The sequence below is a fragment of the Celeribacter ethanolicus genome (genome assembly GCF_001550095.1).
In the GTDB taxonomy this organism is placed as follows: Bacteria; Pseudomonadota; Alphaproteobacteria; order Rhodobacterales; family Rhodobacteraceae; genus Celeribacter; species Celeribacter ethanolicus.
This window is the reverse complement of the sequence record NZ_LRUC01000013.1, coordinates 115078-158029: the sequence shown is the minus strand read 5'-3', so window position 1 is coordinate 158029 and position 42952 is coordinate 115078. Positions and strand designations below refer to the sequence as shown.

The following is a 42952-nucleotide window of genomic DNA, read 5'->3' as shown; positions in this document are numbered from 1 at the left end:
TCGATCTGGCCCTGAGCATAGCGCGAAGAAGATGAAGAATTGGTTTCCATCGCCGCGGTCGGCGTCTTGAAATTGTAATCCGTGAGCCGCACCGCCCCCGTCGTGATCCGCCGCGCTGGCCGCCATTCCCAGAAGTGCTCGATTTCCTCCTGGTGGTGGCCATCATAGGGCTTGAACGGGCGCTCGCCGATGGTCGCATGGCTCTCGACAATGTCGGTCAGAACCATCAGGTGAGAGCCGCTATCCTGTTCAAAATGATAGGAAATCCCGTGCCGTTCCATGAGGCGCGCGGCGAAATCCATGTCGCTTTCTCGGTATTGAACGGTGTATTCGAGTTCCGGGTAATCGAGCGTCAGCCGGGTCTCCATCTTGCCTGCCGAGGCATAGGCACCGAGGAGCTCCGTGAGGATGTCAACCACGGTTTTATTGTGAAAAATCCGCTGGTTGCGACGGAGCGAGGCGAGCCAGAACCAGGGCTTGAGGGTCAGCCGATAACGATGGCCGTTTTCGCCCGCGCCCATCCAGCGCGCTTCGGAAATGATGCCATCGAAAGGCTTGTCCGAGCCGTCATGGGTGCGCAGCGTGACGGTGGCGTGAGTGCCCAAAAGCGCATCAAAATCAATATCATCGGCGGAGGCGAGACAGTCGACGTGGTAGCTAAACACCCCGTTGATCCGCTCCTCGCCTTCAAAGCGCATCAGGACCAAAACGTCCTCGCCAAGTGCGGTGGTCAGGCGACCCATGCGGGAGGTTTGCGAGAAGAATGACATGACGGAAACCAGAAACTGGGAAGGAGTTGGCGCGAGTGTAGCCTCGTGAAAGATCAACTCAAGGGGAAATAAACGGAACAAGGTGTCATGACTGGAAACATTTGTGCGAGCTGAACAAAGCTCCCCCCCGATCGGATATTCGCATTCCGTGCGGCGAGTGCCGGGCTGTCCGCCCGATGATTTTGAATCAAAACCGCGTCTCTGATCGCACCTGCAAAATACAGCACGATGCTCCTGATGAGCGCGCCAAATTTTGTGTAATGCGGCCTTTAAAACGTCTCAGACCATCACTCTGTACAACGTGCCTCTACCGTCACACGGCTTCGCCGAGTTGCGCGAGATGGCTGGTCAGATCGGTTGCTTCGCCACCGGCATTGACGGTCTCGAAATAGTCGTGCCAGCGCGATTGCGCGATGCCGGACACGAGCGCGCCGAGCCCCGCGTCATCGGGACAGCGCCACACTGCAAAGAATGCCTGCGGCGCGGAATGGAGTCTGGTCCGATCGACCTTGCCTCCACGCCGAGGGCAGACAAGGCAGGTATCGCAGCCCCGATGGCGTCAAAGAACCGTTGGCGCCGGTCGTCAGACAGCTCCAGCCAGGCAGGTTTCGGCGTGTAGAGTTCGGTGAGATAATGAGCCATGCATTGCATCCGTTTCAGTTTTTGGGAACGGGAGAGATCGAGCGAAGCGCGCGTTTGCAGATGCACCCCGTCGCAGGTGTCGGACTTTCGACGGACCACCGGGCACATAGGGACTGCACCCAATCCGCCCGGTCCTTGCCAGCATCGTTCAGCCAGTTGCCGACGGAGTTCTGCACATAGGTGGACGGGTCTGCGCGAAGCGGCTCAAGAATCGAAAGCGCAAGTTGCGGCTGCGCCTTGAGCGCACCGATATGCGTGCACCACACACCACGCGGCCGGGTCGCTTCCGATGCAAAACGACGCACGCGCTCCGAAGGGTCCGCGGTCCATTCGGACAACATGGCGATGGCGGTTTCGAGTTCAGCGGCGAAATGCTTTCGGACGGCCATCCACGCCCATTCCCGCACCCCGAAATGCAGGTCGTCCGCATAGGGGCGTATGGCCGCGAGGCGGTCGCGGAGCGACATATCGGCGGCGGCGCCAATCATGAAGCAGGCCCAGCCACGCACGGTGTCCGATCTGTGCCGTCCAAGCCGCTCCGAAACGGAGCCGCCAAGCTCCCCGCGGATCACTCGCGCCGCAAGCGACATGCGTTTGGAAATGCCTGTCGCCGCACCGCGCTCCATTTCGCTCAAGGCGTCCGCACCGATTTCCGGCAGGACAGTGCGCATGAGTGCCGTGAAATCGACGGCCAGACATTCGGTCAGCGTTGCGGCCTCCACCTCTCCGGCGTTGAGCCGGGCGCGGCGGTTCGGATCAATCTCCTTGACGCCGCGCCCGGCGGCCTTCGCGCCGCTCATGCGCGTGCATCCTCATCTTGGCCAATCTGTTGCTTGCCTGCCCGTTCCTGGCCTGCCTGTTGCTTTCCGGTCTCCAGATTCCGCCAAATGCGTTGCAGCAGACCGGTCAAGGTCTGGCGGTCGGCTGCCGTAAAGCCTTGAAACAGGGAGGCGACCCATTCGGTATGTTCGCGGAACAGCTCCCCCGCCGCCGTCTGCCCGACCTCGGTCAATGCAACGGCAATCTTTCGCCGATCGCTGAGGCCACCGCGCCGAACTATGAAGCCGTCACGTTCCAGCCCATCGAGAAGTCCGGTGATCGTCGCCCGCGTCACGCCCGCCCGTTCAGCCAATTCATGCGGCGAAAGCCCCTCAGGCTTGTCGTGCAAAAGGAACAACAGAACGAACTTGCCTTCGGAAAGGCGATGCCGCGCGAGCCGGACTGCGCAGTCGCGATCAATGGCGCCCGTCAATGCCAACAGTTCGAAACATGCGCGGATGTTGTCCGTCGGCGCGCGCTCCCGACGCTCGGCTTCCGCCAGCAACGCCATGTGTTTTTGTTCAAGCATCTGCATCATACGGCACCGAATAATATGGCGCCTAATTATAGTCAATCACTTTCAGGCTCGATGGCATCGTCCGGCGTCGTGCCACCACAAGGCGCCATTTCCGGATCGGGTAAGTTTCTCAAGGGACACCACGACATCTGAGGCACCGCCTTCACCGCACGCGGGCCGGACAGGTCCCGGGCCTCAAACGCCGGAACGAACGCCTAGAGCATTTGCGAAATCGTGCACGCCGTGGCCCTGACCTTGCCGATCAGCGCCTCATCCGGGTGAAGCTGCATCTCGTGGCCGGACAGGTTGATCGCCCCGAGGGTACGCCCGTAACGCGAGACCAGAGGCGCGGCGATGGAAAACGTGCCGGTCGAAAGATGCGACCTTTGCGCGACATAGCCTCTTTCCCGATCTTCCTTCAGAAGCGGCTTGAGCTCCGCAAGGGAGGACGGCGCGAGCGGGCTCATGCGTTCGAAGACATATCCGTCGAAGCGGCGGTCCAGATCCTCTTCCGGCAGGTCCGAAAGGAGCATACGCCCCATCGTCGTCGAGAAGGCCGGCAGGCGCGAGCCGACAGGCACGTTCGACACCATCGCGCGATTGGACAGGGCGCGATAGACATAGATGATCTCGGTCCCTTCGAGCACGGAAACATGCACCGTGAACCCGGTTTCGGCGCGCAGCTCGTCGGCGGGAACCCGGGCAATATCGTAGACATCCTGCGAGGCCAGATAGCGATAGCCCAGATCCATCACTCGCGGGGCGAGCCGATAGCTGGTCTTGTGCTTGCTGAGATAGCCTTCCCGCTCCAGCGTGACGACAAAGCGATAGGCCGCGCTGCTGGTGATCGACAGCGCCTCGGCGATTTCAGAGAGCGTCAACTCGGGGCTGTCAGCGCTGAAGCATTCGAGAATGCCGAGCCCCCGCAGAAGCGAATTCGAACGGTAATCAGGTTCCTTTACCAAAGCGCCTCCCCAGTGGATTGCAGTGTCAGGTCGACCTTCTTGCGGACAGCCGCTCTGCGACCCGCGACATGGCCACGCCATAATCTGCGACAATTTTCTCTTCCTGCGGATGCTGCCCGTCCGCGATCACCTTTTTGCCCCGGACCACGACATCCCCCACATGGAAGCCTCGGCCAGCGAAGACGTGGAAGTCAAGCAGGGCCTCGGGTTCGACCGGCAGAATCGCTGCGGGTTCCGGCGAAGCGACCTCGACGAAACTCGCCATGCCGCCGACGGCCAGCCCCTGCTCCGGGCGCCCCGCCGCCCGCGCCCCGCCCTGGGCCGCACGGGTCCAGAGGTTCGCGGCGACATGGGGCGTGTCCATCGCGGCCAGAACGTTGCGTTGCCGGTCTCGAAGGCGCTGGCTGTATTCGAGTTGCTGCACTTCCTGGGCGGCACAGGTGGCGATGTTGGAATCCGATCCGATGCCGAAGACCCCGCCCTGCGCCAGATAATCCGTACCCCGGAAGATGCCGTCGCCGAGATTCGCCTCGGTCAGCGGACAGAGACCGACCGTCGCGCCGCTGCGCGCGATCATCGCCACCTCGCGGTCGTCGAGATGCGTCGCATGAATCAGGCACCAGCGCTTGTCTACGGGGGCGATGTCGAACAGTTGCGCGACCGGACGCTTGCCGTTCCAGGCCAGCGCATCCTCGACCTCCTTGACCTGCTCGGCGACGTGGATATGCACCGGGCTGTCGGGAATGAGATCGGCGCGCAGCTCCAGAAGCTTCGCGATCTCCTCCGGCGTGGCGGCGCGCAGCGAATGCGGCGCAATGCCGAGCGTATGACCCGCAGCCTTGGCGGGCGCACGCAGGCTGTCGAGCATTTCGGCATAGCCATCGAGGCTCTGGATGAACCGCCGCTGACCGTCGGTCGGCGCCAGCCCGCCAAAGTTGGAATGCGCGTAAAACACCGGCAGGTGCGTCAGGTCGATCCCGGCGGCCTCTGCCGCCTCGAAAATGCCCAGCGACAGTTCCTCGCGTCGGGCATAAGGTGTGCCGTCGAGATCGTTGTGCACGTAGTGGAATTCCACGATCCCCGTATAGCCGCCCTTGAGCAGCGACAGGTAAAGCCGCGCGGCGATGGCCTGCATGTCCTCGGGCGACAGGGTCAGGGCGAAGAAATACATGATGTCGCGCCAGGACCAGAAACTGTCGACCGGGTTGCGGCGCACCTCGGAAAGGCCCGCCATCGCATATTGGAAGGCGTGGCTGTGCAGGTCGGCGATCCCAGGCACGACCGGGTTGTCATAGACCGGAAGCCCCTCCGGGTTGTCGTCCTCGGCGGCGGCCCGGATCAGCCCGTCGGGCGAAAAATGGACCGACAGGTTGCGCACCCAGCCCTTGGGGGTCAGCGCAAATCGGAAATGCGCACCTTTCAGCGTTTCGAAAGCCATCACGATTGCTCCGTCTCGGGGTGGAAGTCGGCCATGACCGCAATCAACCGCGCCAGCGTCTCTTTCAGCCGGTCGGCACGCTCGGGAATGTAGCTCCAGGGCGTCTCTTCCTGCATGTAGCACTCCTGCGCGATCTCGATTTGCAGGGCATGCACGTTCTGCTCCGGCTGGCCATAGTGGCGCGTGATGTAGCCGCCCTTGAAGCGCCCGTCGCGCACCGCGCTGTACTCGCTGGCCTGAAGGGCTGCGAAAGCCGCGTCAGACAGGCCCGGCGCACAGGCCGCACCGGAATTCGTGCCGAGATTGAGATCCGGCAAACGCCCCTCGAACAGGCGCGGGACCTGACTGCGGATCGAGTGCATGTCCAGCATCACGCAATAGCCATGTGCCGCCTTGATGCGCGCGATCTCTGCGGCCAGCGCCGCGTGATAGGGCGTCCACCATGCCGCAATGCGCTCTGCCTGCTCCGCCGCATCCGGCTCGGCGCCGGGACGGTAGAGCGGCACGCCGTCGAAGGTGATGGTCGACATCAGCCCGGTCGTGGCCCCGGCGTAAAGCGGTTTGTCGTCCGACGGACGGTTGAGATCCACCGCATAGCGCGTCACATTGGCGACCATAAGACTGGCACCCTCGGGCAAGAGGTCGCGCGCGATGCGATCCATGTGCCAATCGGTGTCACTCAGATCGAGCGCCCCGGGCGTCAGCGCCGCGCGCAGCGAGTCGGGCACCTGGGTGCCGGCATGCGGCACGTTCAGAAGCAACGGTGTGCTGCCGCATATCTGTTCAAATACTAGGCGTTTTTCGGGAAGGGCGGGCGCGTCCTGCATCTCCAATCCTTTCATATTTGAAAACAGTTATTGACATACAAAATTACGAGGTCAAGAAATTATACATCCAACACAGGAGTGCCTCCCCTGCGGCAACGCGAGGGGATGATGCTCGACAACCAACCACGGAGGATTCCATGTCCCTTTCCCGTCGCCAATTCCTCGGCGCGACCACGGCGAGCCTCGCCCTGCTGTCCGCCCCGGCCTTTGCCGCCGGCCGCACCTTCTTCGGCATCGCCACCGGCGGCACCGGCGGCACCTATTATCCGCTCGGCGGCATGCTGGCCCAGTTGATCTCGAACACCGCGGAACTGCCGGACACGAAACTGTCGGCCACGGCGGAAACCGGCAACGCCTCCGTTGCCAACGCCCAGCTTCTGGGCCGGGGCGAAATCGAATCCGCATTTGCCGCCGCTGACATCCTGGATGCCGCCTACAAGGGCGTGAGCCAGTTCGAGGACGGCGCCATCACCAACCTGCGTGCCATCGGCGCGCTCTACCCGGAAACCGTACAGCTCGTGGTGCGTGCCGACAGCGGCATCGCGACCTTCGAGGATCTCAAGGGCAAATCCATCTCCTCCGGCTCGCCGGGCTCCGGCCAATGGCAGCTTCTGGGCGATCTGCTCGAAGCCCATGGCATGACCCGCGACGACGTGTCCGAGGATTATTCCTCCTTCGCGCAGTCGGTCGACAAGATCAAGGACGGCAACCTCGACGCCTCGCTGATCACCGCCGGCCTGCCGACTTCCTCGGTGACCGATCTCGCCAATGGCCATGACATCCGCATCGTGCCGCTGACCGGACCGGCCATCGTCAAGCTTCAGGAAGCCCAGCCCTATTACGCCAATGCCACCATTCCGGCAGGCAGCTACAAGGGCGTCGAGACCGATGTTCCGACCCTTGCCGTGCGCGCCATCTGGGCGACCCATGCGGAAGTCCCGGACGAGGTCATCTATGCCGTGACCAAGGCGCTCTACGAAAACACCGAGACCCTGGGTCAGGTGCACCCGATGGGCAAACAGATCTCGCTCGACAAGGCGCTCGAATCCGTCTCGATTCCGGTCCACCCGGGGGCCGAGAAATACTATGCCGAGAAAGGCATCACCAAGTAATGCCGGGGCATTTCCCCCTGCACCCCATCGGAAGGGCGGCCCGTGCCGCCCTTCTCCTTACGCTCGCCCTGCCCGCCACGGCCGGGCATGCGGACGGCTGGCTTTGCCTGTCCGAGACCCGTGGCAGTCAGGCCGAAGTGGCCCGCCTGCCGCTCGGTCCCGACCGCAGCTTCGAGCTGAGTTTCATCCATTCCGTATCGCGCACCCCGGTCATCGACAGCTACCGCATTGAGGACGGAGAAATCCTCCAGACGCGGGAGGTCTTCATGGCACATGGGGCTGGACTTCCCTCGATTGCCAACGATATGGACGCCACCGGATGGCGGCACGAGGACGGACATTTCATCCTCGACATGCAGCGCCATACCGGCCCGATCCCGCTGCGCATTCAGGCGCAATTCAAGAACACCCTGTCGATTGACGGCACCGATCTGCCTCTGGCAAATCTGAGCCATTCGGCTCTCACCCTTGCCCCCTGCGACGAGGAGACACCCCAATGACCCAAGGTCTACCCCCGAAAGACAACCACGGCCATACCGCGGCCGATGGCGATCATGAATTCACCGCCGACGAGGTCGAAGCCCTCGTTCGGGAATACGACTCGGAATCGAATTTCCGCAATCTCGTCGGTCCGACCGCAATCCTGGTCACGATCGCCTCGGTCGCGCTGTCGCTGTTCCACGTCTACACCGCCGGTTTCGGCCTGCTGAACGAAGTGATGCACCGCACGATTCACCTGAGTTTCGTGATGGGGCTGATCTTCCTCGTCTTCCCGCGCAAACGCGCCGCGCCGACCACCCGCCTCTGGGTCGAATCCGGGCTTTTCGCGGCCTTTTATCTCTACATCCTCTACGGATTGGCCGGGTCGTTGACGGGCGGCACGCTGAAGACAGTGTTCATCGCCGTCATGCTTTTCCTGATCGCCCTGACCCTGCCCTTCAACCGCAAGGGCGCCGCCCCCGAAAAGGTCGCCATCCGCGACTGGATCTTTGCCGCAGCAGGCGCCGGGTTCTCCGCCTATCTGTCGATCCTGTTCAAATACATCTTCATCGAAAACGTCGGCAATCCGCCCGAAGCCGCCTATATGATGGGCTTTCTCGCGATCATCATGACGCTGGAGGCGACGCGCCGCACCATGGGGCCGACGCTTGCCTGGATCGGCGTCTTCTGCCTGATCTACGCGCTCGCCGGGCCCTATCTGCCGGGCATCATGGCGCATCGCGGCTATTCGATCACCCGCATCATCAACCACCTTTTCATCGGCACCGAAGGCATCTACGGCGTCGCCGTCGGCGTGGTGGCCACCTATGTGTTCCACTTCGTCCTCTTCGGCATCCTCGCCCAGATGAGCGGTCTCGGCCAGCTCTTCATCGACCTCGCCACCATCATCGCGGGCCGCGCCTCCGGCGGGTCTGCCAAGGTCTCCGTCGTGTCCTCGGGCTTCTTCGGCATGATCTCCGGCTCCCCCATCGCCAACACCGTAACCACAGGCGCCTTTACCATCCCGCTGATGAAGAAATCGGGGTTCTCGGGGCGGTTCGCGGGCGCAGTCGAAGCCTCCGCCTCCTGCGGAGGCCAGATCACCCCGCCGATCATGGGGGCCTCGGCCTTTGTCATGACCGAAATGCTGGGCGTGCCCTATAACGAACTGATCCTGATCGCCATCGTGCCCGCCGCCTTCCATTACATCGCCATCCTCCTGATGGTGCATCTGGAGGCCAAGAAGCTCGGCCTGACGGGCCTGTCCAAGGACAAGATCCCGCAGTTCGGTGCGGTTCTGGCCCGGTCCTGGCACCTCTTCGTGCCGCTGGGCGTGATGGTGGCGCTGCTCCTGATGCAATACACCCCCTTCCTCGCGGCCTTCTGGGGCATCATCCTGACCATCGTCTTCAGCTATGTGCCGCTCTTGATGCGCGCCTTCGGCAACACCACGATGGACACCTCCACCGTGCTGACGCCGCCGCGTCTGGTGCGGGGCTTCGAGGACGGGGCCAAGTTCGCACTGGCCATCGGTGCGGCCTGTGCCTGTGTCGGCTTCCTTCTGGGGATGACCACCCTGACCGGCCTCGGCTTCAAATTCTCCGCGGCCGTCGTCGAACTGGCGCATGACGTGGCCGGGTTCGCCATCGGGCTCGACTTCACCGGGCTGCTGTCGGAAAACGGTCTGGCGCTGTTCTTCGGTCTGATCTTCGTCGCCATCGCCTGCATCATCATGGGCGCGGGCATCCCGACGACGCCGACCTACATCATCCTCGCCTCGATCGCCGCCCCGGCGCTCACCGAATTCGGCGTGCCGCTGATCGCGACCCACTTCTTCGTCTTCTACTTCGGCGTGCTGGCCGACGTGACCCCACCGGTGGCGCTTGCGGCCTATGCCGCGGCGGGTCTGGCACGGGCCGAACCGATGACGACGGGGACGACCGCCTTCCGGCTGTCCATGGGCAAGGCTCTGGTGCCGTTCATGTTCATCTACGCGCCGAGCCTGCTGTTCGTGAACTTCACCTGGCTGGAATTCATCACCGCGCTTCTGTCCGGTCTGATGGGGGTGGTAGCGCTCTCGGCGGCCTATATCGGCTGGTTCCGGCGGCCCCTTGTGCTGTGGGAAAAACTGGCGCTGACCGTTGCCGGTCTGCTGCTGATTTCGACGCATTTCGCGACGATCTCGATCGGGGCGCTCATCGTTCTGGCCATTCTGGCCCGTCCCGTCAACGCACAGCCCGGCACCGCCTAGAACGGAGCCTCTGCACTTTTCGCACTGGCCGGCGCGCATCACGCACGTCGGCCAGTGTCGTGCATAGCCCCCTTCGACACCAAAGCCCGGGCATGCCCCTACGGCGCTCTTTCACAAAGCACCTTGCGCCACGAGACAGGTCTTGGTTTAGAAATATCAGGATATTTTACGGGAGCCCGCCTTGCCACTCATCAGCCTGTCCCATCTGGAGCAAGATTTGCAAAAGAAATACGTTCTGAGCTGTCTCGCCGAAATCTGGCAGGAGATGGGCCTGACCGTGCGTGTCGGCCCAGGCTTTGCGGAAGACGCTGATCTCTGCGTCCTGCATCACGACGTCACCCGCCTGTCGCCGGAGCGCGTGCCACAGGCGCCCGAAGGGGTGCGGGTGCTCAACGGCGCGGTGCGCGACATTTCCAAGCGCCGCTATTCCTCGCTCCGGCTGGAGCCGGGCGCGGATTGGGACGGGCCGGTCATCGTCAAATCGAACCTCAACCATTTCGGCGGCCCCGAGCAACGCAACCTGCCGCGGCTGACGCGACTGCGGCTCAAGGCGCAAAGCCGCCTCGCCCGGTTGAACTGGGACCTCGCCCGTAGCCTGCCGAAGAAGACCTATCCCGTGCTCGACCGTCTCGACAAGGTGCCCGGCTGGGTCTGGGAGCGCGACGATCTTCTGGTCGAGCGCTTCATGCCGGAGCGTGAAGGCGATCATTATTGCCTGCGTGGCTGGCTGTTCTTCGGATCCGCCAGCTACGGCTACAAGCTGGTGGCGACCGATCCTCTGGTGAAGGTGCGCACCATGGTGCGCTATGAATATCTCGACGAAGTGCCACCGGAGCTGCAACGTCACCGCGAGGAGATGGGCTTCGACTTCGGCAAGTTCGATTATGTCATGCATGACGGGCGCGCGATCCTGCTGGACGCCAACAAGACACCGAGTTTCGCGGGCGACCGCCGCTCCGAACGCGTCCTGCGGCTGGCCCGCGCCGTCGAGGAGTTCCTGCCATGACAGCCGAGCTCCCCGCCCTGCCCCCGCTCACGCTCAGCGGACAAGAGGCTGTGCTCTGCCCCGCGCATGCCGCCTATATGGCCCGCACCGATCTCGAACAGACCCGAATGCTGGGCTATACGCCGGTCAATCTCGATGCGGTGACGACGCTCCTGCTCGGCCTGCTGGGCACGCGGGCGACCGTGCGCCACATCAGCGGCACCACGGATGAAATTCTGGACTGTCTCACCGAGGCGGGCCTGTCGATCACCGAGGAGATGCATCGCTACGAAACCCGGGCGGAGGCCGAAGCCCACGCCGAACGGCTGGTCGCCGAGGGCCGGGCGCTGTTCTGGCCCTACCCGCTGCGTGCCGGACGGTTTGCCGATGCGGCGCATCTGGTGCCGCCCGCGCTCTGGGCCCGTCTCAACAGCAAGACCGCCCTGCCCGGTCTCGTGCCGCCCGAGGCGCTTGCGTCACGGCAAACCTACCCGACCGCAGCGCTGCGCGGGGAGATCGCCCTGCCCGTCTATCTCAAGGCTGGCGGTGAAGAGGCCACCGGCTGGGGCTATGCGGTGCATCCTTGCGGCACCGCCGGGCAACTGGCCGAGGCGCGCGCCGCCTTCCTCGCTCAGGGCATCGAGACCGTGATCGTCGAGGACGCCATGACCGTGCGCCACTGCTGGTGCGTCAATCTCGCGGTCACCCCGGAGACCGTGCAACTGCTCGGCGCCGCCGAACAGACCTTCTCCGCTCCGGCGCGCCAATCGGGCAGCGTCATCGACCCGGATACGCCCTATCCCGAGGCGGGTCATGCGCTTGCTCTGAGTGTCGCCGACGCGGCCCGCAGGCAGGGCTTTCTCGGAGTCTGCGGCCTGGACATCGGCCAGACCGACGACGGGCGGCTGATCGTCTTCGACCCGAATTTCCGCTTCAACTCCTCCACCCCGCAAATCCTGCTGCACCGCGCGGCGGCGATGCGCAGCGGGCTGCCGGTCAGCCTGTCCTTTTCCGGCACGACGCGCCGCTCAATGCCCGACCTGATCACACGCATCAGGGGGCCCATCGCGGACGGATGGTTCGTGCCGACGCGGCTGCTCGACGGCACACTCCTGCCCGCCGCCGACGGGGTGAGCCTGTGCACCGGGTTCGTGCTGGCCGAAACGCGCGCGGCGGCAGAGGGCCGCAGCCGCACGCTTCAGGCTCTGATCGAGGTCTGAGAACGCCTATCGGGTTCGGTCGATCACGCGTCCGCCACACAAAGCTGTCGCTGCTCGCCGAGCCCCTCGATGCCGAGCGTCACCACGTCTCCGTCCCGCAGGAACCGTTGCGGGGCCATCCCCATGCCGACGCCCGCGGGCGTACCGGTGGAAATGATGTCGCCCGGCTGTAGCGTGAAGAACTGCGACAGGTAGGAAATCAGCGCCGCCGGTTTGAAGACCATCGTCGCGGTCGTCCCCTCCTGCATGCGTTCGCCATTGACCTCCAGCCACATGTCGAGCGCGTCCGCATCCGCGATCTCGTCCGGCGTCACGAGCCACGGCCCCACCGGTCCGAAATTGTCCGAGGATTTGCCCTTGGACCATTGCCCCGCGCGTTCAAGCTGATAGCTGCGCTCTGACACGTCGTTGATCAGGCAATAGCCCGCCAGATGATCGAGCGCGTCCTCTTCCGAGACATATTTCGCGGGCTTGCCGATCACCAAGCCCAGTTCGACCTCCCAGTCGACCTTTTCCGCGCCGCGAGGTATCAGGATCGGGTCGTTCGGGCCACAGATTGCCGAGGTATATTTCGCGAAGATCACCGGCTCCTCCGGCAGCGCCATACCGCTTTCGGCGGCGTGATCGGCGTAATTGAGCCCGATGCAGATGAATTTACCGACACCGCCGACGCAGGGGCCATACCGCACCTCCTCGCTCACCACCGGCAGGGCATCGAGATCCAGCCGGGAAATTTCACCCAGCCGCGCAAGCTGCCCCCCCGCAATGTCATGCACATGATCCGACAGATCCCGCAGTCGTCCCTTACCGTCGATCACCCCGGGTTTCTCTTCCCCCGCCTCGCCAAAACGTACCAGTTTCATAAGCCCTCTCCTTTGCTTTGCTCCTTCATGCCCCCTCCCGCCCGGCATGTTAAGCCGCAATCCTCGTCGCCCTCCGTCTTGTGATCGTTTTCCAGTTCCGCCGCTCTTGTCACCCAAGGACAAATCGCGAATGTAGAGCGCAAACAATCCGGAGCGCCCATGTCAACCGCCAGAGCCCGTCACGCCATCCTCGCCCTGTCCATCGGCACCCTGTTCTTCCTGTTCGAATTCGTCGCCCGCATCTCGCCCTCGACCGCCACCGCGGCAATCACCCGCGACCTCACCCTGTCGAGCGCCGAGCTCGGAGTGTTTTCTTCGCTGTTCTTCTGGGTTTACGCACCGATGCAGATCGTCGTCGGGCTGTTGCTCGATCGCTGGGGCGCGCGGCGTTTCGTCGTACCGGCCATCGCGTTCTGTGCCGGTGGCATCGCGCTCGTCGGCGCCGCCCCCAATGTCGAGGTCGCCGGGATCGGGCGGCTGATGACCGGGTTCGGGGCGTCTTTCGCCTTCGTCAGCGCGCTTTATGCGGTCAACCACTGGTTCGCCCCCGCCCGCTTCGCGCTCTTGTCCGGCATCGTCAATGCGGTCGGCATGATCGGCACCGCAATCGGTGTGGTCTGGCTCACCGCGCTGACCGAAACCGCAGGCTGGCGTCCGAGTTTTCTCGGCATCGGCGCGGTCGGGGGCGGGATTTTCCTGCTCGCGCTGCTGTTCTACCGCGACGCGCCCTCGGCCGGCGACACGGAAACCCACGCCACCCCTCTCGGTCCCCTGCGCCAGATCGTCAAGAGCCCACAGGTCTGGCTGATCTCCCTCGTGGGCGCGCTGATCTACATGCCGATCAACGTCTATGGCGGGCTCTGGGGCAATGAGGAACTGACCGCCGATCACGCGCTCTCCGCCGTTTCGGCGGAAACCGCCGTGTCCATGGTGTTCTGGGGCATGGCGGCGGGATCGGTGCTCTGGGGCGCCGTGTCGGACGCCCTGGGCCATCGCAAATGGATCGTTTTCGGCGGCGCCGTGGCGGCGACACTGGCCTGGGCCGCCGTCATTTTCACCCCCATCGACAACTTCTGGCTCATCGCCACAGCGCTGTTTCTCGGGGGGCTGTTCTGCGGCGTACAGATGCTCACCTTCGCCATGGCCAAGGAAGGTCAGGACCAGAGCACGGTCGGCACAGTCACCGCTTTCGTCAACATGATCGGCATCGGTGCGGCTCTGGTGTTCCAGCCGCTGGTCGGCTGGCTTCTCGATCTCACGGGCGGCAAGCACGCGCTGGCGCTCGCCTCCGTACCGATCTGCCTTGGTCTCGCCGCGCTGCTGGTGTTCACCCTGCGCGAACCCGACCAGCCGCATCTGCGCTAGAGGGCCGCCGTCTCAGTTCACCCGGCGGAGCTGCACACAGCCACCCTCCGGCATCATCATGTCCGGCTGCGGCAGGGACAAAAGCGCATCGAGCCCGGCGTTGTCCGCCACCAGATCCTGCAGGGTCATCTCGTCGAGCACGCCGTAAAACGCCTCGAGCGCGGCAGTGAGCGCGACCCGCAAACGACAGACTGCCTGTAACGGACAGGTGTTGGCCCCATCCGCGAAACATTCGGCAAAAGGCACGCCCGCCTCGAAATGCCGCATCACCTCGCCCAGAGAAATCTGATCCGGCGCACGCGCCAGAACGATACCACCTGCGCGCCCGCGCGTCGTCTCGATATATCCCCCGGTCGCCAGAAGATGCACCACCTGCGCCAGATGGTTTTCCGAGGCGTTCGCCGCCTTGGCAATGCCCGCCCGGCGGATCATATGACCCTCGTTCACGGCGCAGGCCATCAGCACACGCATGGCCAGATTGGTTCGGATCGTCAGACGCATCTGCGGTTCGTACTCCATCTCGAATGACACAAATTCCAACCACGTTAGAGCGCTCCGCGCCGCCCCGACGTTGATCTGTGTCAGAAAGGTATATCTCAGACTGAGAAATAAGTCCCGTCGAAAGGCACTGCAAGCGATCCTCCGCCGATGCCCTCGACCGTCAGCCGGTCCGCCCCGACACGCACCCCCGCCGCGCCACGCCAGCCCTCGGGCCGGTCCAGCACCGCGATGGCATGGCGCAGGATGAGCCGCCCCTCTGGTCGCAACGAGACCGAGCTGGCCACGCCTTCGCGCGCCACCGCATTATTCCCCAAGGCGGCGCGATGCCCCTCGGCGCCTGCCGCGCACCCGTCCTCGATGCCCAAAACCCCGTCGTGCCGCCCCTCCCAGGGCGCATAGCCTCGTCCGCCGTTGGAAACCCAAAGCATGGTGACCGGCATCACCCGGCTGTCTTTCAGCACCACGACGATGTCACCTTGCGCGGCGCGCGACACCGCGGTCCAGCCGATCCCCCCGCTGTCCGCCTCGATCAGCGTGATGAAATCCTCATGCCCGCTCTCTCGCGGATAATGCGTCAGATCCACCGTGCCGCCTGAGACGGAGGGAAACCGTGTCACATCCTCGCTCCGCGCCCAGGGGGCCAGAACATGCGCGGGTTCCAGCGGATCGTTGGTCACCGCCGCACGTTTTGGCGAATAGGCGATGTGATCCCCCGGCGACACCCGAAACATCGGATGATGTGCAAAGGTCAGTCCCCCTTCGCCGCCCGCGATCACATGGCGCTGATACAGCACCGGATGGCCCTGACAGAACCGCAACTCCTTGGTGAGCCGCGCTCCCATCACCTCGCGTTCGAGCGCCAGTCTCATCACAGCGCAGGCCCCATCCTCCGCCCGCACCACCGGATGCCAGCGCGAATTGGCACTCCAGCCATGCGGCGGATCGCTCACCAGATCGGATGTGCCAAAGGGGGCGGCGAGAAAATCCCCCGCCAGATGCGCGTCGATCACAGACCCAGCGGCCTCAGCCGCAGGCGTGCCGACCCAATGCGCGGTATGAAAAATCTCGCGCCCGTCGACCGTAAAACGCCGGATATTGCCGACCTCGGGGTCGAAGGCCAGAGCGAGCGGCCCCGCCCGAAGACGCAGCCAGCGCTCCATCAGCCCCGGAACCCCGTGGCGACCACGAATTTCTCGGAACTGTCGGAGCGCGAGGCCGGCGGCTTCATATTCACCACCTTCTCGAATTTCTGCTTCAACAGCTTCTGGAGATCACCCTCAGCGCCCCCCGCAAGCACTTTCGCCACAAAGGTCCCGCCCGGGGTCAGCACGTCAAACGCCAGATAGGCCGCCGCTTCGCACAGCGCGATGATCCGAAGGTGGTCGGTCTGCTTGTGGCCGGACGAGGCCGCCGCCATATCCGACATCACCACATCCGCCGGACCACCGAGCCATTCTTTCACCTGCTCGTCCGCATCATCGGACATGAAATCAAGCTGATAGGTCTGAGCCCCGGCAATCGGTTCGACCTCCTGCAAGTCGACCCCCAACACGGTGCCGATCTTCTTGCCGCTCTTCTCGCCAAGCGCATTGACCCGTTTGACGGCCACCTGACACCAGCCCCCCGGCGCACAGCCGAGATCGACCACCCGCGCGCCCGGCACGAGAAAGCGGAACTTGTCGTCCAACTCAAGAATTTTGAACGCCGCGCGCCCGCGATAGCCTTCAAGCTTGGCGCGCTTCACATAAGGATCGTTGAGTTGCCGCTCCAGCCAACGGGTCGACGACAGCTTGCGCCCGCGCGCAGACTTCACCTTCACCCGCAAATCACGTGCCCCACGCCCGGAAGTCTTCTTGTCGGCCATCACTCAGAGTCCTTTTGATCGAAAGGCCTTATAACAGCAACGCCGCCCCTTGGGAAAGGGCTTCCGATTTGAGTATTTTCACAGCAAAGGAAACCCGATTGCGTCTCCTTTGCTGCCGCAAATACTCACTTGAACGCTTTCAGTCGCGCCATCAGCGAGGACGTATCCCAACGCCCGCCGCCCATGGTCTGCACATCCTTGTAGAACTGATCTACAAGAGCCGTGACCGGCATCGGCGTGCCGGTTTCCTCGCCCGCCTCCAGACAGATCGCCAGATCCTTGCGCATCCAGTCGACCGCGAACCCGTGTTCGTACTCGCCCGCCAGCATGGTCTTGTGGCGGTTCACCATCTGCCACGACCCGGCCGCGCCGCCCGCGATCACCTCGACCAGCGCTTCGCCATCGAGACCGGAGTTTTCCGCCAGCAAAAGCGCTTCGGAGAGCCCCTGCACCAGCCCGGCGATACAGATCTGGTTGCACATCTTGGCGGTCTGGCCCATACCCACTTCGCCCAACCGTTTCACAGTGCGGCCATAGGCGGCCATGATCGGTTCGGCCTTGGCATAATCCTCTTCCGTCCCGCCGCACATCACCGAAAGCACACCGTTTTCCGCCCCCGCCTGACCGCCCGACACCGGCGCATCGACATAGCCGATACCGTTTTCAGCGGCCACGGCAGCCAGTTCGCGCGTCACTTTCGCCGAAACCGTGGTGTGATCGACAAACACCGAGCCGGCGCTCATTCCGGCAAAGGCCCCGTCGGGCCCAAGGCAGACGGAGCGCAGATCGTCGTCGTTGCCGACACAGGCCATCACGAAAGCGGCCCCCTCTACCGCCTCGCGCGGTGTGGCGGCGAACCCGCCTTTGTGCGCCGCAGCCCAGGCTTCGGCCTTGGCCGTGGTGCGGTTGTAAACCGTCACGTCATGGCCTTTGGCTTCGAGATGGCCCGCCATCGGGGACCCCATGACTCCCAACCCCAAGAATGTGACTTTTGCCATGGCTTTTCCCTCTCCGCCGGATGTGATTTAACGGCGCAAACCGTAGCCGCTCGCGGCCCCGCGTCAACATCCATTCGCGCACATCCGATAGGTCTGCCCCGCCCATGGCCCGCACTTTCTCCATTCTGCTGAAGCTTGTCTCAGCCCTCGTCCTTCTGACCGTCCTCGGCATCTGGCTGACCTATTGGCTCGCCGCGCGCTCGCTTCCGGATTACGATGCCGATTACGAGGTGCCGGGGATTTCCGCCCCGGTCGAAATCGCCCGCGACAACGCCAACGTACCGCATATCTTTGGCACCACCGATACGGATGTCTATTACGGGCTCGGCTTTGCCCATGCCCAGGACCGTCTGTTCCAGATGATCCTCCTGCGCCGCACAGCCCAGGGCAAACTGTCCGAGATGTTCGGCGAGCGCACATTCAAGACCGACGAGCTGATGCGGCGGCTGGGGATTTACGACGCGGCTCAGGCCTCTGCTCAGGTTCAGAGCCCCGAGGCCATGGCGGCGCTCGAGGCCTATGCCCGCGGCGTCAACGCCTGGATCGCCGAGGTCAACGAGGGCGCGCGCGGACGCGGTGCGCCGGAGTTCTTCCTGTTCCCGAACGAGATCGCCTATTGGCAACCCGCCGATTCAATTGCGATCCTGAAACTCGTGGCCTTCCAGCTCTCCGATCAAATCCCCAATGAGGTGCTGCGCGCCCAAGCTTCGCTCTTGCTGCCGCAGGAACGTCTGCGCGACCTGATGCCAGATGCGCCGGGCACGGGCACCGCCCTTTTGCCCTCCTATGCGACCCTGTTCCCGGAGGCCATCCCTGGCAAACAGCCGTCCGGCACGCAATATGCCATGTCGCCTTTCCCGAAGCCGGGTCTTGCGGGCGCGTCCAACGTCTGGGCCGCCGCCCCCGGGCGCTCGACCTCCGGCTCGACGCTTCTCGCCAACGATCCGCATCTCGGGTTTTCCGCCCCCGGCGCGTGGTATCTGGCGCGGCTCGAACTTTCGAGCGGCGGGGTGATCGGCGCCTCCGTGCCCGGCATTCCCGCCATCGTCTCCGGGCGGCGCGAGGATTTCGGCTGGGGCATCACCGCCGCCTATCTCGACGACGCCGATCTCTATATCGAGCAACTCAACCCGGACAATGCCAGCGAAGTTCTCACGCCCGACGGCTTCAAACCGATGCGCACCCGGCCCTCGATCGTTCAGATCAAGGATGCCGCGCCGCGCACCCTGACGTTGCAATGGACCGAAAACGGCCCGGTCCTGCCGGCCACCGCCTTTGACGTCGACACGATCACGCCGCCGGGCCATGTGGTCTCTGCCGCCTGGACCGCGCTGGTCTCCGACGACCGTTCCATGTCCGCCGTTGTGGCGCTCAATCACGCCCACACCCTGACCGAGGCGATGCAGGCGGCGCGCGATTTCGCCGCCCCGGCGCTCAACCTCGTCATGGCCGACCCGGACCGGGTGCAGATGAAGGTGATCGGCCGCGCGCCTCTGCGCGACGCCCGCCACCAGTCGCAGGGCCGCATCCCCTCGCCGGGCTGGATCGAGACCAACCGCTGGCAGGGCTGGCGCGATTTCGACGATCTGCCGCTGTTCACCGGCGGCGAGACCGGCATTGTCGGCAACACCAACAACAAGACGGTGGAGGCCCCCTTCCCCGAGCACCTGTCCTATCACTGGGGCGACACCCAGCGGGTGCAGCGCTGGACCCGGCTGATGCAATCGCGCGAGGTGCACACCCGCGACAGTTTCATCGAAGTGCAGAACGATGTGGTCTCCCCCGCCGCGCGCACGCTGTTGCCGCTCGTCGGCGCGGACCTGTGGTTCACCGGCGAGGCCGCGCCCGAAGGCACGCCAGAACGCCAGCGCCAGCATGCACTCGAACTTCTGGCCGAATGGAACGGCGAGATGAACGAACACCTGCCGGAACCGCTGATTTACTACGCCTGGATGCGGGCGCTTCAGGATCGTCTCATCCGCGACGACATCGGGCCGCTGGCGCGCAGCTTCACCCATGTCGATCCCTTGTTCATCGAACGCGTCTATCGCGACATCGACGGCGCGTCTGCGTGGTGCGACGTGATCCAGTCGGCACCTGTCGAGACCTGCACCGACATCGCACGCATGGCGCTCGACGATGCGCTGTTGTGGATCGGGGAGCATTATTCAACGAATCTTGAAAGCCTACGCTGGGGCGATGCGCATATGGCGCATCACGATCACCCTGTGCTGGGCGATGTGCCCTTCCTGAAGTGGGTGGTGAATATCCGGCAATCGACCTCGGGGGGCGACAACACGCTGATGCGCGGCGTCACCTCCGGCGATCCCGCCGATCCTTTCGCCAACGTCCATGGCGCGGCCTACCGGGGCGTCTACGATTTCGCCGATCCCGACAGTTCGGTCTTCATCACCGCCACCGGCCAGTCCGGCCATCCCTTGAGCCGTCACTATGACGATCTGGGCGAGCTGTGGCGGCGGGGCGAATATGTACCGATGAGCCTCGACCCGGAACTGGCGCGGGCGGCTGGTGTCGGCATCACCCATCTGATGCCGAGAGAATGAACCCGCAATGACCTCCGAGCTCGACAAGATGCGCGCGGGTGACTGGTATTGCTCGATGGACCCGGAGATCGACGCGATCCGTACCCGGGTCTTCGATGCAGTGCACCGGCACAACATGGCGCTGCCGTCCGAGCGCGGCAACATGCACCCGGCGCTGCGCGAGGTGATCGCCGCTGCGCCGGAAAGCGCCCGGATCGAGGGTCAGTTTCACCTCCTGTATGGCGAGAACCTGTTTCTCGGTGAAGAGGCGTTTCTCAACGTCGGCTGCGTCGTGCTCGACAGCGGTCGGGTGGAGATCGGCGCGCGCACGATGATCGGGCCAAAGGCGCAGATCTACTGCGCCGATCACCACCGCGATCCGGTGCTGCGCGGCCAGTTGATCGAACGCGCCCTGCCCGTCACCATCAGCCAGGACGTCTGGATCGGCGGCGGGGCGATTGTCCTTCCGGGCGTCAGCATCGGAGGTCGCGCGATTGTCGGCGCGGGGGCTGTCGTGACGAAAAACGTCGCACCGGGTGCGCGGGTTGTCGGCAATCCGGCGCGGGAGATTTAAAGCCTTTTAACGCGAAGAAAAGACGCGCTCGAACTTTGGGTCACGTGCAAATTCTCTTTGTGCGGCCCATGCCTCGAACCCGACCTCTGGGCCAAGTCGGCCATGGATTTGCGGCTTGAACCAATATTCCAGAACCTGCACCGAAATGGAATTCATCGCCGGCCCCGTGGAACAACATCGAACATTTGGCGGATCTCCGAAGCGCAATGTCCGAGCTTCAATCTTCGGTGCCAAAACCGGTTTCGCTTCCGACGAAGACAGGGCGTCTCGGAAGTCCCGGCGACAGGCCTGGCACCGGATCAAAAGCAGCACTACTTCCTGCGCGGAAATCTTGGCCGCCTGTTCCGGTGAAAAATCCGCATAACGCGGCACGGCATGCTCATCGAACCAAAGCGGAGGTTCGGCAATGCGGCTCAGAATGTCATCGTAAAAGACATGCACGGACAGCGCTCACGCCTGCGCCTTCAACTCTTCCTTGTAGACGAGGAAAGACGCGCCCTTCTGCGCCGCGGTCTGGGCCGCACGGTCGAGGGCCTTGTCGGTGAACCGCTGTTTCTGACCGGTGATGTCCCCGGCCTTTTTCAGCGTGATCCCGGACCATCCCGTCACCTGAAGCCCCTTGGCCGCCTTGCCCGTGGCATGTTTCACCTCAGAGGCCACCATAAACACCATGATTGCGTGGCGCGCGCCCATGCGCAGGCCGGTTTTCGCCCCCGCCGTGGCCTCGAACAGCATCATGAACAGATGCGGCTTCGACGCGGCATCCGCCTTTTGTGCGCCCGTCTTCGGTGCCGCCTGTTTCGCCGTGGCCTTTTTCGGCGCGGCCTTCCTGGTCGTCTTGCTCTCTTGCGCGCTCATCTCACATCTCCCGGAATTGCTTTTCCTGCCGCGGCGTCCACAGCACCTTGAGCTGATACCCCTCTTCGGTCATCTCCTCGGAAAGAACAACCCCCTCCTCGAACAGCCACGCCCGTTTGCGCCCTTCCGAATAGGGCAGGACCATGTCGCGCTCGATCTTCTCCTCTTCGAAGAAGGCCGAGACGGCAGAGAGAAGCTCCGGCACGCCCTCGCCCGTCACCGCCGAGATGGCAAAGATGTTCTCTTCATGCGCCGCCCGCTCCATCCGGGCCGCACGCGCCTCGTCGTCCAGAAGGTCGATCTTGTTCCAGACCTCGAACATCGGCGCGTCGTCCTTGATCCCGAGATCGCGGAGAATTTTCAGAACGTCGTCGCGCTGATGATCGGTTTCCTCCGACGCAATATCGCGCACATGCAGGATCAGATCGGCGTCCAGCACCTCTTCGAGCGTCGCGCGGAAGGCGGCCACAAGCTGCGTCGGCAGGTTGGAGATGAACCCCACCGTGTCGGACAGGATAATCTCGCGATCACCGCCATGGGCGTTTTCGATCACAAGCTGGCGCATGGTCGGGTCGAGCGTCGCAAACAGCATGTCTTTGGCGAACACATCCGCGCCGGTCACCGTGTTGAAAAACGTCGACTTGCCAGCGTTGGTGTAGCCCACCAGTGCCACGATCGGAAACGGCACCTTGGCGCGGGACGCGCGGTGCAGCTCACGGGTTTTCACGACTTTCTCCAACTGACGCCGGAGCCGGGTCAGTTGTTCGTCGATGGCACGGCGGTCGGCCTCGATCTGGGTCTCGCCGGGACCGCCGACAAAGCCCAAACCGCCGCGTTGCCGCTCAAGGTGGGTCCAGGCGCGCACCAGCCGCGTGCGCTGATAGGTGAGTGCGGCCATTTCGACCTGCAACACGCCTTCGCGGGTCCGCGCACGGTCGGAGAAAATCTCCAAAATCAACCCGGTGCGGTCCAGAAGCTTGACCTTCCATTCCTTCTCCAGGTTGCGCTGCTGCACCGGCGTCACCGGCCCGTCGACCAGCACCAACTCCACCTCAGCGAGCTTCATCCGCTGCTTCAGCTCCTCGATCTTGCCGGTGCCAAAGAGATGGCCGGGCTGGATCTTGGGCAGGCGCACGATTTCGGAGCCGACCACCTCCAATTCGGGCAAGGCATCGGCCAGGGCCACGGCCTCTTCGAGTCCCGCGACGGGATCGCGGCGGGTGCGGTCGGAAGTAATGTCGGGATGAAGCACCCAGGCGCGGGTCTTCTTCACCTCATGGTCATGCAGTTCGGCCAAATGCCGCTCCTTCAAACGTGAGAAAGCACCTGTCGCAATGCGACAAGTGCCCGGTTCCATACCGTCACTTATACCTTAACGAACGGAATACAAGAGGCCTGAAATCAGGCCTCTTCGCCGTCGTAGAGATTGATCGGCTGGGCCGGCATGATCGTCGAGATCGCGTGTTTGTAGACGAGCTGCGACTGGCCGTCGCGGCGCAGCAGGACGCAGAAATTGTCAAACCACGTGATCACGCCCTGAAGTTTCACGCCGTTGATCAGAAAGATCGTCACGGGAACTTTGGTCTTGCGAACATGGTTGAGGAAGGCGTCCTGAAGGTTCTGTTTGTCGGCGGCCATGATCTTTGCCTTTTTCTTGCGCTTTTGATGCGAACTGTCCCTCGGGCGACAGCACTTGAGGTGAGTTCGCCGGAGATTCCGGGGAATGTCAAGATAAGGCGCTGATTTTCGGAAGCTTGTTTTCGCCGCGACGCAAATTTGTGTCACATCCGCAGGATGGTGGCGCTAACGCCTCACACCAAAACCTCAGCGCCGCCAGAACTCCGGGTTCAGAAGCGCGATGATCGCCAGCATCTCCAGTCGCCCGAGTACCATGGTCGCCGCCAGAATGAGCTTTTCCGGACTGCCGAGCGCGGCATAGCTCAGCGGCACATCGCCCGCCACCTGCACCAGCGGTCCGGTGGTGGTCAGCGCCGAGATGGTAAAAATCGTTGCCGCTTCGAAATTCTGCCCGTAGAGCGACAACAGCATCATCACGGCGGCGATGGTGAAGGCGAAGACCATGAAATAGACCCAGGCGACATAGGCGCCCTCGCGCCGTATGCGCCGGGCATTGGCACCCGCGCCGCCGACCGAGTTCGGCGAAATCAGTTTCTCGATCTCGCGTTCTCCATGGCGCACCAGCGCATAGAGCCGGATGAGTTTCACCCCCCCGGCCGTGGTCGCCACACCGCCGCCGAAAATCGCCAGCCCCATCAGCAGCACGCCCGGCGCCTGCAACCCCGACCAGAGCCGCGCCTCTTCCCAGCCCCGGGATTCGAACCCCGAGGTCGAGAGAAAGGAGAGCACCATGAAGGTGCCGCCCCAGAGCGAGGACAGCGCCCGTCCGACGGTCCAGTCGCCGGAAACCTCAAGCACCGCAACCCAATGGCGCAGGAACAGGAGCAAGGGCACGGTTACGATAAGCGCCAGCGCGATCTTCATCTCCGGATCGCGCCACAACGGCGGCGCATCGAGCCGCGGCTGATCTGCGGTGAAGGTCTTGCGCGACAGCGCCAGGAACAGGAAGGCGAAGACCAGCAGCTCGCCCATGAACCCGCCTCCGGCCTGGGTCAGCCCCCCCACAGGCGAAATGCCGGAGGTCGCCATCACCGACATCGCATGGCAGAGCGCCACATAGGGGGTGGAGCCGACCATGGAGAGCGCGAACCACAGCGCCAGCGTCAGCCCGAGGTAGATCGGAAACAGCTTCGAGGTGAATTTCGCCATCCGCTCGGGGGCGGCGGCGATGCGGGTGATCTGGCTCGCCCGCGTCTCCGCCTGCCCCGGCTGGCGCGAGGAAATGACCTCGAACCCGCCGAGGTTCAGCGGCGCCAGAACCGCCACCGCCGTGACCCAGGCAAAGAGCCCGCCGAGCCACCCCACCAGCGCCGTCCAGAGATGCACCGGCTTGGTCAACCGTGCCGGATCGTCGAACAGCGTCGCCCCCGTGGTGGTGAGCGCCGAGACCATCTCGAAATAGGAGTTGAAATAGGTGGTGTCCTTGGTCGCCTCGGAAAACGGCACCGCGAGGATCAGTGGCAAGAGCGTATAGGCGCCCAGAAGGGTCAAAAGCTGGTTGCGCCCCTCCCGGTCGCGCCCGCCCCCCGCATCCGCCCCCTCGGGGCGATAGCGTGCGATGGCAATGAACAGCGCCAGAGAGGAAAACAATACGCTGGCGTAGACGAAGGCCCGCGCATCGTCCCATTCCCGCAGCACAAGCGCATAGATCGCCGGCACCATCATGGCGGCACCGGAGACCAGCATGAGCTGGACGAAAAAGGGCATGCGCGAAAAGCGGTTCATCGGGCGCCGTTCATCAGAAATAGTCGATCGAGACCTGCAACAGGCGTTCGACCTCTGGCACGTCGGCCGCGAGCGAGAAGATAGTGATCACGTCGCCCTCGTCGATCCGGGTCTCGCCCATCGGCTTGACGTATATGTCACCCTTGGTCAGCGCGCCGACAAGCACGCCTTCCGGGAAGTCGATGTCCCGGATGCGCTTGCCGGAGATCGGCGAGGTCGACAAAACCTGCGCCTCAATCACCTCCGCCTCGCTGTCGCCCACCGAATAGACGTTGCGCACCCGGCCGTGGCGGATGTGGCGCAGGATCGAGGACACCGTCGTGGCCCGCGGGTTGATATAGGCGTCGATGTCGAGCGCATTGAGGATCGGCACCAGCGTCGGGTCGTTAACCAGCACGATGGCCATTTTTGCCCCGGCAGTCTTCGCCCGCACGGCGGCCAGCATGTTGACCTTGTCGTCATCCGTCACGCAAAGCACCGCATCGGCGCGGCTCACCCCGGCTTCGGACAAAAGCTCCGGATCGAGCCCGTCGCCGTTCAGGACGATGGTGCGTTCCAGCGCGTCCGCCGCCTTCTCGGCGATCTTGCGGTCGCGCTCGATGATCTTGGCCCGCACCCGTTCGGTCCGTGCCTCCAGCGCCTGGGCCACGCCGAGACCCACGTTGCCGCCGCCCAGGATCACCACACGCTCCTGTTTCGCGTTGGTCTTGCCGAAAATCTCCAGCGTCCGGGTGATGTCGTCGGAATGCGCAAACACGTAAATCTCGTCACGGGCGAAAAGCTGGTCCTTCGGCTCCGGTGCAAAAAGCCGCCCGTCACGGCGCACCCCCACCACGGTGGCGCGCAGCGTCGAGAACAGCTCGGTCAGCTCTCGCAGCGAGGTATTGAGCACCGGGCATTCCTCTTCGAGCAGGATGCCCATGAGCTGCACCCGCCCGGCCAGAAACGCCTGGGTGTCAAAAGCCGCAGGGGCCGCCAAACGCCGGAGCGCAGCCTCGGCCACCTCCTTCTCCGGCGAAATCACCACGTCGATCGGAAGATGATCGCGGCGGTAGAGATCGGAATAGATCGCGGTCAGATAGCTCTGCGCCCGCAGCCGGGCGATCTTGCGCGGCACGTTGAACACGGAATGCGCCACCTGACAGGTAACCATGTTCACCTCGTCGGAATAGGTCGCGGCAATCACCATGTCGGCGTCGCGCGCGCCCGCCTTTTCCAGCACATCCGGGTAGGAGGCAAAGCCTTCGATCCCCTGCACGTCGAGCGTGTCGGTGGCGCGGCGCACCAGCGCGGGGTTGTTGTCCACGACCGTCACGTCGTTCTTCTCGACGGAGAGCTGCTTGGCGATCTGCCAGCCGACCTGACCCGCGCCGCAAATGATGACCTTCATCGCATCATCCCTGTTTCAGGGCCGTCCGTGAAACTCACGTCGCGCCCTTGCCATGTCACGCCCTGCGCCGGAACCGGTCCGGTGCGCGCAGGGCTTTCGCTTCGCCACAGGCTTGGCACGGAATATCAGGGGCGTCAACGCACCCGCATACCGCCCGGGCCTCCGGATGCCTTTGCGTCACCCGATACCGCCAAGCCCCGCTCAGTCGGTTTCCTCGACATAGGCCATCCGGCCACCCTGCTTGTTGCCGGTCACCACGCCCAGCGACTTGAGCTTGCGGTGCAGCGCCGAGCGCTCCATGCCCACGAATGTTGCGGTGCGGGAAATATTGCCGCCGAACCGGTTGATCTGGGTCAGCAGGTATTCGCGTTCGAACACCTCGCGCGCCTCCCGAAGCGGCAGGGTCGCGATCGCAGGCGACAGCATCGCCCGCCCGTCGTCCTCGCGCACACCGTCCTCGTTGGGCAATTCGTCGGCCTCGATCAGCCCGGTGCTGTCGCCGAGGATCAACACCCGTTCGATGACGTTCTTGAGCTGGCGCACGTTGCCCGGCCAGGCCATGGTCTGAAGCATCGCCGCGGCATCCTCGGACAGATCGCGCAGCGGCAAGCCCTGTTCCCGGTTCAGCTTCTCGATAAAATACCGTGCCAGTTCCGGGATGTCCTCCCGGCGTTTTTCGAGCGCAGGCACCTCGATCGGAACCACGTTCAGCCGGTGATACAGCTCTTCGCGGAACCGCCCCGCCTCGATCTCCGCCAGAAGATCGCGCGAGGTCGAGGACACGACCCGCAGATCGACCGACACCTTGGCATTGCCCCCCACGCGGGTGAAGCGCTGATCGACCAGCACCCGCAGGATCTTCGACTGGGTGCCAAGCGGCATGTCGGCAACCTCGTCGAAATAGATCACGCCGCCGTTGGCCTCCTCGAGAAGCCCCTTCTCGACGCCCCGCTCCGGCGTCTCGCGCCCGAACAGCACCTCTTCCATCCGGTCCGGTTCGATGGTCGCGGACGAAACCGTGACAAACGGCGCCTCGCGCCGCTCAGAGCCGGCGTGAATGAACCGCGCGGCCACTTCCTTGCCGACGCCCGCGCCGCCCGTCAGCATCACCCGACCGTTGGATTTCGTCACCTTCTCGAGATTGCTCTTGAGCTGCTTGAACGCCGCCGACACCCCGATCATCTCCAGTTCGCCCGAACCAGACCGTTTCAGCGTGGCGTTCTCCCGGCGCAGACGCGAGGTCTCCATGGCGCGCGTGATCACCACCATGAGCTGGTCGATGTTGAACGGTTTCTCGATGAAATCGTAAGCGCCCTGTTTGATCGCCGCGACGGCGATTTCGATATTCCCGTGACCGGAAATGATAATGATCGGCACTTCCGGGTGCTCGCGCTTGACATGTTTCAGGATGTCGATCCCGTCCATGTCGCTGTCCTTCAGCCAGATGTCGAGGATCATCAGCGCCGGAACGCCCGCGTCGATTTCCTTCAGGCATTCGTCCGAATTCGCGGCCAGCCGCGTCTCAAAGCCCTCATCCTGCAAAATATCCCCGATCAGCTCGCGAATATCGCGCTCATCGTCGACGATCAGAATATCAGACATCATTCACTCCAGACTTCATCTTTACACCGCAAGTTCTTGTTTTTCTTCAACACGCTCATCGCCTGCAACAGCGATGCGAATGGTCGCACAGGCCCCGATCCGGCCCGTCTCATCCAGAGGCGCCCCGTCGGTCAGCGTCAGCGTCCCGCCGTGTTCCTCGATGATCTTCTTGACGATCGGCAGGCCCAGCCCGGTGCCTTTTTCCCGCGTCGTCACATAGGGTTCGAACAGCCGCGAACGATCCTCCGGCAGGCCGATGCCGTTGTCCGTCACCGTGATCACCGCCTCCTGATCGTCGCATTGCATGGCCACGAGAATGCGTGGCTCATAACCCTGAGGAATTCCGCACTCCTCAAGACTTTCAATTGCTTCCCCAGCGTTCTTGATCAAATTTGTGAGCGCCTGCCCGATCATCGTCGCATCGACTTCGGCCAACGCCGTGGTCGGTTCGATCCGCGCCGTGATCTTCACATCCGGCTGGGCATTCTGCTGCAACAGCACCGCGCCCTTCACCAGCTCGACCAGATCGTGCTCGCGCCGCTCCGGGCTTGGCATCCGGGCGAATTTCGAGAATTCGTCGACGATCCGGCGCAGATCACCGGTCTGGCGCACGATGACCTGAGTATATTGCTCAAGATCCGCGCGCGCCTCCTCATCAAGCCCGCGTCCGAATTTGCGCAGGATGCGTTCGGCGGACAATTGAATGGGCGTCAGCGGGTTCTTGATCTCATGCGCAATCCGTCGCGCCACATCGCCCCAGGCCGCCAGCCGCTGTGCACTCACAAGATCCGTCACGTCGTCAAAGGCCACCACATAGCCCTCGAGCGCACCTTCGACGTCACGTCGGGTGGCGATCCGCACCAAAAGGCTTTCCTGCGCGCCGGACCGAATGAGCCGCAACTCCTCCTGTGCCACCTCGCGTTTCTGGCTGCGCAACAGGTCGAAGAGCGGACCGAATTCCGGCACGACAACGGCCAGCGCCTCGCCGGTCACGTCGCGCTCGCCAAGATTCAAAAGCGCCTGCGCCGAGCGGTTCAGAAGCGTCACACGGCCCTCCGCGTCCAGCCCCACAACCCCCGCCGTCACCGAGGACAGCACGGAATCGAACAGCCGGCGGCGATGCTCGATCTGGGCGTTGCGTTCGAGCAATTCGTCGCGCTGCACCTTCACCTGACCGGTCATCTGGTTGAACACACGACCCAGTGTGGCGATCTCGTCCTGCCCCTCTTCCTCGGGCACACGCACCGAAAGATCGCCTTCGCCCACCTTCTGCGCCGCGCCCGCCAGCCGCCCGATCGGCTGCGCCAGCCGTTCGGCGAACCACAGACCGAGCCAGGTCGCGGCCAGAATGAGGATGATGGCAAAGCCGATGTACAAGAGACCGAATTCGAACAACAGCCGCCCGCGCTCGCTTTCCAACTGGTTGTACAGCGCGATGCTGTCCTGGGTCTCATCGAGCAGGTTGAGGATCTTGCCGTCCACATCGCGGGTCACGTAGAGATAGCGGTCGGAGAAGCCCGCCAGACGCTGAAGCGCCCGGCTCTCGTTGCGGTCCCAATCGTCGATCAGGACCAGTTCGCCGGTCTCCGCCCGCGCCCTCTGCGCCTCCGTCGGTTTCTCGTAATTGAACAGATAGGAACGCTCGCCCCGCGCCTTGATCTCGCCCGCCCGGTCGATGACATAGCCCTCGCGCAGACCGCGCTGGATGAGCCCCTGCCCCTGGTTGAGCACCTGCCGCAAGTCGCCGTCGGACAGAATCGTGACCTGGCGGCGTCGATCAATGATGAAATTCGCCAAGGCGCGGGTGTCGTCGGCCAGACCGTCACGATGTTCGGTCTCATAGGCCTTCGCCGCTTCCAGAGACGAGCCCACCACGTTGCGCACCCGGTCGGAAAACCAGCCCTCGAGGCCGAAATTCACCGTCACCACGGCGAAGACAGCCACCATGACGGTCGGGATGAGCGCCAGAAGCACGAAGGCCCCCGACAGGCGCAGGTGCAGCCGCGAGCCCTCGGAATGCGCCCGGCGCGCGGCGATTACACTGGCGATGCGCTGCGCCACGAGCCCCGCGACGACAATGATATAGACCACATCGGCCAAAAGCACGCCGCGCAGCACGGAAGAGGCCGGGCCATGGTCGAGCGGCCCCAAAACGAGGAAGGTCAGCACCGCCAGCAGCGGCCCGAGAACGAACACGGCAAGGGTCGCCGCATTCTGCAACCGCCGTTGCCGCCGAAGCCGCATCAGCCTGTGCCAGCTTTGCCGACCGATTCTTTGTGCCACGGGCTTTTGCGCCATGGACCGTACCCTCGTACTGCTCAAAACCAGCCCCGCGCGCCCCATTATTCATGGGGTTTGACGCAAGACACCGTGGCAGAGACAGCGCAGCGGAGTGTCATTCCGGTCACTGCGCCCTATTCGGCACGGATGTGGCCTTTTTACATCAGCTTGCGACGGCGTGTCACCTGAATATCGAGGTCATTGATCTTTTTCCGCAAGGTATTGCGGTTGATGCCAAGCAAATCGGCACATTTGGCCTGATTTCCCCCGACCGCATCGAGCGCGATCTCGATCAGCGGCCCCTCGACCTCTTTCAGAATGCGCTGATAAAGACCCGGCGGCGGCAGCACGCCCCCGTGCAGGTCGAAATAGCGGCGCAGATGCTTGGCCACCGACGACGACAGCTTCTCGCCCTCGCCCCCGCCCTGCAGCGGTTCCATCGCGGGCTGGTTGCCCAGCACGGTCTCGACCTCCATCCGGGTGATTTCCTCCTCCGGCGAGGTTACGATCAGACGACGAATGGTGTTCTCCAACTGGCGCACGTTGCCCGGCCAGCTATAGGCCCGCACCAGATCCATCGCCTCGCCGGTGAAGCGGCGCGCCGACAGCCCGTCGCGCTCGGCCTTCGAGAGGAAGAACTCCGCCAGCAGCGGAATGTCGTCCACCCGCTCGCGCAGCGAGGGCACGGAAATCGTCACGCCGCCCAAGCGGTAGAACAGGTCCTGACGGAAGGCACCGCTTTCCATCTTGGCCGAAAGATTGGCCTGCGAGGTCGCCATGATGCGTGGCGCGTTGTCGGTAAAGCTGTCGAGCATGCGCACGATGCGGGCCTGCGCTTCCTCATCGAGATCGCCCACCTCATCGAACAGGATCGAGCCGTTCCGGGCCTTGGAAATCACCGCCGCGGGACCTTCCATCGTTGCCAAATCGGAGGCGGAGACCACCACGAACGGCAGGCTACGACGGTCGGAGAAATCGTGGATCGCGCGTGCAATCAGGCTTTTGCCGGTACCGCTCTCGCCGGTGATCAGCACCGGCAGATCGGTGTTCATCACGCGCGCGACAAGCCGGTACAGCGTCTGCATCGCGGGCGTGCGCCCCACCAGCGGCAGGTCTTCCTGCGGCGCGCCCAGTTCCGACGGCGCCTTGGCGGTCGACGGCGCCGGATTGGCGCGACGCTTGACCTCGAGCGCCTTGGCCGCGCGCTTCATCAGGTCGGGAAGGTCGAAGGGCTTCGGCAGATAGTCGAAGGCCTCGGCCTCGGCGGCCTGAATGGCCGTCATGATGGTGTTCTGCGCCGAGATCACGATCACCGGCAGGCCGGGGCGCAGTTCGGCGATGCGCGGCAGGCTCTCAAGCCCGTTGCCATCGGGCATCATCACATCGGAGATCACCAGATCGCCTTTGCCCTCTTCCACCCAGCGCATCAGCGTGACCAGAGACGAGGTCGCATGCACCTTGCAGCCCGCGCGGGTCAGCGCCTGGGTCAGGACCGTGCGGATCGTGCGGTCGTCATCGGCGACGAGGATCGTGCCATCCATAGTATTCTCTCCTTGTCAGTCTCGCATCGAGCCCATCGGCCCGCGCGCAGCCCCCTTCTCTGCGGGGTTTTTCTCAACTTTATGACCTGTCACGCGCATGTCACTCTTTATTTCGGCTCACTCTTTCTCGGTTCGCGCGGCGCGACCGGAAGCGAGATGCGGAACACGGTTCTGCCGGGCACGGAATCCACGGAAATCCAACCCTCGTGATCGGAAATAATCTTCGACACCAGTGCAAGGCCCAGCCCCGTGCCGTTCTCGCGCCCCGAGACGAAGGGTTCGAACACATCGGCGGCAATCTCCGGCGGAAGTCCAGGGCCGTCGTCGATGATCTCGACCTGAAGCGGCAGCGCCGCCCCCGTGCCGTCCTTGCGCCGCAGGCGTAGCGACAGGTCGTAGAAGGTCCGAAGCCGGATCGTACCGCCCCCCTTGCCCGCCGCCTCAGAGGCGTTTTTAATCAGGTTCAGAAACACCTGAAGGATCTGATCACCATCGACGAAGGTGGGTGGCAGAGAGGGGTCGAACTCCTCAATGAATTTCATGTTCGCGCCGTAAGACAACTCGGCGGATTTGCGTGCCCGGTCCAAGAGGTCGTGAATGTTGATCGGGCGTTTCGCGGGCGGGCGCAGGTTGCCGAATTGCTCCACCTGCTCCAGAAGCGCCACGATCCGGCGGCTCTCAGCCACGATCAGATCGGTCAGCTCCAGATCCTCCGGCGTGAGGCTCATCGACAAAAGCTGCGCCGCGCCCGTGATGCCCGCCAGCGGGTTCTTGATCTCATGCGCCAGCATTTCCGCCATGCCAATGGCCGAGCGCGCCGAGGTCTTGACCTGATGTGCCCGGCCCAGCCGGTCGGCGATCTGGCGCGGTTCCATCAGCAGGACAAGCCAGTTGTCCATGCCCTGCAAGGGCGCGATCTGGATGTTGCACTGCACCGGCGCCGCATTGCCGCCCGAGACATCGACATTGTTGATAAACAAGGGGGAATCGTCACGCCGCACACGTCCGAAGGCCTCTTCCAGAGGCGCGTCGATGGCGAGCTTGTCGAACACCGGCACGCCGGTCAGCGCCTTGGCGGAGGCGTTGAGAAACAGCTCGGCGGCAGAATTGACCTCGACGATCTGGTCATCCGCGTCGATCATGATCGCGGGCACCGGCAGCGAGGGCCAGAGCATGTCGAAACGATGTGTCATGCGGCGCAGACCTCCCCGCTCAGCGCTTCGGGCAGCAGCGCGAACACGTCGCGCGGCGATTTTTGCGTCAAAACGCGCTTGCGCAGCGCATCCGCCGTGCCCGCCGTATCCATGTACCAGCCCAGATGTTTGCGCATCACCCGACCGCCCAAGGCTTCGCCATAAAACGTGAGCCCTGCCTCGTAATGACCCGCGACCATGTCGGCGAAATCCTTGCCCTCGGGGCGCGCGGGCATTGGTGCACCGGTCAGGTTCGCAGCGACCTGCGCCAAAATCCACGGACGCCCCTGCGCGCCCCGCCCGATCATCACCCCGTCGGCCCCCGATTGCGCCAGCGCCATCCGCGCAGCCTCGGGGCTGGTGATGTCACCATTGGCGATCACCGGGATCGCCACCACGTCCTTCACCGCCCGGATCGCCGCCCAATCGGCGCGCCCCTTGTAGAACTGGCACCGCGTCCGGCCATGGATCGTGATCATCTGAATGCCCGCCTCTTCGGCGCGTTTCGCCAGTTCCGGCGCATTCAAAAGCGCATCGTCCCAGCCAAGCCTGGTTTTGAGCGTCACGGGTACGGCAACCGCCCCCACCACCGCTTCGATCAGGCTCAACGCATGATCGAGATCGCGCATCAGCGCCGAGCCGGAATAACCCGACACCACCTTTTTCGCCGGACAGCCCATGTTGATGTCGATGATCTGCGCGCCATTGTCTTCGGCCATTTTTGCCGCGAGCGCCATCGGCTCCGCCTCGCGCCCCGCAAGCTGCACGGCGGTGTTCTCGACCCCGAAACCAAGCTCCGCCTTCTCGCGCGCGCCCGGACGTGCGTTCAGCATGTCATGCGAGGCGACCATCTCCGACACCACCAACCCCGCACCGAAAGACGCGACCAGATCGCGAAACGGCAGGTCCGTGATGCCAGCCATGGGGGCCAGGAACACGGGCGGGTCCAGTGCGAGTTGCGCCAATTCAACGGGCAAGCGATTAATCCTTGAGCATTTCGGACAGAGGTAGCGGTCACAGCCGCGAGTCGCAAAGGATCGCGGCGAAAAATGTGGCGAAAAACACGTTATGCATAAAATTTAACCATCCCTCAGGTCAAAAACAGCGCATTGCAAGCCTGCGCGCCACCGATTATGCCAAAACCCATGACAAAAATCGCAGCTCTGATCGTCGCCGCCGGACGCGGCACCCGCGCGGGCGGGGAGATGCCGAAGCAATGGCAAAGGCTGGGGGCCGCCCCCACAGCCCTGCGCGTCATCGACCATGCCATCGCCGCCTTTCGCCCGCATGTCGCGCGCATCGTCGTCGTGCATCACGCGGACGATTTCGATCTGGCGCAAAGCCTTGAAAACGTGACGCTTGTTTCCGGTGGCGCGACCCGATCGGCTTCCGTGAAGGCGGGGCTTGAGGCACTTTCCGGTCAGGATTTCGACCGGGTTCTGATCCATGACGCGGCCCGCGCCCTGATCCCTACCGAGGTGATCGAAGGCGTGCTCACCGCACTCGAAACCCACGAGGGCGCAGCACCTGCGCTCATGGTCTCGGATGCGCTCTGGCACGGCGCGTCCTCGCAAAATGCCGATGAAACAGGCATTTTCGTCGAGGGCACCCGCGATCGCAGCGGGCTGTATCGCGCCCAGACGCCACAGGGTTTTGTCTTCGACGCCATTCTGACCGCCCACCGCGCCTTTCAGGGCGAGGCCGCCGACGATGTCGAAGTGGCACGCGCCCATGGCATCGCCGTGGCGATCACCGAAGGCTCGGAAGAGAATTTCAAGATCACCCACCCCGGCGATTTCGCCCGGGCCGACGCAGTTCTGCGTCAAAGACAACAGGAGAAGGCAGCGATGGAAATCCGCCCCGATATACGCTTGGGCAATGGCTATGACGTGCACCGTTTCGGCGAGGGCGACCATGTCTGGCTCTGCGGCGTGAAACTCCCGCACGGGCGCAGCCTTCAGGGCCATTCCGACGCCGATGTCGGCATGCATGCGCTCACCGATGCGATTTACGGCGCACTGGCGCGCGGCGACATCGGTCAGCATTTTCCGCCCTCGGACCCGCAATGGAAAGGCGCCGAAAGCCATATCTTCCTGCGCCATGCCATCGGGCTTGCGCGCGAGATGGGTTATGAGATGATGAATTGCGACGTCACGCTGGTGTGCGAACGCCCCAAGGTGGGACCCCATGCCGCCTCGATGCGCGCCGCTCTGGCGGATATCATGGGCGTCGATGTGGAGAAAGTCTCGGTCAAGGCGACCACCTCCGAGCGGCTCGGCTTCACCGGGCGCGAAGAGGGCATCGCGTCGCTCGCGACCGCCGCCCTGATCAAGAGCTGAGCGACAAAACCGCGGCAAAGGCCCCGGTCAAAGACCTGAAGGAGACCCCGGATGAACCCCTATGCGGAACTGATCGCGACCCTCGCCAAGATCGGCTACATGAAACCCGCCTCCGGCACCTGGGGCTCCGCCGCCGCCGTGCCGCTGTTCTGGGCGCTGCATGAAAGCCTCGGCGTCCCCGGCGTGCTGATCGGCACAGCGGTGGCCTTTGTCGCAGGCCTCTGGGCCACCCAGAAAATGACCGCAAACAGCGACAACGAAGACCCCTCCGAGATCGTCATCGACGAGCTGGTCGGCATGTGGATCGCGCTCATCCCGGTCTCCATCGGCTCCGCCATGGCCGGTATGCCCTCCACCACGCTCTGGCCCGCATGGCCCACCGCCTTTCTCGCCTTCCGCCTGTTCGACATCTGGAAACCGGGCCCCATCGGCTGGGCCGACCGGCGCGGCGATGCGCTTGGTGTGATGCTCGACGACGTCATCGCGGGCGTCTTCGCCGCCGTCGTCGTTCTGGTCTTTGCAGGCGTCTATCACGGTCTGATCCAATGAGCGCGCATGCCACTACCCTGCCCCTCGCGCTGGCCGAAGAGGTGCTTGCGCTGGCCCGCACCGCAGGCCTGATGATCGCCACCGCCGAAAGCTGCACCGGCGGGCTGATCGTCGGCACGCTGACCGAGATCCCCGGCTCCTCCGACGTGGTGGATCGCGGCTATGTCACCTATTCCAACACCGCCAAGCGCGAGATGATCGGTGTTTCGCCTGTGACGCTCGCTGAACATGGTGCGGTCTCCGAACAGGTGGCTCAGGAGATGGCGGAAGGCGCGCTTGCGAAATCCATGGCCGGGATCGCTGTCGCCGTCACCGGCATCGCAGGCCCGGGCGGTTCTGAGCACAAGCCCGAAGGCCGGGTCTGTTTCGGCCTTGCCCGCAAGGGCGCGGTCACCGTGGTGGAAACCGTGGAATTCGGTCCCTTGGGCCGGGCGGGCGTGCGTGGCGCGACGGTGGAGCATGCACTCGAAATGCTGCGCTCGGCGCTCAGGACATAAGAGCATAAAATCGGCGGGCACACGCCGGATCGGGAGGAAACATGATCGACATTCTGCTGGTGCTCGTCGCCGGGCTCTTGGGGGGCATGCTCAATGCCGTTGCGGGGGGCGGTACCTTTCTGACCCTGCCCGCGCTGATCTTCGCGGGCGTGCCTGCCGTGTCCGCCAATGCCACCGCCACGCTCTGCGCCCTGCCCGGCTATGTCAGCAGCGTCTGGGCCTATCGCCGCGACCTGCACACCACCGCCAATATGCCCGCCCTGCGCATGATCGCCGTCTCGGCCCTCGGCGGCCTTCTTGGCGCGGGTCTGTTGTTGATCACGCCCAATGACACGTTTCTCATCGCCGTGCCCGGCCTCATGGCGCTGGCCACCCTGCTTTTTGCCGGGGGGCCGCAACTGATCCGGCGCCTTTTGGCCCGCGACATGCTGGCGCCTACGGGCGCGGCCATCGCGCTGTTGCTGGTGTCGATCTATGGCGGCTATTTCAATGGCGGGCTGGGGATCATGCTTCTGGCCGTGCTGGGCCTCATCGGCTACACCGACCTGCATGCCATGAACGGGCTGAAAAACGCGCTGTCGGTGCTCTTGTCGCTGGTCTCCGCCGTGACCTATGCGCTCGCAGGCGTCATCGCCTGGGACTATGCCGCGCTTCTGGCCGGAGCGATGGTCGCGGGCGGATTTTTAGGCGCGCATTTCGCCCGCCGCATCCGCAACACCGCCCGGCTCAAACAGTTCATCGTGCTGGTCGGGCTGGTGATGACAGTGATCTTCACGGTGCGGCTGTTCTGAGCGCTCAGCCGTTGCAATCACATTCATGGGAGTGAGGATGGAAAGGGTCGCGCAAAACTTGGGTCACGCTATCCCAATAGCGCTCTCCGCGTTCAGACATCGAACCGCGCACGCCTCTGGCTGTCGGATGAACGCCCCGGATAAAGTCCCTTTCGATTTGAGCGCTCTCAAGAGCCCAGCCAGCAACCTTACCGAAAGCAAGAATGGCAGAGGGGTTCACAGCAGCCACCTCGTCACGTAGAACTGAAAAGCACAGATCGCGAAGCGGAGCGTTCCGCATAACAACATTCCTGCCAGCATAGAGCTTGATCGCATCCGTAACCCAAACGTCATACCCCGTCTCAAGGCAACGCACGATCAGGTTCCAGAGCATTTTGTAATGCCGTCTGTTCCGATAGTATTCATTGTCGATGCCGAAAAAGGTGCCGACGGTGACTTTCTGCTCCTCACCTTTCCGCCAAGGATCTTGGGCACAGAACATCACCCTGCCCTTCGCAGGGCGGTCCAGAGACAAAAGACAGGGAAGATCATATCCAACTTCAACCTGCATATGCTCCTTCCAGAGAGAAGAATTCCAATGATCGCGTGAAATCGTGGGCATTTGTCGGCCCTCAGGGTGGGGTCCATAGAAAACATCCCTGATTTCATCAGACGCACGGAGCAATGCTTCAGAGGAAAATAACGGCGTCTGGCTTTCAATGACGTCGTTCCAAACGCCAGTATTAAATCTAATCTCAGTAATATCCATTCATGATATTTCCCCTAATAAGACTAAATATCCTCAGCCGTACAACTCCTGCGCCCGGCGCTCGAACGCCCGCACGATGCGCTGCATCGCCTCGTTGAACACCACGCCGATCACGCCTTGCAGGATCGCGTTCTTGAATTCGAAATCGACAAAGAACTCGATGTCACAACCGCCATCCGCGGCGGGTGTAAAGACCCACCAGCTTTTCATATAGCGAAACGGCCCGTCGAGATATTCCGTGTCGATCTTGCGCTCCGCCGGGTAGAGTTTGACCCGAGAGCCGAATTTCTCGCGGAACACTTTGAACGAGATCACCAGATCGGCCAGCATCAACTCGTGGTCGCCCATATCCGTGCGCGAGCGAATGCGCGCGGCGGCGTTCCACGGCAGGAATTTCGGGTAATTCTCCACATCCGCCACAAGCGCGTACATCTGATCGGCGCTGTAGGGGAGGTGTTTTGTTTCCTGATGCGTCGGCATGGTCTCTGGTCTGTCTTTGTCCGGCCTGATACATCTATGGCCGAGACGGAAAATGCAAGAGTCCAAAGAGGGGACAGCATGACGCAGCGGCCATATCACATCGACACCATGATCTCGGCCAAGGCCATCGCGGCGCGGATCGAGGATCTCGCAAAAGAAATCCGGCGCGCCTACAAGGACACGGACAAACTCGTGGTCGTGGGTCTGCTGCGCGGGTCTTTCGTGTTCATCGCCGATCTGGTGCGCGAACTGGACATGAATGTCGAGGTCGATTTCCTCGAAGCCTCCTCCTATGGCGACGGCACGGAATCCTCTCGCGAAGTGCGCATCCTCAAGGACCTGCGCAACCCGATCGAGGGCCGTGACGTGTTGGTGGTCGAAGACATCGTCGACACCGGCCACACCCTCTCCGCCGTCATCAAGCTCTTGAAATCGCGCAAACCGCGCAAGCTCGAGACCATCGCCCTTCTGGACAAACCCGCCCGCCGCGAGGTCGATCTCAAGGCCACATGGATCGGCTTTGAAATCCCCGACGCTTTCGTCGTGGGCTATGGCATCGACTATGCGCAGGCCAACCGCAACCTGCCCTTCATCGGCTCCGTGGTCTTCGACGACGCACCGGAAACGCCCGCATGACCCCCATGCACTGGCTGCTGCGCGCCAAACGCTGGTCGCAAAATCCACCTTCGGCGAAACGGGTCGTCTTCATCTTCGCCATCGTCGCCACCTGTCTGGCACTTGTCCTTGTGGAAAAACTCTTCGGCCTGCCGGCCTGGATGCAGATCAACGGCGGCCCCCGTTAAGGACCCGCCGCATATCCGAGGATGTCGGATTACTGCCCCGGCACCAGAACCTTGCCCATCAAGTGCGGTTCCTCCGCCTCCAGCGCCGCCGCGATCCGGGCGCGTGCCTGCCGCAGACGCGGCGCATCGGCCAGATCGGCATGCGAGGCCACAAAGACCGGCAAAGGTGCCAGATCGACCACCGGCTCCACGGGCACGAGCTTCGGCGCGGCATTGCCAAGCACCACCGGCAACATCACCCGACCGATGCCGGTTTCCGCCAGCGCCTTGAGCGTCAGGAAACTGTCGGCGGCGGCCACGAAGGTGACTTTGCGCCGCTCCAGCTCCTCGCGCAACTTCTGCGCCGCATGCGAGCGTCCGATTGCGCCCGTCAGCCCGATCCAGCGGTCCGCCGGCACCTCGGTCGAGCGGGCATAGAACCCGAACCGCATCTGCGCCGCCATCTCGCCGTGCAGTTCTTCCGGCAGTTTGAACGTCGGGCGAACCGTCACATCGGCATGCAGCCGCGACAGATCCAGATGCGCGTTGTTCGAGATCAGCTCGAAGGACAGCTCCTTCTCATGCGCCGACAGACGCGCCAGGAGCGGCGGAAGCACCACCTGACAGAAGGTGTCCGTCGATGTCACCCGGATCACCCCCGCAAGCGGCGCCTCGCCCGCCCGCGCCAGACGTTCGACCGCACTCACCGCAGCCTCCACCTCGCGCGCAGCCTCGATCAGCCGCAATTTCTCCGGCGCGATCTCATAGCCGCGCACGGATTTCTCGAACAGTTCGACGCCGAGCCGCTTTTCGATCCCCGCCACGCGCCGCAAGACGGTGGCATGGTTGACCCCCAGCTCACGCGCCGCACCGGATACCGACCCCGTCCGCGCCACGGCGAGCACGAAGCGGTAATCATCCCAATTCGGCCTGTGCATCATTTCAAAACCTCCCCTCCTATACGCACGTATATTAGCATAGGAATGTGAGAAAATGCCTTGAGAGAGATCACATTTGAAGCGATTTTTGCACGGCCCGGTGCAAAATCAGGCCTGCAAAACTGCAGTCCTGTATAGCCGCACCTTGAGCCCGCCATGGGCAATCGGTGCGGAAAGCGGCTCCCAGGGCAGCCCCGTGGCCTGCGCCAGTTGCCCGTCGGAGGTAATCATGCCGACCCGCCAACCGGTGAAACGCTCCCGCATCACCTGCCCGAAGGCGCCGTAAAGCGCGTAGAGATCTTTCTTTTTGCCGATCCTCGCGCCATAGGGCGGGTTGACGATCACCAGACCGGGCTGGCCCTCGGGCCGTTCGACCTCCGAGACCGGTACGGGTTTGAAATGGCACAGATCGGCCACGCCGGCGCGTTCAGCATTGTCGGTCGCCATGCGAACAACATTCACATTGCGATCTGATCCGTAAAACCGCAGAGCCGTTTCGCGTTCCCGCCAGTTCGCTTTGATTTTTTGCACAACCTGCGCATCGAACGGCGCGAGATGCTCGAAGGCAAAGCCACGCGCACGACCGGGCATCCGCCCCCGCGCCCATTCCGCCGCCTCGATCACAAAGGTCCCCGAACCGCACATCGGATCGAGCACCGGTTCACGCCCGTCATAACCGCAGGCCCGCAGAAAGAGCGCCGCCATGGTTTCGCGCATCGGCGCCTTGCCGACACCCGCCTTGTAGCCGCGCTTGTGCAGCGCCTCGCCGGAGGTGTCGACCGACAGGATCACATTGTCATCCTCGATCCGCACCTTGAGCACCACCTCGGCCTCGGCCGACACAGGCGCGCCCAATTCCTCGGTGATCGCGCGCTCGATGCGTTCCTGCGCGGCGCCTGCGTGGTAAATCTTGTTGCGCTTGCCGGTGACGACCTCGACCCGGAACGGCACATCGGGCCTCAGCACCTCACCCCAGGGAAATTTGCGCGCCCGCTTGTCGAGCTGCGCCAGATGAAACGCCCGGAACGTGCCGATCCGCGCCAACACACGCGCAGCCCCCCGCAACACCAGATTGGCCCGCACCACGTCGTCCCAGGTGCCTTCAAAAGTCACGCCCCCGCCCACGGCGACAGGCGACGGAAACCCCGCCTCCACCGCCTCGGCCAGAAGATACGGCTCAAGCCCCGGCTGCGTGCCGAGGAAAATTTCAAATGTTCCCGACACTTACGCCTGACCGAGTTTCTTCAGGCGGTTTTCGCGCAGACGGGCGAAATCGTCGCCCGCATGGTAGGACGACCGCGTCAGCGGCGTGGCGGAGACCATCAGAAAGCCTTTGTTGATCGCGGCTTTTTCGTAGCTTTTGAACTCATCCGGCGTAATGAACTCGGCGACACGATGGTGTTTCGGCGTCGGTTGAAGATACTGACCGATGGTCATGAAGTCGATGTCGGCGGCGCGCATGTCGTCCATGACTTGCAGCACCTCGGGGCGTTTCTCGCCCAGCCCCACCATGATGCCGGATTTGGTGAACATCGTCGGATCAAGCTCCTTCACCCGCTGCAACAGCCGCAGGGAGTGGAAGTAACGCGCACCGGGGCGCACCTCGTGATAGAGGCCCGGCACGGTCTCGAGGTTGTGGTTGAACACGTCGGGCTTGGCCGCGACCACCGTTTCCAGCGCCGAAGGGTCGCATTTCAGGAAATCCGGCGTGAGAATTTCGATGGTGGTCTCCGGCGAGCGTTTGCGGACCGCGCGGATGGTCATCGCGAAATGCTCCGCCCCGCCATCTTCCAGATCGTCGCGGTCCACAGAGGTGATCACAACGTGTTTGAGCCCCAGTTTCTGAACCGCATCGGCCACGCGCCCCGGCTCAAAAACGTCCAACGCATCGGGGCGCCCGGTGGCGACATTGCAGAAGGTACAACCCCGGGTACAAATCTCGCCCATGATCATCATGGTGGCATGGCCCTGCGACCAGCATTCACCCGCGTTCGGACAGCCCGCCTCTTCGCAGACCGTCACGAGTTTATGCTCGCGCATGATCTTGTGCGTGTCCATGTAGCCCTTCGAGGTCGGCGCCTTGACCCGGATCCAGCTCGGCTTCTTCGGCTGAGCATTGTCGGGACGATGCGCCTTTTCGGGGTGACGCTGATCGGGAATCTTGAGATCACGCATGGCGGGGGTCTTTTCCGTTTGGGCTTTTCCGTTTGGACCACGATATAGGCAAGCTGCCTGCAAATGTCTCGCGAAAACCGCGCATCTCGCCCGCATCTCGCCCGCATCTCGCCTGTGCAGCGATTTCTGCTGCAGGCACATTGATAGCTCGTTTAGAATCGCTCTAAAAGATGCGGCATAATGAAGCGCCTCCCTGCACGGAGAAGCGCAAGCTCAAGGAGTTTTCCCATGAAAGCCGGTTACAAACTGCCCGAAGTGACCTTCCACACCCGCGTTCGCGACGACAGCATCGGCGGTCCGAACCCGTTCAAATGGGAGGACAAGACCACCTCCGATTACTTCGCGGGCAAGCGCGTCGTGCTGTTCTCTCTGCCCGGCGCCTTCACGCCGACCTGCTCCACCTACCAGCTTCCGGGCTTTGAAAAAGGCTTCCCGGAGTTCAAGGAACTGGGCATCGACGCGATCTACTGCATGTCCGTGAACGACAGCTTCGTCATGAACAAATGGGCGCAATCTCAAGAACTTGAGAACGTCGGCGTGATCCCGGACGGCTCCGGCGAATTCACCCGCCGCGTCGGCATGCTGGTGCGCAAGGACAACCTCGGCTTCGGCCTGCGCTCCTGGCGCTACGCCGCCGTCGTCAATGACGGTGTGGTCGAAGCCTGGTTCGAAGAGCCGGGTCTGTGCGACAA

General features: G+C 63.3%; 42 protein-coding genes and 1 pseudogene (1 of these 43 cut by a window edge). 15 read left to right on the top strand and 28 right to left on the bottom strand.

What is annotated here, in order from left to right; all coding sequences use genetic code 11:
• The 7 genes and pseudogenes from NH195_RS07340 to hutG form a co-directional block, all read right to left on the bottom strand.
• Positions 1–743: type VI secretion system Vgr family protein (locus tag NH195_RS07340; RefSeq protein ID WP_238379717.1), on the bottom strand; the 743-nt coding region annotated here is incomplete at its 3' end.
• A gap of 340 nt (positions 744–1083) precedes the next feature.
• Positions 1084–1412, bottom strand: a pseudogene (locus NH195_RS21840) (DUF6616 family protein).
• A 14-nt stretch (positions 1413–1426) separates the two neighbouring features.
• Entirely contained in the window at positions 1427–2212 is a 786-nt protein-coding gene (locus tag NH195_RS07330; RefSeq protein WP_066705061.1) for a DNA alkylation repair protein, read from the bottom strand.
• Positions 2209–2769: a MarR family winged helix-turn-helix transcriptional regulator gene (locus tag NH195_RS21785; RefSeq protein WP_202906491.1), complete on the bottom strand. Its 561-nt coding sequence runs from the start codon at positions 2767–2769 to the stop codon at positions 2209–2211. Before NH195_RS21785 ends, NH195_RS07330 begins: the two co-directional genes overlap by 4 nt.
• 194 nt (positions 2770–2963) lie before the next feature.
• A complete protein-coding gene (locus NH195_RS07320; protein ID WP_066705059.1) occupies positions 2964–3713 on the bottom strand; it encodes an IclR family transcriptional regulator in 750 nt (249 codons plus the stop codon).
• A gap of 25 nt (positions 3714–3738) precedes the next feature.
• Positions 3739–5151, bottom strand: coding sequence for a formimidoylglutamate deiminase (locus tag NH195_RS07315; protein ID WP_081423820.1), 1413 nt, complete (start codon positions 5149–5151; stop codon positions 3739–3741).
• A complete protein-coding gene (hutG, locus tag NH195_RS07310) occupies positions 5151–5978 on the bottom strand; it encodes an N-formylglutamate deformylase (RefSeq protein WP_066705058.1) in 828 nt (275 codons plus the stop codon). The genes NH195_RS07315 and hutG overlap by 1 nt, the downstream gene beginning before the upstream one ends.
• A gap of 137 nt (positions 5979–6115) precedes the next feature.
• Here hutG and NH195_RS07305 point away from each other — a divergent pair, with 137 nt between their 5' ends.
• From NH195_RS07305 to NH195_RS07285, 5 genes are all read left to right on the top strand, one after another.
• Complete coding sequence (locus NH195_RS07305) at positions 6116–7090, top strand: TAXI family TRAP transporter solute-binding subunit (protein WP_066705057.1); 975 nt, start codon at positions 6116–6118, stop codon at positions 7088–7090.
• Positions 7090–7590 carry a DUF1850 domain-containing protein gene (locus NH195_RS07300; RefSeq protein WP_066705056.1) on the top strand — a complete coding sequence of 167 codons (501 nt, stop codon included), beginning with the start codon at positions 7090–7092 and terminating at the stop codon, positions 7588–7590. Before NH195_RS07305 ends, NH195_RS07300 begins: the two co-directional genes overlap by 1 nt.
• Positions 7587–9821 carry a TRAP transporter permease gene (locus tag NH195_RS07295; RefSeq protein WP_066705055.1) on the top strand — a complete coding sequence of 745 codons (2235 nt, stop codon included), beginning with the start codon at positions 7587–7589 and terminating at the stop codon, positions 9819–9821. Before NH195_RS07300 ends, NH195_RS07295 begins: the two co-directional genes overlap by 4 nt.
• A gap of 181 nt (positions 9822–10002) precedes the next feature.
• Positions 10003–10827, top strand: coding sequence for a hypothetical protein (locus NH195_RS07290; protein ID WP_066705050.1), 825 nt, complete (start codon positions 10003–10005; stop codon positions 10825–10827).
• The gene (locus tag NH195_RS07285; RefSeq protein ID WP_066705048.1) at positions 10824–12026 is read left to right on the top strand and encodes a hypothetical protein; all 1203 of its coding nucleotides are present in this window, start codon (positions 10824–10826) and stop codon (positions 12024–12026) included. Before NH195_RS07290 ends, NH195_RS07285 begins: the two co-directional genes overlap by 4 nt.
• 23 nt (positions 12027–12049) lie before the next feature.
• On the opposite strand, the gene NH195_RS07280 is transcribed toward NH195_RS07285, so the two are convergent.
• Complete coding sequence (locus tag NH195_RS07280) at positions 12050–12889, bottom strand: fumarylacetoacetate hydrolase family protein (RefSeq protein ID WP_066705046.1); 840 nt, start codon at positions 12887–12889, stop codon at positions 12050–12052.
• Between the two features lie 159 nt (positions 12890–13048).
• Here NH195_RS07280 and NH195_RS07275 point away from each other — a divergent pair, with 159 nt between their 5' ends.
• A complete protein-coding gene (locus NH195_RS07275) occupies positions 13049–14254 on the top strand; it encodes an MFS transporter (protein ID WP_066705044.1) in 1206 nt (401 codons plus the stop codon).
• A gap of 12 nt (positions 14255–14266) precedes the next feature.
• Here the strand turns inward: NH195_RS07275 and NH195_RS07270 are convergent, their stop codons facing one another.
• The 4 genes from NH195_RS07270 to NH195_RS07255 all read right to left on the bottom strand — a co-directional run bounded on the left by NH195_RS07270 (position 14267) and on the right by NH195_RS07255 (position 17617).
• Positions 14267–14755 carry an RrF2 family transcriptional regulator gene (locus NH195_RS07270; RefSeq protein ID WP_066705086.1) on the bottom strand — a complete coding sequence of 163 codons (489 nt, stop codon included), beginning with the start codon at positions 14753–14755 and terminating at the stop codon, positions 14267–14269.
• Between the two features lie 95 nt (positions 14756–14850).
• Positions 14851–15915, bottom strand: a complete 1065-nt coding sequence (locus NH195_RS07265) for a hypothetical protein (RefSeq protein ID WP_066705042.1) — start codon at positions 15913–15915, stop codon at positions 14851–14853.
• Positions 15915–16619, bottom strand: coding sequence for an RlmE family RNA methyltransferase (locus tag NH195_RS07260; protein WP_066705040.1), 705 nt, complete (start codon positions 16617–16619; stop codon positions 15915–15917). Before NH195_RS07260 ends, NH195_RS07265 begins: the two co-directional genes overlap by 1 nt.
• Positions 16620–16744: 125 nt before the next feature.
• Complete coding sequence (locus NH195_RS07255) at positions 16745–17617, bottom strand: NAD(P)-dependent oxidoreductase (RefSeq protein ID WP_066705038.1); 873 nt, start codon at positions 17615–17617, stop codon at positions 16745–16747.
• A 104-nt stretch (positions 17618–17721) separates the two neighbouring features.
• On the opposite strand from NH195_RS07255, the gene NH195_RS07250 reads away from it, so the two are divergent.
• Positions 17722–20181, top strand: coding sequence for a penicillin acylase family protein (locus NH195_RS07250; RefSeq protein WP_066705037.1), 2460 nt, complete (start codon positions 17722–17724; stop codon positions 20179–20181).
• Positions 20182–20188: 7 nt separating this feature from the next.
• Complete coding sequence (locus NH195_RS07245; RefSeq protein ID WP_066705036.1) at positions 20189–20734, top strand: sugar O-acetyltransferase; 546 nt, start codon at positions 20189–20191, stop codon at positions 20732–20734.
• A gap of 6 nt (positions 20735–20740) precedes the next feature.
• Here NH195_RS07245 and NH195_RS07240 read toward each other — a convergent pair whose 3' ends face one another.
• The 11 genes from NH195_RS07240 to dusB all read right to left on the bottom strand — a co-directional run bounded on the left by NH195_RS07240 (position 20741) and on the right by dusB (position 33938).
• Positions 20741–21175 carry a hypothetical protein gene (locus NH195_RS07240; RefSeq protein ID WP_066705035.1) on the bottom strand — a complete coding sequence of 145 codons (435 nt, stop codon included), beginning with the start codon at positions 21173–21175 and terminating at the stop codon, positions 20741–20743.
• A gap of 9 nt (positions 21176–21184) precedes the next feature.
• Positions 21185–21592: a hypothetical protein gene (locus NH195_RS07235; protein WP_066705033.1), complete on the bottom strand. Its 408-nt coding sequence runs from the start codon at positions 21590–21592 to the stop codon at positions 21185–21187.
• 1 nt (position 21593) lies between these two features.
• Positions 21594–22889 (bottom strand): GTPase HflX, encoded by a 1296-nt coding sequence (hflX, locus tag NH195_RS07230; RefSeq protein WP_066705031.1) that lies wholly within the window; start codon positions 22887–22889, stop codon positions 21594–21596.
• A 104-nt stretch (positions 22890–22993) separates the two neighbouring features.
• Positions 22994–23230: an RNA chaperone Hfq gene (gene hfq, locus NH195_RS07225; RefSeq protein WP_066603845.1), complete on the bottom strand. Its 237-nt coding sequence runs from the start codon at positions 23228–23230 to the stop codon at positions 22994–22996.
• Positions 23231–23416: 186 nt separating this feature from the next.
• Entirely contained in the window at positions 23417–24955 is a 1539-nt protein-coding gene (locus NH195_RS07220; RefSeq protein WP_066705029.1) for a TrkH family potassium uptake protein, read from the bottom strand.
• Between the two features lie 13 nt (positions 24956–24968).
• On the bottom strand, positions 24969–26345 hold the full coding sequence (gene trkA, locus NH195_RS07215; RefSeq protein WP_066705027.1) for a Trk system potassium transporter TrkA: 1377 nt from the start codon (positions 26343–26345) through the stop codon (positions 24969–24971).
• Positions 26346–26546: 201 nt separating this feature from the next.
• Positions 26547–27947, bottom strand: a complete 1401-nt coding sequence (ntrX, locus tag NH195_RS07210; RefSeq protein WP_066705084.1) for a nitrogen assimilation response regulator NtrX — start codon at positions 27945–27947, stop codon at positions 26547–26549.
• A 21-nt stretch (positions 27948–27968) separates the two neighbouring features.
• Positions 27969–30245 (bottom strand): sensor histidine kinase NtrY-like, encoded by a 2277-nt coding sequence (locus tag NH195_RS07205; protein ID WP_420795662.1) that lies wholly within the window; start codon positions 30243–30245, stop codon positions 27969–27971.
• Positions 30246–30385: 140 nt separating this feature from the next.
• Positions 30386–31768 (bottom strand): response regulator, encoded by a 1383-nt coding sequence (locus NH195_RS07200; protein ID WP_066705023.1) that lies wholly within the window; start codon positions 31766–31768, stop codon positions 30386–30388.
• A 107-nt stretch (positions 31769–31875) separates the two neighbouring features.
• Entirely contained in the window at positions 31876–32961 is a 1086-nt protein-coding gene (locus NH195_RS07195; protein ID WP_066705021.1) for a two-component system sensor histidine kinase NtrB, read from the bottom strand.
• A complete protein-coding gene (gene dusB, locus NH195_RS07190) occupies positions 32958–33938 on the bottom strand; it encodes a tRNA dihydrouridine synthase DusB (protein ID WP_081423818.1) in 981 nt (326 codons plus the stop codon). The genes NH195_RS07195 and dusB overlap by 4 nt, the downstream gene beginning before the upstream one ends.
• 168 nt (positions 33939–34106) lie before the next feature.
• Between dusB and NH195_RS07185 the strand changes: the two genes are divergently transcribed.
• The 4 genes from NH195_RS07185 to NH195_RS07170 are packed head-to-tail and all read left to right on the top strand — an operon-like array spanning position 34107 to position 37137.
• Positions 34107–35300, top strand: coding sequence for a bifunctional 2-C-methyl-D-erythritol 4-phosphate cytidylyltransferase/2-C-methyl-D-erythritol 2,4-cyclodiphosphate synthase (locus NH195_RS07185; protein WP_066705019.1), 1194 nt, complete (start codon positions 34107–34109; stop codon positions 35298–35300).
• 51 nt (positions 35301–35351) lie between these two features.
• Positions 35352–35849, top strand: a complete 498-nt coding sequence (locus tag NH195_RS07180) for a phosphatidylglycerophosphatase A family protein (RefSeq protein WP_066705016.1) — start codon at positions 35352–35354, stop codon at positions 35847–35849.
• Entirely contained in the window at positions 35846–36346 is a 501-nt protein-coding gene (locus NH195_RS07175) for a CinA family protein (RefSeq protein WP_066705015.1), read from the top strand. The genes NH195_RS07180 and NH195_RS07175 overlap by 4 nt, the downstream gene beginning before the upstream one ends.
• Positions 36347–36387: 41 nt before the next feature.
• Positions 36388–37137, top strand: coding sequence for a sulfite exporter TauE/SafE family protein (locus tag NH195_RS07170; protein ID WP_066705013.1), 750 nt, complete (start codon positions 36388–36390; stop codon positions 37135–37137).
• 4 nt (positions 37138–37141) lie between these two features.
• Here the strand turns inward: NH195_RS07170 and NH195_RS07165 are convergent, their stop codons facing one another.
• Together NH195_RS07165 and NH195_RS07160 are read right to left on the bottom strand one after the other, a co-directional pair.
• Positions 37142–37885: a uracil-DNA glycosylase family protein gene (locus tag NH195_RS07165; RefSeq protein ID WP_155846097.1), complete on the bottom strand. Its 744-nt coding sequence runs from the start codon at positions 37883–37885 to the stop codon at positions 37142–37144.
• A 33-nt stretch (positions 37886–37918) separates the two neighbouring features.
• Complete coding sequence (locus NH195_RS07160) at positions 37919–38365, bottom strand: type II toxin-antitoxin system RatA family toxin (protein WP_066705007.1); 447 nt, start codon at positions 38363–38365, stop codon at positions 37919–37921.
• Between the two features lie 78 nt (positions 38366–38443).
• Between NH195_RS07160 and hpt the strand changes: the two genes are divergently transcribed.
• Both hpt and NH195_RS21525 read left to right on the top strand, forming a co-directional pair.
• Entirely contained in the window at positions 38444–39001 is a 558-nt protein-coding gene (hpt, locus tag NH195_RS07155; RefSeq protein ID WP_066705006.1) for a hypoxanthine phosphoribosyltransferase, read from the top strand.
• The gene (locus tag NH195_RS21525; protein WP_202906489.1) at positions 38998–39168 is read left to right on the top strand and encodes a hypothetical protein; all 171 of its coding nucleotides are present in this window, start codon (positions 38998–39000) and stop codon (positions 39166–39168) included. The genes hpt and NH195_RS21525 overlap by 4 nt, the downstream gene beginning before the upstream one ends.
• A 29-nt stretch (positions 39169–39197) precedes the next feature.
• Here NH195_RS21525 and NH195_RS07150 read toward each other — a convergent pair whose 3' ends face one another.
• The 3 genes from NH195_RS07150 to lipA form a co-directional block, all read right to left on the bottom strand.
• A complete protein-coding gene (locus NH195_RS07150; RefSeq protein ID WP_066705005.1) occupies positions 39198–40088 on the bottom strand; it encodes a LysR family transcriptional regulator in 891 nt (296 codons plus the stop codon).
• A 105-nt stretch (positions 40089–40193) separates the two neighbouring features.
• Positions 40194–41309, bottom strand: a complete 1116-nt coding sequence (locus NH195_RS07145) for a THUMP domain-containing class I SAM-dependent RNA methyltransferase (protein WP_066705003.1) — start codon at positions 41307–41309, stop codon at positions 40194–40196.
• Complete coding sequence (lipA, locus tag NH195_RS07140; protein WP_066705002.1) at positions 41310–42260, bottom strand: lipoyl synthase; 951 nt, start codon at positions 42258–42260, stop codon at positions 41310–41312. It abuts the gene before it with no gap.
• A 228-nt stretch (positions 42261–42488) separates the two neighbouring features.
• Here lipA and NH195_RS07135 point away from each other — a divergent pair, with 228 nt between their 5' ends.
• Positions 42489–42952 carry the 5' portion of a peroxiredoxin gene (locus NH195_RS07135; protein ID WP_066705000.1) on the top strand. 85 nt of this gene lie beyond the right edge of the window, so only the first 464 of its 549 coding nucleotides appear in the window; it begins with the start codon at positions 42489–42491; its stop codon lies beyond the right edge, outside the window.

What these genes read in the sequence shown, in the direction of transcription:
- NH195_RS07275 (WP_066705044.1), top strand. Translation starts at nt 13,049, where the DNA reads ATGTCAACCGCCAGAGCCCGTCACGCCATCCTCGCCCTGTCCATCGGC.
- hpt (WP_066705006.1), top strand. Translation starts at nt 38,444, where the DNA reads ATGACGCAGCGGCCATATCACATCGACACCATGATCTCGGCCAAGGCC.
- NH195_RS21785 (WP_202906491.1), bottom strand. Translation starts at nt 2,769, where the DNA reads ATGATGCAGATGCTTGAACAAAAACACATGGCGTTGCTGGCGGAAGCC.
- NH195_RS07160 (WP_066705007.1), bottom strand. Translation starts at nt 38,365, where the DNA reads ATGCCGACGCATCAGGAAACAAAACACCTCCCCTACAGCGCCGATCAG.
- NH195_RS07300 (WP_066705056.1), top strand. Translation starts at nt 7,090, where the DNA reads ATGCCGGGGCATTTCCCCCTGCACCCCATCGGAAGGGCGGCCCGTGCC.
- trkA (WP_066705027.1), bottom strand. Translation starts at nt 26,345, where the DNA reads ATGAAGGTCATCATTTGCGGCGCGGGTCAGGTCGGCTGGCAGATCGCC.
- ntrX (WP_066705084.1), bottom strand. Translation starts at nt 27,947, where the DNA reads ATGTCTGATATTCTGATCGTCGACGATGAGCGCGATATTCGCGAGCTG.
- NH195_RS07205 (WP_420795662.1), bottom strand. Translation starts at nt 30,245, where the DNA reads ATGGCGCAAAAGCCCGTGGCACAAAGAATCGGTCGGCAAAGCTGGCAC.
- lipA (WP_066705002.1), bottom strand. Translation starts at nt 42,260, where the DNA reads ATGCGTGATCTCAAGATTCCCGATCAGCGTCACCCCGAAAAGGCGCAT.
- NH195_RS07245 (WP_066705036.1), top strand. Translation starts at nt 20,189, where the DNA reads ATGACCTCCGAGCTCGACAAGATGCGCGCGGGTGACTGGTATTGCTCG.
- NH195_RS07285 (WP_066705048.1), top strand. Translation starts at nt 10,824, where the DNA reads ATGACAGCCGAGCTCCCCGCCCTGCCCCCGCTCACGCTCAGCGGACAA.
- NH195_RS07295 (WP_066705055.1), top strand. Translation starts at nt 7,587, where the DNA reads ATGACCCAAGGTCTACCCCCGAAAGACAACCACGGCCATACCGCGGCC.
- NH195_RS07305 (WP_066705057.1), top strand. Translation starts at nt 6,116, where the DNA reads ATGTCCCTTTCCCGTCGCCAATTCCTCGGCGCGACCACGGCGAGCCTC.
- NH195_RS07175 (WP_066705015.1), top strand. Translation starts at nt 35,846, where the DNA reads ATGAGCGCGCATGCCACTACCCTGCCCCTCGCGCTGGCCGAAGAGGTG.
- NH195_RS07150 (WP_066705005.1), bottom strand. Translation starts at nt 40,088, where the DNA reads ATGATGCACAGGCCGAATTGGGATGATTACCGCTTCGTGCTCGCCGTG.
- hutG (WP_066705058.1), bottom strand. Translation starts at nt 5,978, where the DNA reads ATGCAGGACGCGCCCGCCCTTCCCGAAAAACGCCTAGTATTTGAACAG.
- NH195_RS07315 (WP_081423820.1), bottom strand. Translation starts at nt 5,151, where the DNA reads ATGGCTTTCGAAACGCTGAAAGGTGCGCATTTCCGATTTGCGCTGACC.
- NH195_RS07200 (WP_066705023.1), bottom strand. Translation starts at nt 31,768, where the DNA reads ATGGATGGCACGATCCTCGTCGCCGATGACGACCGCACGATCCGCACG.
- NH195_RS07280 (WP_066705046.1), bottom strand. Translation starts at nt 12,889, where the DNA reads ATGAAACTGGTACGTTTTGGCGAGGCGGGGGAAGAGAAACCCGGGGTG.
- NH195_RS07170 (WP_066705013.1), top strand. Translation starts at nt 36,388, where the DNA reads ATGATCGACATTCTGCTGGTGCTCGTCGCCGGGCTCTTGGGGGGCATG.
- NH195_RS07260 (WP_066705040.1), bottom strand. Translation starts at nt 16,619, where the DNA reads ATGGCCGACAAGAAGACTTCCGGGCGTGGGGCACGTGATTTGCGGGTG.
- NH195_RS07220 (WP_066705029.1), bottom strand. Translation starts at nt 24,955, where the DNA reads ATGAACCGCTTTTCGCGCATGCCCTTTTTCGTCCAGCTCATGCTGGTC.
- NH195_RS07270 (WP_066705086.1), bottom strand. Translation starts at nt 14,755, where the DNA reads ATGCGTCTGACGATCCGAACCAATCTGGCCATGCGTGTGCTGATGGCC.
- NH195_RS07180 (WP_066705016.1), top strand. Translation starts at nt 35,352, where the DNA reads ATGAACCCCTATGCGGAACTGATCGCGACCCTCGCCAAGATCGGCTAC.
- NH195_RS07330 (WP_066705061.1), bottom strand. Translation starts at nt 2,212, where the DNA reads ATGAGCGGCGCGAAGGCCGCCGGGCGCGGCGTCAAGGAGATTGATCCG.
- NH195_RS07165 (WP_155846097.1), bottom strand. Translation starts at nt 37,885, where the DNA reads ATGGATATTACTGAGATTAGATTTAATACTGGCGTTTGGAACGACGTC.
- NH195_RS07250 (WP_066705037.1), top strand. Translation starts at nt 17,722, where the DNA reads ATGGCCCGCACTTTCTCCATTCTGCTGAAGCTTGTCTCAGCCCTCGTC.
- NH195_RS07265 (WP_066705042.1), bottom strand. Translation starts at nt 15,915, where the DNA reads ATGGAGCGCTGGCTGCGTCTTCGGGCGGGGCCGCTCGCTCTGGCCTTC.
- NH195_RS07195 (WP_066705021.1), bottom strand. Translation starts at nt 32,961, where the DNA reads ATGACACATCGTTTCGACATGCTCTGGCCCTCGCTGCCGGTGCCCGCG.
- NH195_RS07185 (WP_066705019.1), top strand. Translation starts at nt 34,107, where the DNA reads ATGACAAAAATCGCAGCTCTGATCGTCGCCGCCGGACGCGGCACCCGC.
- NH195_RS21525 (WP_202906489.1), top strand. Translation starts at nt 38,998, where the DNA reads ATGACCCCCATGCACTGGCTGCTGCGCGCCAAACGCTGGTCGCAAAAT.
- NH195_RS07235 (WP_066705033.1), bottom strand. Translation starts at nt 21,592, where the DNA reads ATGAGCGCGCAAGAGAGCAAGACGACCAGGAAGGCCGCGCCGAAAAAG.
- NH195_RS07255 (WP_066705038.1), bottom strand. Translation starts at nt 17,617, where the DNA reads ATGGCAAAAGTCACATTCTTGGGGTTGGGAGTCATGGGGTCCCCGATG.
- hfq (WP_066603845.1), bottom strand. Translation starts at nt 23,230, where the DNA reads ATGGCCGCCGACAAACAGAACCTTCAGGACGCCTTCCTCAACCATGTT.